At 40.7% G+C, this 49,763-nt stretch carries 35 protein-coding genes and 1 pseudogene; 20 read left to right on the forward strand and 16 right to left on the reverse strand.

The window, feature by feature from the left end:
• Window positions 1–156 precede the first annotated feature (156 nt).
• Window positions 157–1,578: an NADP-dependent isocitrate dehydrogenase gene (locus HWQ39_RS33850; RefSeq protein WP_292854633.1), complete on the reverse strand. Its 1,422-nt coding sequence runs from the start codon at window positions 1,576–1,578 to the stop codon at window positions 157–159.
• 274 nt (window positions 1,579–1,852) lie between these two features.
• Here HWQ39_RS33850 and HWQ39_RS33855 point away from each other — a divergent pair, with 274 nt between their 5' ends.
• The 4 genes from HWQ39_RS33855 to HWQ39_RS33870 all read left to right on the forward strand — a co-directional run bounded on the left by HWQ39_RS33855 (window position 1,853) and on the right by HWQ39_RS33870 (window position 5,211).
• Window positions 1,853–2,581 (forward strand): GUN4 domain-containing protein, encoded by a 729-nt coding sequence (locus HWQ39_RS33855; RefSeq protein WP_292854635.1) that lies wholly within the window; start codon window positions 1,853–1,855, stop codon window positions 2,579–2,581.
• 28 nt (window positions 2,582–2,609) lie between these two features.
• Window positions 2,610–2,780 carry a type II toxin-antitoxin system HicB family antitoxin gene (locus HWQ39_RS33860; RefSeq protein WP_292854638.1) on the forward strand — a complete coding sequence of 57 codons (171 nt, stop codon included), beginning with the start codon at window positions 2,610–2,612 and terminating at the stop codon, window positions 2,778–2,780.
• A 310-nt stretch (window positions 2,781–3,090) separates the two neighbouring features.
• The gene (locus tag HWQ39_RS33865) at window positions 3,091–4,197 is read left to right on the forward strand and encodes an ABC transporter ATP-binding protein (protein ID WP_292854641.1); all 1,107 of its coding nucleotides are present in this window, start codon (window positions 3,091–3,093) and stop codon (window positions 4,195–4,197) included.
• 234 nt (window positions 4,198–4,431) lie between these two features.
• Window positions 4,432–5,211 (forward strand): superoxide dismutase, encoded by a 780-nt coding sequence (locus tag HWQ39_RS33870; protein WP_292854644.1) that lies wholly within the window; start codon window positions 4,432–4,434, stop codon window positions 5,209–5,211.
• A gap of 334 nt (window positions 5,212–5,545) precedes the next feature.
• On the opposite strand, the gene rsmG is transcribed toward HWQ39_RS33870, so the two are convergent.
• The gene (rsmG, locus tag HWQ39_RS33875) at window positions 5,546–6,280 is read right to left on the reverse strand and encodes a 16S rRNA (guanine(527)-N(7))-methyltransferase RsmG (RefSeq protein WP_292854646.1); all 735 of its coding nucleotides are present in this window, start codon (window positions 6,278–6,280) and stop codon (window positions 5,546–5,548) included.
• A 69-nt stretch (window positions 6,281–6,349) separates the two neighbouring features.
• Complete coding sequence (locus HWQ39_RS33880; RefSeq protein WP_292854649.1) at window positions 6,350–7,024, reverse strand: ABC transporter ATP-binding protein; 675 nt, start codon at window positions 7,022–7,024, stop codon at window positions 6,350–6,352.
• A gap of 287 nt (window positions 7,025–7,311) precedes the next feature.
• Here HWQ39_RS33880 and HWQ39_RS33885 point away from each other — a divergent pair, with 287 nt between their 5' ends.
• From HWQ39_RS33885 to HWQ39_RS33895, 3 genes are all read left to right on the forward strand, one after another.
• Complete coding sequence (locus tag HWQ39_RS33885) at window positions 7,312–8,271, forward strand: Sll0314/Alr1548 family TPR repeat-containing protein (RefSeq protein ID WP_292854651.1); 960 nt, start codon at window positions 7,312–7,314, stop codon at window positions 8,269–8,271.
• Between the two features lie 100 nt (window positions 8,272–8,371).
• Window positions 8,372–8,824: a DUF3531 family protein gene (locus tag HWQ39_RS33890; protein ID WP_292854652.1), complete on the forward strand. Its 453-nt coding sequence runs from the start codon at window positions 8,372–8,374 to the stop codon at window positions 8,822–8,824.
• A gap of 8 nt (window positions 8,825–8,832) precedes the next feature.
• Complete coding sequence (locus HWQ39_RS33895; RefSeq protein WP_292854654.1) at window positions 8,833–9,264, forward strand: NUDIX domain-containing protein; 432 nt, start codon at window positions 8,833–8,835, stop codon at window positions 9,262–9,264.
• 58 nt (window positions 9,265–9,322) lie between these two features.
• On the opposite strand, the pseudogene HWQ39_RS33900 reads toward HWQ39_RS33895, so the two are convergent.
• A pseudogene (locus HWQ39_RS33900) lies at window positions 9,323–9,562 on the reverse strand (hypothetical protein).
• A 189-nt stretch (window positions 9,563–9,751) separates the two neighbouring features.
• On the opposite strand from HWQ39_RS33900, the gene HWQ39_RS33905 reads away from it, so the two are divergent.
• Complete coding sequence (locus HWQ39_RS33905) at window positions 9,752–10,222, forward strand: DUF29 domain-containing protein (RefSeq protein WP_292854657.1); 471 nt, start codon at window positions 9,752–9,754, stop codon at window positions 10,220–10,222.
• Window positions 10,223–10,229: 7 nt separating this feature from the next.
• On the opposite strand, the gene HWQ39_RS33910 is transcribed toward HWQ39_RS33905, so the two are convergent.
• The 5 genes from HWQ39_RS33910 to mfd all read right to left on the reverse strand — a co-directional run bounded on the left by HWQ39_RS33910 (window position 10,230) and on the right by mfd (window position 15,507).
• The gene (locus HWQ39_RS33910; RefSeq protein WP_292854660.1) at window positions 10,230–10,439 is read right to left on the reverse strand and encodes a type II toxin-antitoxin system HicA family toxin; all 210 of its coding nucleotides are present in this window, start codon (window positions 10,437–10,439) and stop codon (window positions 10,230–10,232) included.
• Window positions 10,436–10,639 carry a type II toxin-antitoxin system HicB family antitoxin gene (locus HWQ39_RS33915; RefSeq protein ID WP_292854662.1) on the reverse strand — a complete coding sequence of 68 codons (204 nt, stop codon included), beginning with the start codon at window positions 10,637–10,639 and terminating at the stop codon, window positions 10,436–10,438. Before HWQ39_RS33915 ends, HWQ39_RS33910 begins: the two co-directional genes overlap by 4 nt.
• Before the next feature lie 184 nt (window positions 10,640–10,823).
• Complete coding sequence (locus HWQ39_RS33920) at window positions 10,824–11,657, reverse strand: hypothetical protein (RefSeq protein WP_292854664.1); 834 nt, start codon at window positions 11,655–11,657, stop codon at window positions 10,824–10,826.
• A gap of 23 nt (window positions 11,658–11,680) precedes the next feature.
• Window positions 11,681–11,845, reverse strand: coding sequence for a hypothetical protein (locus HWQ39_RS33925; protein ID WP_292854720.1), 165 nt, complete (start codon window positions 11,843–11,845; stop codon window positions 11,681–11,683).
• A gap of 56 nt (window positions 11,846–11,901) precedes the next feature.
• Entirely contained in the window at window positions 11,902–15,507 is a 3,606-nt protein-coding gene (gene mfd / locus HWQ39_RS33930; RefSeq protein WP_292854667.1) for a transcription-repair coupling factor, read from the reverse strand.
• A gap of 240 nt (window positions 15,508–15,747) precedes the next feature.
• Here mfd and HWQ39_RS33935 point away from each other — a divergent pair, with 240 nt between their 5' ends.
• Window positions 15,748–17,076 carry a hemolysin family protein gene (locus HWQ39_RS33935; protein WP_292854670.1) on the forward strand — a complete coding sequence of 443 codons (1,329 nt, stop codon included), beginning with the start codon at window positions 15,748–15,750 and terminating at the stop codon, window positions 17,074–17,076.
• Between the two features lie 101 nt (window positions 17,077–17,177).
• On the opposite strand, the gene HWQ39_RS33940 is transcribed toward HWQ39_RS33935, so the two are convergent.
• Both HWQ39_RS33940 and HWQ39_RS33945 read right to left on the reverse strand, forming a co-directional pair.
• Complete coding sequence (locus tag HWQ39_RS33940) at window positions 17,178–18,359, reverse strand: aldo/keto reductase (protein ID WP_292854673.1); 1,182 nt, start codon at window positions 18,357–18,359, stop codon at window positions 17,178–17,180.
• Between the two features lie 394 nt (window positions 18,360–18,753).
• On the reverse strand, window positions 18,754–24,678 hold the full coding sequence (locus HWQ39_RS33945; protein ID WP_292854675.1) for a non-ribosomal peptide synthetase: 5,925 nt from the start codon (window positions 24,676–24,678) through the stop codon (window positions 18,754–18,756).
• 1,416 nt (window positions 24,679–26,094) lie between these two features.
• Between HWQ39_RS33945 and HWQ39_RS33950 the strand changes: the two genes are divergently transcribed.
• From HWQ39_RS33950 to HWQ39_RS33985, 8 genes are all read left to right on the forward strand, one after another.
• Window positions 26,095–27,534, forward strand: coding sequence for a sugar transferase (locus tag HWQ39_RS33950; RefSeq protein WP_292854677.1), 1,440 nt, complete (start codon window positions 26,095–26,097; stop codon window positions 27,532–27,534).
• 383 nt (window positions 27,535–27,917) lie between these two features.
• Window positions 27,918–29,351 carry an oligosaccharide flippase family protein gene (locus HWQ39_RS33955; RefSeq protein ID WP_292854680.1) on the forward strand — a complete coding sequence of 478 codons (1,434 nt, stop codon included), beginning with the start codon at window positions 27,918–27,920 and terminating at the stop codon, window positions 29,349–29,351.
• Window positions 29,352–29,414: 63 nt separating this feature from the next.
• A complete protein-coding gene (locus tag HWQ39_RS33960; RefSeq protein ID WP_292854683.1) occupies window positions 29,415–30,413 on the forward strand; it encodes a glycosyltransferase family 2 protein in 999 nt (332 codons plus the stop codon).
• 456 nt (window positions 30,414–30,869) lie between these two features.
• Window positions 30,870–32,132: an O-antigen ligase gene (locus tag HWQ39_RS33965; protein ID WP_292854685.1), complete on the forward strand. Its 1,263-nt coding sequence runs from the start codon at window positions 30,870–30,872 to the stop codon at window positions 32,130–32,132.
• A gap of 178 nt (window positions 32,133–32,310) precedes the next feature.
• Window positions 32,311–33,456, forward strand: a complete 1,146-nt coding sequence (locus tag HWQ39_RS33970; RefSeq protein WP_292854688.1) for a glycosyltransferase family 4 protein — start codon at window positions 32,311–32,313, stop codon at window positions 33,454–33,456.
• Window positions 33,457–33,538: 82 nt separating this feature from the next.
• Window positions 33,539–34,840 carry a nucleotide sugar dehydrogenase gene (locus HWQ39_RS33975; protein ID WP_292854691.1) on the forward strand — a complete coding sequence of 434 codons (1,302 nt, stop codon included), beginning with the start codon at window positions 33,539–33,541 and terminating at the stop codon, window positions 34,838–34,840.
• A complete protein-coding gene (locus tag HWQ39_RS33980) occupies window positions 34,824–36,020 on the forward strand; it encodes a glycosyltransferase family 4 protein (protein ID WP_292854694.1) in 1,197 nt (398 codons plus the stop codon). Before HWQ39_RS33975 ends, HWQ39_RS33980 begins: the two co-directional genes overlap by 17 nt.
• A gap of 693 nt (window positions 36,021–36,713) precedes the next feature.
• Entirely contained in the window at window positions 36,714–38,960 is a 2,247-nt protein-coding gene (locus tag HWQ39_RS33985; RefSeq protein ID WP_292854697.1) for a polysaccharide biosynthesis tyrosine autokinase, read from the forward strand.
• A gap of 412 nt (window positions 38,961–39,372) precedes the next feature.
• Here the strand turns inward: HWQ39_RS33985 and HWQ39_RS33990 are convergent, their stop codons facing one another.
• From HWQ39_RS33990 to fabI, 5 genes are all read right to left on the reverse strand, one after another.
• Window positions 39,373–40,803: a choice-of-anchor Q domain-containing protein gene (locus HWQ39_RS33990; RefSeq protein WP_292854699.1), complete on the reverse strand. Its 1,431-nt coding sequence runs from the start codon at window positions 40,801–40,803 to the stop codon at window positions 39,373–39,375.
• A gap of 846 nt (window positions 40,804–41,649) precedes the next feature.
• Entirely contained in the window at window positions 41,650–43,119 is a 1,470-nt protein-coding gene (locus tag HWQ39_RS33995; RefSeq protein WP_292854702.1) for an SLBB domain-containing protein, read from the reverse strand.
• A 515-nt stretch (window positions 43,120–43,634) separates the two neighbouring features.
• Window positions 43,635–44,618: an ABC transporter ATP-binding protein gene (locus tag HWQ39_RS34000; RefSeq protein WP_292854704.1), complete on the reverse strand. Its 984-nt coding sequence runs from the start codon at window positions 44,616–44,618 to the stop codon at window positions 43,635–43,637.
• 185 nt (window positions 44,619–44,803) lie between these two features.
• The gene (hisB, locus tag HWQ39_RS34005; RefSeq protein WP_292854705.1) at window positions 44,804–45,445 is read right to left on the reverse strand and encodes an imidazoleglycerol-phosphate dehydratase HisB; all 642 of its coding nucleotides are present in this window, start codon (window positions 45,443–45,445) and stop codon (window positions 44,804–44,806) included.
• A gap of 95 nt (window positions 45,446–45,540) precedes the next feature.
• A complete protein-coding gene (fabI, locus tag HWQ39_RS34010) occupies window positions 45,541–46,317 on the reverse strand; it encodes an enoyl-ACP reductase FabI (RefSeq protein WP_292854708.1) in 777 nt (258 codons plus the stop codon).
• Window positions 46,318–46,695: 378 nt separating this feature from the next.
• Here fabI and ntcA point away from each other — a divergent pair, with 378 nt between their 5' ends.
• From ntcA to HWQ39_RS34025, 3 genes are all read left to right on the forward strand, one after another.
• A complete protein-coding gene (ntcA, locus tag HWQ39_RS34015; protein WP_292854711.1) occupies window positions 46,696–47,367 on the forward strand; it encodes a global nitrogen regulator NtcA in 672 nt (223 codons plus the stop codon).
• Between the two features lie 168 nt (window positions 47,368–47,535).
• Window positions 47,536–49,026, forward strand: a complete 1,491-nt coding sequence (locus HWQ39_RS34020) for a DUF3084 domain-containing protein (protein WP_292854714.1) — start codon at window positions 47,536–47,538, stop codon at window positions 49,024–49,026.
• Between the two features lie 176 nt (window positions 49,027–49,202).
• Window positions 49,203–49,655, forward strand: coding sequence for a resolvase (locus HWQ39_RS34025; RefSeq protein WP_292854717.1), 453 nt, complete (start codon window positions 49,203–49,205; stop codon window positions 49,653–49,655).
• Window positions 49,656–49,763 lie beyond the last annotated feature (108 nt).

The following is a 49,763-nucleotide window of genomic DNA, read 5'->3' on the forward strand; positions in this document are numbered from 1 at the left end:
TTATATCTCATGATATTGACAAACTCCTTCACCTTGTGGAATGAAACAGCCCTGCTTGTAAAGGGGGGGAAACAATAAATCCAGTTCCCTCCCCAATACATACGGGGAGGGTTAGGGTGGGGTAATTCGACTTGTGACTAATTAACCCTAATAGAATTAACCAAAATGCTGAATAATTGCGTCGGCAAATTCAGAACATTTTAAAGGTTCAACAGGCGGTTCTAGCAAACGGGCTAAATCGTAAGTGACTTGACTATTTGCGATCGCATCGCTTAAACCTTTCTTAATTAGGTCTGCGGCTTCTTGCCAGCCCAAAAATTCCAGCATCATCACACCAGACAAAATCACTGAACCCGGATTAATCCGATCTAAGCCGGCGTGTTTGGGTGCAGTGCCGTGGGTAGCCTCAAATATGGCACTAGAATCGCCAATATTTGCCCCTGGGCCCATTCCCAATCCCCCAACAATAGCAGCAGCAGCATCAGACAAGTAATCGCCGTTTAAGTTCATTGTCGCCAAAATTGAATACTCATCCGGTCTGGTTTGGATTTGTTGAAAAATACTGTCAGCAATCCGGTCATTCACCAAAACTTTCTCTTTCCATTTGCCCTCGCCGTGGGTTGCCCAAATTGTGTTAAGAACAGTTTCAACTTCCTTGACAACTTGCGCTTTTTTGTCTTCGGTGAGATTGTCAAACCCAGGTTCAATCTGGCGGGCGTTTTCTTCCAAGGAAATATTCGGATTTTTTTCCTTGTTACTCAAAATCCAAGATTCTTGTTCTGTAACAGTTTCTTGGCGAAATTCACTGGTTGCTAATTCATAACCCCAGTCGCGGAAAGCGCCCTCGGTGTACTTCATGATGTTCCCTTTATGCACCAAAGTCACTTGTTGCTTATTTTTGGGCAATAGCAAGGCGTGTTTAATGGCACGTCTGACTAGGCGCTGGGAACCAGTTTTGCTGATGGGTTTGATGCCAATACCAGAATCAAGAGGAATGCGTTTTTTCCCGTGTTCTGGAGTGGCGGGGATCAGTTCTTCGTTAAGAATTTTAATTAAGCGATCGCCGATTTCGCTACCTTGTCGCCACTCAATCCCTAAATAAATATCTTCTGTATTTTCCCGATAAACAATTACATCCAGCTTTTCGGGATTTTTGTGGGGTGAGGGTGTACCTGCATAGTAACGGCAGGGACGCACGCAGGCATACAAATCAAAAATTTGCCGTAATGCCACATTTAAAGAACGAATTCCCCCCCCAATGGGAGTAGTCAAAGGCCCTTTAATAGCTACACCATATTCTTCAATTGCCGTGAGAGTATCTTGAGGTAAATACTGGTATGTGCCGTATAAATCACAAGCTTCGTCTCCAACGTAAACCTTAAACCAGCTAATTTGACGCTGACCCTTATATGCTTTGGCTACAGCAGCATCGAGAACTTTTTGGGTAGCAGGCCAGATGTCTATACCTGTGCCGTCGCCGCGAATAAAGGGGATAATTGGATTGTCCGGTACAATTGGTTCACCATTTTTGAAGGTGATTTTTGCTCCGGCTGCGGGGGGGGTAATCTTTTCGTACATCGTTCACACACTCCTAATCGATACGCTGCTAGTCAAAAAATCCTTATGTGGCAGGCTTGTATATTTTCCTATGTCTTTTGTTTACGAAGCCATAAGGCAAAGATTTCCCCCTATTCCCCTTGTACATTATTTGGGGATTAAGTGTGGGATTTCAGTGAAGCGATCGCAATTTTGTACGATTAAAAATAGTAAACTACTTTTCGCTATCAGTGCTTCACTTTAGAGAAGCCCAATAGCTTACCGCTCTTTCACTGACCGCTAAAACAAGAATGGCATGACAGACCCAATGATTTTATCAGACCCGGCAAATGACATCGACTCCCTCCGACGACCGTTAATCGCTGGGTCTGAAAAAGTCCAACAACAGATAATCCCACAGTTAGCTGAGTTGGGTAATGAAGGATTAGACGTGTTGATGGAATTTTTACTGAAACGACGTGAAAACCCAGCGACTTGGATTGATGGCAAAGCTTACCAAGTCCTCTACAACTCTGATGCACCTCAAGTCAAAGAATTTCTACGCTCCTCTTTTCCTGAGGGAATTGTACCTCTAAAATCAGAGTGCGGGATTAACTACAATTCTTTGCAACAGCTACTTGCTGCTCAAGACTTCCAAGCAGCCGATCGCGTCAGCATCGAAAAAATGTGTGAACTATCAGGGCCAACGGCTGTACAACGAAAATGGTTGTATTTTACTGAGGTAGAAAATACCTCGGCTGTTGACTTGCAAACCATTAACAACCTCTGGTTAGTCCACTCGGAAGGTAAATTTGGTTTTTCAGTGCAGCGAGAAATCTGGTTAAGTTTGGGTAAAAATTGGGAGAATTTCTGGCCGAAAATTGGCTGGAAAGCAGGTAATACCTGGACGCGATACCCTAACGAGTTTACCTGGGATTTAAATGCGCCTAGAGGTCACTTACCCCTTTCTAATCAACTTCGGGGGGTACGAGTTTTTGCTTCTTTACTTTCTCACCCAGCTTGGACAAAGAACTCAGAAAAATAATGATTTTGAGCTTACGTACAAAGACATTATGATCAATCCCACTAACCGAGAATTCTACGTCATCATTGAACGGGATGAAGATGGCTACTATGTTGGAGAAGTTCCTCAGCTAAAAGCCTGTTACAGTCAGGGAGAAACAATTAATGAGTTGATGGCTAATATGAAAGAAGTAATTGAACTTTGTTTAAAGGATGTCTGAGAAGTCAAAAATATCATGCTATAGTCTGCGATCAGAGTATGACTTAAATAGTCTAAGAGTGAGAAAGCTCGGCCTTGAACGAAAGAGCTTCGGTGAAATAACAATTCGTTTAGAGTCTGACGTAGCAGAGGTTTTTCCCAATGCCGATGCGGTCAAAGAGGCTCTAAAATTTCTGATTAGAATTGTGCAGTAAAAAAAGTTTCTACACTTATAAAACAGCCTCATAGTTTCTCAAAGGGGGTGGATAAAAGCTCCTAAATATTGAGTTGAAAATGCCGCAGATTCCAAACTGAAAATATCAAATTAGATAATGGCAAATGTTCGTTTAGAAGATATTAAGCGTAGGTTTAACAATGTCACTGCGATCGAGGACATTTCCTTTGAAATTCCTGATGGCGAATTTTGGGTTTTAGTTGGGCCATCGGGTTGTGGTAAATCTACAATTTTGCGAACGATCGCCGGTTTAGAAACTGCTACATCTGGCAAACTCTTTATTGGCGATCGCTTGGTGAATAATATCCCCGCCAGACAACGGGATGTAGCGATGGTGTTCCAAAACTACGCTCTCTATCCTCACATGAGTGTGGCCCAAAACATCGGCTTTGGCTTGCAAATGCGGAAGGTTGACCGGAAAATCATTCAAGAACGAGTGATGAATGTGGCGCGATCGCTTTCTCTGGATCACCTGCTGGATCGTAAACCCAAACAACTTTCTGGGGGACAGCAACAACGAGTAGCATTAGGGAGAGCGATCGCTCGTGAACCAGAAGTGTTTTTACTTGATGAACCTTTATCTAATTTAGATGCCCAATTACGCGATGATACCAGGGCAGAATTGAAACAGTTACATCAAGAATTAGGCATTACAACTATTTACGTCACTCACGATCAAGTTGAAGCGATGACTTTGGCTGATAAAATTGTCGTACTCAATCGCGGACGGATTCAACAAATCGGCGATCCTCAAACTATTTATACAAATCCTGCTAATCAGATGGTGGCAAGCTTTTTAGGCAGTCCACCAATGAATATTCTGCCTGCAATCTATCAAGATAATGGTTTTGATGTGAGTGGACAGTTATTAACAATTCCAGCAGTTGTGAAAGAAAAATTACAGTTGCGTCAGGGATATAGTTTTGATTTAGGGATTCGTCCAGAGCATATTTTTATTAACGAATCGCCAAAACGCCAAGAAGGAAATGAGAGTCAGCTGATTGTGGAAGTTAAGGTGGTGGAACCTTTGGGAAGGGAAACTTTGATTCGTGCTGGTTTACCTGGTTCGGCGGTGGTATTGAATATTCAGGTGGGTGGGGATGTGCGTCTGCGTCCAGGCGATCGCCTTTCTTTGCAACTAGATTTAAATTACTTGTTTGTGTTTGATTCCAAAACTGGAGACAAAATTTCACCTCAAAAATGACTGTGATTTTCAAGTAACCCAGTTAAATTAGTTAATTATCTTGACTTAGTTGTGGGTTTGAATCCTCTCCTAAGTGATTCTTACCTCTGAATTCTGGCTTCTAAATTCAGAATCAATTTATAAATAGTTTATTAAACTACCAGAAATAATAACCAATTCCCAATTTTTTGTAGCCAGAATCTAAGAAAATAAAAGCTGCAATAGAGATTTAATCGATTCGCTGCAAAAACTTATATGACTATTAATCGACGCCATTTCTTGTTCATATTCACAGTAGGTGCGGGTGCTTTTGCATTAGATGCTTGTGCATTAGCAGAAAAATCTTCTGAGGGTAATACTGCAACTCCCGACGCAACAACAAATACAACACCAAATACAACACCAAATACAACAGGTGCTATCCAACTGCCCCCTTTAGCTTACGCCTACGAAGCACTGGAACCGCATATTGATGCCAAAACGATGCAATTTCACCACGATAAACACCACGCAACGTATGTGAAAAACCTGAATGCAGCCTTAGACAAACACCCAGAACTCAAAGGTAAAACTGTTGAAGAACTATTGCAAAAACTTGACAAAGTACCACAAGATATTCGCAAAACAGTACGTAATAATGGGGGTGGTCATGTCAACCACTCAATGTTCTGGAAAATTATGAAGCCAAAAGGTGGGGGAGAACCAACAGGAGATATTGCCTCTGCTATTAATAAAAACTTTGGCTCTTTTGCAGCTTTCAAAAAACAATTTAACGAAGCTGGTGCTAGTCGTTTTGGTAGTGGTTGGGTTTGGCTAGTGCGTAACAAAAATGGTAAGTTGGAAGTGACAACTACAGCTAATCAAGATAGTCCTTTAAGTGAAGGCAAATATCCTATCCTGGGTAATGACGTATGGGAACACGCCTATTATCTTAATTACCAGAATCGCCGCACCGATTATTTAGATGCTTGGTGGAACGTGGTTAATTGGGATGAGATTAACAAGAGATTTGCAGCCGCAAGTAAATTTGCTTAAACATTGAGATAAGGAGAAAAGCAGTAAGACAGAGAAAAAATAAAAACTTGATCTCCACTCCTGTCCAAATAATTTGTAATTACTAATTACGAATTAGCAAAAAAAATTGTAGGTTGGGGAGCCACTGCGCTGCGCGGGTTCCCCGCGTTGTAGCAAGTGGCGTTGGAGGCTTTGCCAAAGCCAACATCCTGATATATGTTGGGTTGCGCTCTGCTTCACCTAACCTACGTCTAATGCACTATTCTTTTGCTTGCCACGCCACTAAGCATTTTTTCAGAAATTAAACCGGATTCCTATAACTCTGTACCCTTTAGAATTACGAATTACGAATTAGTTAAAGAGGCTTTTGGGTAGGTACACCAATAGCACGGGGAAACTGAATTGGTGTGGTGGCTACCTTACGCAAATAGACACAGTGCCGGATGCTGTGACTTAGGGGTGTTGTAAATTGTTCGATTGATTCAATAACGCCACCCAACTGCTTCACAGCATTCTGCAAAGCAGTTGTTTCATCTTCTGTCCAATTACCGCGATAAATTATGGCTAAACCTCCCTGTTTGAGCAGTGGTAAAGTATATTCTGCACAGACCGAGGCTGCACCGACAGCACGAATCAATGCAATATCGTAAGCTAATCGATGCTGGGGATGATGACCGATTTCTTCAGCCCTACCAACCAGAGTTTTAGCATTACTAAGGGCAAGTTCAGTTAATATATTGTCGAGAAAAGCAATTTTTTTCCGAGTGGAATCGAGAAGAGTAATTGTGCAATTAGGTAGAGTAATTGTTACTGGAATACCTGGAAAACCCGCACCTGTTCCAATATCAATGAGAGTGCGGGGAGCAGGGGAGAAATTTGCTGATAACAGGGGTGCAATTCCTCGCAGAGAGTCCCAGAGATGTTTTTCCCAAAATTCTTGGGGGTCAGTGATGCGAGTTAAATTTAGTTGGCGATTACCTTCTAGGATTAACTCATAAAGCTTTTGAAATTGCGCTTGCTGTTGGACAGTTGGTTGCCAATTGAGAGTTTGCTGCCAGATTTCTGCCATCTCAGGCAATAAGTTTGTCATTAAGTCATTGGTCATTAGTTATGGGGTATGGTTATTTTCCTTTTCCCACTATTCCCCTCTGCTCTTTTCTCACACTGTCGGTAGAGGTTCTTTAGCTTTGGCTTCTAGTGTTTTTGGGTCTACTGATTCTAGTTCACCGTGGTTGAGTGTCCAGCATCGGTCTGCGATCGCTAACAAATCTCCGGCATCATGTGTCACTATTAACAATGTCCAATCTTGTTTCAGTTTCGCTAATAAATTTACCAGTTGCCGACGCATTGACCAATCTAAGCCAGCTGTGGGTTCATCTAATAACAGTAAATTTGGCTGGCGAATCAATTGCACTGCCAAAGCTAAACGTCGTTGCTGTCCACCGCTCAAAGCATGGGGGGCAGCGGAGAGTGATAAATGCTCTAATCCCACTTCACTCAGCGCTTGTCTGACTCGTTCTGACCCTAACTCAGGATGTCCTAAACGCAATTCTTCTAAAATCGAACCGCCGCAAAAGTGCCGCTCTGGAAACTGAAATACCAACCCAGCCAATTGTTGTAGCTGTTCGGCTATCAGTTCTTGTTCCCGCCAGAAGAGCGCGCCGGTTGTGGGTTCGGCTAGTCCCGACAAAATTTCTAGTAAGGTACTTTTACCTGAACCACTCGGGCCAATAATTAGACCTAGCTGCTGGGGTGCTAATTCCAAGTTGATCGATTTGAGAATCGCTGTTGGGCACGCTGTAGGATGATAATTTACATTTCGGAGATAGAGCATTTGTTAAGATTACCAAAAAGTCAGCAAATTACTGATTAACTACACTGAGAGTATCTAGAAAATTCTGGAAAAATTTATAGCGTATTATCTGCCTTAACACTTTAATATCGCAGCAAGAATCATTTACATTTTCTCTATTGTGGCAGACTCACCCTGAAACAGTGCTGAGTAACGTTAGCGGGGCGTTTAACCTGGGCTGAGTAAAAAAGTAAAATTAAACTTAAGCATTTTTTGTATTGTAAGTAACACATACAACTATTTCAACCGCAATTATTCTGAAGGTTAAAATGACTAAAAGGTGTTCTTCTCCTCGATTAATAGTGTCTTCTCAACTCACTACCTTTGTTCAGACTGCTTTTGCAGCTGCGTTCGCCTTTGGCGTTGCCCCTTGGGCAATCACACTTAATTTTTGGGTAAGTCCTTCTTTAGCTGACGATCCCTTTCGCGATCGCGAACCTCATCAAATTGGCAACCTAACAGAAGCAGCTTTTAAAGCGATTTTCCAACAGGGCAACTATCCAGCAGCAGATCGTTATCTGCAACAAGCAATATCCAAAGAGCCAAACGAACCTCTAGCTTATGCCATAAGGGCATCTTTAGCATACGGAAATAAGGATTGGGTTAAACTCGACACCTACAGCCAGAAAACTTTAGAAACTGGACAAAAACTAATTTCTAGCGATCCGTTGCGTGGTAATTTATACACTGCTGTTGGTCATTTTTTAGAGGGTGCAGTAGTTATCACCCGTGAGGGTACAGTCAAGGGTGTACCGCAAGCCTTTAGTCGGTTGCGACAAGTTTATGAATATTTAGACAAAGCCGAGGCAATTTCTGCCAACGATCCAGAACTGAATTTAATCAAGGGTTATATGGATTTATTATTGGCGGTTAATTTGCCTTTTGCTAGCCCAGATCAGGCAATTAGACGCTTAGAACAAAATGCTGCTCCCCAGTATCTAGTAGATCGGGGTGTTGCTCTTGCTTACCGGGATTTAAAAAGGTATCCACAAGCACTAGAGTATGTCAACCGAGCAATTAAAACCACATCCGATAATCCAGAAATTTATTATCTCAAAGCTCAAATCCTGAAAGAATTGGGGCAAAAAGAAAAAAGCCAGCAGATAATCCAGGAAGCGATCGCTAATTTTGACAAAGCATTAACTAAAAAATCCCAACTCCCAGGCGATTTAGTCAAACAAATTGAGAGTGAACGCAAAAATGCTGTTAGCCTTAACAATCCTGGGTAATCAGGCATTGGTTATTCTCTCTCATTTCCCTACTTCCCATTCCCTATACCCTACTTTGATATGCTTATTTGCAGAACATTAATTGAGATATTAGACCAAAATGGAGATTCAGTTTCGCGAAATTAATCCTTTTGATGTGTGGATTTGGCTAAAATTCAGCACAAATCCTTCTGCGCGTGAAAAGCAGTATGTAGAAGAAGTTTTCAATTCCTGGTTTTATCTGGGTAAATTGGGTGCATTTAATGCAGAGAATCTTCAGGTGCAGGACACTGGACTCGATATCAGCTACATGAATTATGATGAACAAGGGTATGACAAAAGCCTATTAGCACTGATGCACAACATCGGTGAGTTTGAATATGAGGGACAGTGGGGGCGTTGTTGGTTTGACTTAGGAACCAGTGATGCGATCGCATTGGATATTTTAATTAACGCTCTCACACAGCTAAGTCAGGAATATGTCACCATTGAAGAATTGTACGTTGGTGGTGAAAATCCCGATTGGCCTATTGAGGATAGCGAAAGTCGTCCTCAGTCTATCTACGATAATTAGTTACAAAAATGAATAAAGCTGGCGAAATTCGGGTAATCGCTTTGGGGCTAATTCGGAATGGCGAATGCATATTTCTTTCTGAAGGCTACGACCCCGTAAAGCAAGAAACATTTTATCGTGCTTTAGGCGGTGGTGTTGATTTTGGCGAAACCAGCCACGCCGCCTTAGAACGGGAGTTTCAAGAGGAAATTCAGGCAGACTTAACGAATATTAAATATCTCGGTTGTATAGAGAACCTGTTTATATTTAATGGCAGGCAAGGTCATGAAATTATTCAGCTTTATGAATGTGACTTTGCTGATTCAAAATTTTATAAACTAGAAAGTTTAGTTTTTTCCGAATCACCACATCATAAACATAGAGCGTTATGGATAGATATATCTCGCTTGAAATCAGGAGAATTCAAATTAGTACCTGAAGTCTTTTTTGAATATTTATAAATCATCTGGAAATCGCACTCAGCAAAACCTTGACGAAACTGAGTGATTATACGTGACTTCACAATTTATCTGGATCTAACTCTTGGGTTTTTCCTGCACAATATTCAGCCATTGCCTCGGTTGCAAGCTTGGCAAGTATATCTGGAGAACGGGCAAAAGCTTCATCCCAACGGCGTTCATCTTCTAGTTCTTCCAAAATTATCACCGCGATGCCTGCGGCGGGCTACGCCTACGCATCTTGTTCATTGGCAGGCAAATTTTTTAGTTTAGCGATCGCTTGTTCAAGTAGCTCTGTCATAGCTGTTAGTTATTACGAAAGTCATACTATAAATTATCTCTGCTTGCACTTAGTTGGGGTTGTTAGGGTGCGAGGGTGCGATCGCTCTCAATTGCAGAACTAGTATTTGAGACAGTTCTACAATAAAAGCAAAGACGTTAAGCTTGAACTAACCTAATGGGTGTACCTGAAACAAACCTAAAGATACCAATGCCTTCACCAAGCCTCTATGAAACTGATTTTTACGCTTGGACACAGGAACAAGCAACTTTACTTCGCAATCAGCAGTGGAGTCAGATTGATCTGCAAAATCTAATTGAGGAGATTCAATCTTTGGGTAAACAGCAACGTCAAGAATTACGAAACCGTCTGAGTGTGTTGATTGGACATTTACTAAAATGGCAATATCAGTCTCAACGCCGTAGCCGTAGCTGGTTAGCAACACTTCGTATTCAACGCTTAGATATTGCTGAACTGCTTGAAGACAATCCTAGCTTAAAGCCCTACTTTGAAGAAGCACTTCGCAAAGCCTACCTTAAAGGTGTCGAATTAGCTGTTGGAGAAACAGATTTGCCCAAGCGGACTTTTCCGGTAGAGTGTCCTTACAGTTTGTCAGAGATTGTGGACTATGATTTCTACCCCGGTGAACCAAGCAAGTTAGTGGATGAATCAGAGCAGTAATTTGAAATTAAAGTAAATCTTCTTCAGATAGCTGGGCTATTTTCATCAACGCTTTCAAGGTTCCAACTTTCAAATCTTGATTGCGGTGAACAGGAATTGACAGGATTTTTTCTAATTCGGGGTTTTCATAAATATGATAACTGCCAGTAATTCTTTGCAAAACCCAACCTTTTTGCTCCACAATCTTACAAAGTTGCTTACCAGAAATCGATTTCATACAGCAATTTCAACAACTTGATCTGTTGACGCAATTGCATTACGACTGTTGGCAACTTCAAGCCAACCTTCAATAGCATCCTTTAAGTTAGCCATCACCTCTTCTATGGTGTCTCCTTCGGTAATACAACCAGGAAGCGCGGGGACCTCTGCCCAATAGCCGCCTTCTTCTGCTGGATGAATGATTGCTCTAATTTTCATAAACTTGTTGAGCTAGTTTGTAAGAATATGCTAACAACCAGAAATGTTTGCTCTTAACTGTAGCTACTCAAATTAATGTTGCTACAGTTCAAACAACAGCTGCTTCTGCGATCGCTCTCAATAGCCGAAGTAGTAGAGTTTGAGCAGCAAGTGTTGGATTTCCTGGTGTCAATCTAACCTCTTGTTACACAATTTGATAATAACTAATTATACTTTCTGTCTCATCTTGTGGGTCTGCAAGCCAGATTTGATCTACACTAGATGGAATAGTTGCATTTTCGATTATTTCTACAATTACTTCTGGTGAAGGGATGGACAAAATATCACCACATATTTCTATCACTAAAATTTTTAAACAATTGGCATAATCCCTAAATTTAATATCTGTGTTAGATAAATGTTTAGCTAATTCCTTGGCTATCTCCTCTTCGGCTTCCGGTAATTTATCAAATTGATACGACAATGATTTTGCTGAACTAGATAACCTTAGCCCTGATTTGTAAGATTCGTCATCACGTTCATTTTCTGGAACCCGGCGAAAACCCCAAGGAATAGGCTCTGCTGAGGAGATTTGATTAGAGACATGAAACTCCTCAATATGCTGTAATACATGAGCTACTATCTGATTCGATATTGAAGGGAATTTTTGTTTCTTATTTTGATACAGTACATTTTCGTTGATGCCAATTTCATATACATCTTGAGGTAAAATAGGTTTTAAATCACGATTATAAGAATCATAAAAATCTTTAAAAAAATAGTGGAAATGCCGATGTTTCTCATAATATTTGGGTGGATAAACTATCTTTTTACATTCAATTACCATCGGCTTATCACCCGGAGCTTCTAATAGTACCTCTGGCTGTTTGGTTTGCTGTTTGCCGCCTTTTTCAGAAATATCGAGAAACTTGGAAAGACTGTAGTCTTTGCCAAAAGCTTCATTAAACTGAATTGCAAAATCTTTTAAGCCTTTTCTCCATTCACATTTATCATCCCAAAGACAGGGGAAGGATACCATAGTTTTTTTAAGTACATTGTTTTTTAATGATAAGCAACGAGTTCGGCTCCCGTCCTCGGTGGGTTTGCTAAAACCTGTCTCACAGAAAGAATCCGAAGAATGTATTCAGAAAGAGGAAGATTTAACCGAGAAGCTTCAGTAAAAAGCTGGTTTTCTAGCTCTGGTGGCAAATCAAGATTAATACTCACTCTGGTTATCCTCTGTAGGTTTGGTTCTAAATTGATAGAAACTTGAGCAAAATTTATCAAACACTAGCTGCCTCTGGAATCGCACCTTGCATTCTCCCGAAAGCATCAATCAAATTCTGCAATTGTTGATCTGCTTTAAAAACTCCTAACCCGCGTACTGTCACTTTCCCTGGAGAATACACAAAGCGGGTTTTGAGATTGTCTGGTAAATTCGCCGCTAACAAATTCCAAGCAGGTTCCTCCATCGGCGTTTCTAAAACGACGTGTTGCTTTTGTTCTGGTTTAATCCGGCTAAATCCGAGTTTTTTCGCTAGCTGTTTGAGTTCCATGACTCGCAAAAGTTGATTTGCAGGGATGGGTAAAGTACCATAGCGATCGCTCCACTCTGCTGCAATCTGTTTTAATTCTGATTTAGATTTAGCTGTAGCCACCGCTCGGTAAGCACTCATCTTTTGATCCAAATCGGTGATGTAATCTGCTGGAATAAACGCCGTCAGGTTGAGATCAATCTGAGTATCCTCCACTTTCGGAATTTCTTGTCCTCGGATTTCCCGAATTGCTTCTTCTAGCATTTCCATGTATAAATCAAAACCGATGGCATCCATTTGACCGGATTGTTCTGCACCTAGCAAGTTACCCACGCCTCTGATTTCCATGTCGCGCATCGCTAACTGATACCCAGAACCTAGCTGAGTAAATTCTTGAATTGCTCGTAATCTTTGCCGTGCTGCATCAGATAATGCCCGTTGCTTTGGATAAAATAACCAAGCATGAGCTTGAATACCTGCACGTCCCACACGACCGCGTAATTGATACAACTGTGCCAATCCAAAGCGGTGAGCATCTTCAATCAAAATCGTGTTGACTCGCGGAATATCTAAGCCAGATTCAATAATTGTCGTACAAACGAGGATATCTGCATCGCCATTACTGAAAGTGAGCATGGTTGATTCTAACTCGCTTTCATCCATTTGACCGTGGGCGATCGCAAACCTAGCTCCCGGTATTACTTCTCGCAAATTGGCTGTTGTCTCTTCAATTCCGTCTACTCGTGGAACTACATAAAATACTTGTCCCCCTCTGTCTAATTCTTGACGAATTGCTGTGCGGATGCTTTCGGAATTAATCGGTGACAAATGGGTTTTAATCGGTCGTCTAGTTGGGGGCGGTGTGGTAATCAAACTCATTTCCCGAATTCCCGACAAGGACATATACAAAGTTCGGGGAATGGGAGTAGCTGAGAGTGTAAGCACGTCCACCTGAGTTTTCAAGCTTTTAATTTTCTCTTTCTGGTTTACCCCAAACCTCTGTTCTTCATCTACTACCAACAGTCCTAAATCGCGGAATGACACGCCTTTACCTAAAAGTTGATGTGTACCAACTACTACATCTAATTCACCCGTTGCCAATCGCTTTTGAATATCGCGGCGTTCTTCAGCCGAACGAAAACGGTTGAGCAAACCGACATTTACCGGGTAGGGAGCAAAACGTTCTTTGAGTGTATGGTAATGCTGCTGTGTTAAAATTGTCGTTGGCGCAAGGAGTGCCACTTGTTTACCGGCGGTGACTGCTTTAAAAACAGCACGAATCGCCACTTCCGTCTTCCCAAAACCGACATCGCCACAAACTAAGCGATCCATTGGGCGATCGCTTTCCATGTCGCGTTTTACATCTTGAACAGCTTTAAGCTGATCCGTCGTGGGTTGGTAGGGAAAAGAATCTTCCAATTCCTCCTGCCAAGGCATATCACCCGGAAAGCTAAAACCTTGTTGTTGCGATCGCGCTGCATACAGTTTCAACAAGTCCACCGCCAATTTTCTAATCGCTTTGCGGACTTTATTCTTGGTATTTTCCCAAGCTTTACCGGTCATCCGATTGAGTTCCGGTGCTTTATCACCTGCGGCGCGGAACCGGGATAAAGCACCTACTTGATCGGCTGCGACTCTTAATAACCCATCAGCATACTGCACCACCAAATAATCACGGGTTTCATTATTAATCGTCAAACTTTCCAGCTTGACAAATTTACCAACACCATGATTTCTGTGAACCACATAATCGCCTGGACGCAGCTTATTGGGATCGACTTGCTTAGAAGTAGCTTTGTGGCGCTTGCGGATATAGCCGGGAGTCGCTAAGGAATGCTGCCCAAAAAATTCCCGATCTGTCACGATTACCAATCGGTACGTAGGCAGGATAAAACCTTCTAGTTCCGCAAGACCAGAATATTTTAAGGCTATGGGAATATGGTTAATTTGCAGCTTATCTATCGCTTGGTAGTCGCGGGGATTGGGGATAAATTGAGCCGGACAATCATGTTCTTGCAAGAGCGAGACAGAACGGGAAGGTTGAGCAGAAAGCAGCCAGATCGAGAAATTGCGATCGCGTTCTTGGCGGATGGTTTCAGCTAGTTTAGCAAACTGGTGTGGCGTGGCTGGAACAGGACGGCAGGCAAGATTGATCCCACTATTTTCCTCCGACAGTTCCGATAAATATAATGTTTTAAACTTGGCAACATCAGCCAAACACTCATCAAACGAACGGTGGATTTTCGGCAATGTTAGGGGAGTAGATTCTTCCCCATGCCCAATACTCCATTGTTCTTCCGCATTTTCTACCCAGCGATCGCTATGAGCATGACACTGTTCTGGCTCATCAATGGCAATCAAGGTATTTTCTGCTAAGTAGTTTAGCAGAGATGCTGGTTGCTCGAACGCTAACCCCAAAAAGCGACGACTACCTTCAATCAGCGATGAGTGCTGAGTGTTGGGTGCTGAGTTAAATTCTGACTCAGCACTCAGCACTCGAAACTCAACACTATTCTTCAGTGCTGCCATCACCACAGGAGTAAAGCTAGTGGGGGTAAGAATTATCTGGTCAACTTTGTCGAGGGCAGAACGTTGGGTTGCTGGGTCAAATTCCCGCATTTGCTCGATTTCATCACCAAACCATTCCAACCTGACTGGAAACTCAGAGGAAACTGGGTACACATCAACAATATCGCCCCGTCGGCTCCACTGTCCTTCTGTTTCTACCAAAGGAACTCGTTCGTACCCCAAAATAGTTATTTTCTCACTGAAGGCATTCAGGTCTAATTCCATCCCTTTTTTCAGGGTAAGACAGAATTGTTGAAAAGCTTCTGGCGGAGGTAAATGAGGTTGCAGCGCCCCTTGAGTAGCCACAATCGCTAAAGGTCGCTTCGCTCCGGGATTGGGGATTGGGAATTGCGGATTGGGAACAGACAAGGGAGTAACTTTTTCAATAATTCCCTCTTGTCCTCCTTGTCCCCCCAGTCCCCAGTCCCCAGTCCCTAGTCCCCTATCCCTCATGCCCAAATCTGCCAATACCTGCATTTGCCCCCAACTCATCTCAGTTTCCGGGTCAAAAGGTTCGTAGGGAGAAGCCTCGGAGGTGGGGTAAAAATGTACTGTTTGCCATCCCATTGCCTCCAATTGTGCGTAAACGCGTCCAGCTTCTTCCAGAGTGGCGCAAACCACGAATAAATCCTTGCCCTGAGCCTGTGCTAATGCCGAAGCTACTAGAGCCTTGGGTAGTCGGGGAATACCATTTAACCGCAATTCTTGTTGTCGATTCAGTTTAGAAATAAATTCAGTAGTGAGCGACGATCGGCCTAAGGCACGCACAATAGAAGAAAATGACATAAGTACTACTAGCGATGGGAGTCTTTGTGGGTCAGCAAATTTTGAGGCAGTTTATGTCAACCATTTTAAAAGTGTTAACAGCTTTGTTATCCCTTCGGTGGAAGAATAATGCACGGCGACTAATAAACTTAAGAACTATAACTATTACTTTGTGTATAGTCAAAGCATTTATCGAAGCACCTTTAATACTAGATACTAGGGATTGAGCTACGTTCGCTCTGATAAACCGCAATTTTAAACATGTCCTCCATAACTTTTGAAATTTTAATCATTTTGGTGCTAATTATTGCCAATGGCGTGTTTTCTATGTCTGAGATGGCGATCGTCTCGGCACGGAAAGTTAGGCTACAGCAGCTTGCCAATCAAGGAGATATCAAGGCAAAGGCAGCATTGAAACTAGCTGAGTCTCCAAATCATTTCCTGTCAACCGTTCAAGTGGGTATTTCCCTGATCGGTATTCTGACTGGTGCTTTCGGAGGAGCAACAATTGCTGCTCGACTGGCAATCTATGTGCGGCTTGTCCCCTTGTTAGCACCTTATAGTGAACCGATATCCTTTGGAATAGTGGTTTTGCTCATTACCTATTTCTCACTCATTGTTGGCGAATTGGTACCGAAGCGTCTGGCGTTAAATAACCCAGAAAGGATTGCCTCGATTGTAGCGATTCCGATGCAAGCTTTGGCGGCGATCGGTTCTCCTGTAGTCTTTCTATTAAGTGCTTCTACAGATTTGATCCTGCGATTACTGGGAATTACAGCTTCTACCGAGCCGCAAGTCACCGAAGAAGAAATTAAAATTTTAATTGAGCAAGGGACTGAGGCGGGAACTTTTGAGGAAGCTGAACAGGATATGGTAGAGCGAGTCTTTCGTTTAGGCGATCGCGCTGTCAGCTATTTAATGACACCCCGTCCCGATATTGTTTGGCTAGATTTAGATGACTCTGCCGAAGAAAATCGCCAAAAAATGGTTGATAGTGCCTATTCTCGGTATCCAGTTTGTCAGGGAGGACTTGACAATGTGCTGGGTGTTATCCCTGTCACCGATTTATTAGCCAGAAGTTTCCGAGGGGAACCTCTAGACTTGACAATCGGATTGCGACAGCCTGTATTTGTGCCAGAAAGCACTCGTGGCTTGAAAGTTTTAGAATTGTTTAAGCAAACCATCACTCACATGGCGCTAGTAGTTGATGAATACGGCGTGATTCAAGGATTAGTCACTCTCAATGACATCATGAGCGAAATCGTCGGTGATGTTCCTTCCACAGATGGACAGGATCAACCACAAGCTGTCCAACGCGAAGATGGTTCCTGGCTTTTGGATGGGATGTTGCCTGTAGAGGAGTTTTTGGAACTTTTCGGTATGGAAGAGTGGGAATCTGAGGAACGCGGCAGTTATCAAACCTTAGGTGGTTTTGTGATCACCCATTTAGGTCGTATTCCTGCCGCAGCAGACCATTTTGAATGGCAAAGTATGCGAATTGAAGTGATGGATATGGATGGTAATCGCGTTGATAAGGTGCTAGTCGTACCTAAGGCAGGTAAATCAGCAGATACGAAAAAATCTGATTAGGATTGGGGATTTGGCATTGGGGATTGGGCATTGGGCATTGATAATTATTGTTTACTATTTCCCATAGGCCATAATAACCAATGACCTATTTATGCAATTTATCAAGTGCGAGATAGACGTTTAACCGCTTCACCCGCCAACAACTGATGAGCTTGTTCTAGAAGTTGGGGGATTTTGTCGGCGTGAGGATTGCGGGCGATCGATTGCCGTAAGTCTAATTCGTCTAGCCGATCGGCTTTGTTGCCGGGGAACCAGTGACCGCCATTACCAAGCAGGTTATAACGCATTTTAGCGTACTCTACCAGATCGTAGGCGATCGCTAAATTCCGCAGCCACAAAATCACCCGAATATTTACCTCACCAGGGGTTTGGTCAAAGGTTGGTAGATTTGTTTCCCAGAATTTTACCCAATCTTCTCCCAAAGTCGCGATCGCTTCTGATTCCAACCTTGCTAAAATTGGTGGCAAAATTTCTGATGCCCGATCGATTAATTCTAAAGTCTTCAGGTGTTCATCAAAATCTTGTGGTTTTGCTGCTCCTATGCTTAGGGTATGTACATCTTGATGACTCAAACAAAATAAATCATTAAACACCATCGGACTCAACGGGGCGCAAAGATTTACTAATTTTTGTGGGGGTTCATACAACAAACCGCCTTTATTAGATGGGCTAATAATAAACACCCCCATATCGTGGCGTTTAGCTGCTTCAATTGCTGCCCAATTCCATTGATTAATGTAGTACCAGTGCAGATTCACATAATCAAATTGATTGGTATTAATTGTTTGCACAATTAACTCTGTTGAACCATGTGTGGAAAAGCCAATAAATCTAACTTTTCCCTCTGCTTGCAACTGCTGCGCTACTTCCAAACAGCCACCGGGACGGATGCTGTCATCTAACGACTCAGGATGATTGATACCGTGCAACCCTAAAAGGTCAACATAATCTAGTTGGAGATTTCGCAATGATTGTTCAAATGTCTCACGGAATTCTTTCGCATCTGCCTTTGGGCTGATTTTGGTCTGAACAATCAATTTTTCGCGGGGAAACTTGGGTAATATTCTCCCCAATTGCATTTCAGAAGTGCCATAACCACGGGCAGTTTCAATATGATTAATTCCAACCTCAACCGCCCTTTTAATCGTCGCTTCTAGATTCGCCTGGTTATCAGCAGGAATTTCATGATTGGGAACATCCTCCCATTTGAACTGATATCTCATGCCACCGCAGGAAAACACTGGCATCTGTAATTCGGTGCGTCCAAATCGTCTATATAACATGAGTGGATTGTGAATTGTTTAGCTACTTAAAATTTGAAAACGACAGTCATTCGAGTTTTCAGTGCCACAATCATTTCCTCTGTTCAATTTGTGACACTAGCAAGATTCATCCCATTATTAAATCGGTCAAGCCTTTTGCTTATTAGAGTGTAACCAGTATTCCAGTTCCAGAGAGTAATTATCTCACCCAATAGCACAATATCAGATAAGCTTTTTCCCCCCTGTATCCCCTACCTGCCTCAACGGATAAATTTCTTAACCCAAGCGTATTGCCCTATAGCAATTTTATCTGATTTATAAAAATTGCAAGGCTGGGATGCTCGACTTCTCTAAAAAGTTGAGCATCCCAGCAGTTTTGAGTTGTGAGGAGGTGGCAGGTTGTCAGATACCCTTCTTAATTCTTTAGGGACTGCGCCTGGGTTAAGCAATTTTTCAATATTTCGGCTAACACTTGTACGTTGGGTTCATTAAGTAGGTCAAAATGAGATCCAGGGACGTAATGGATATCTAATCCTCCAGCCACCAGTTCGCCCCAGCCAAATTGTGGATCGTATCGTGTACCTATCGCTTCGTCCCGATTTTCATCTTCTGTCCGCAAAAGGATAGCTTGACCAGCATAAGGTGAAAATATATATTCACTGCCCGCTTGCATATTAGCATCTACGCTTTTTAAATGCTTGTCAGTTTCAGGTAAATTAAGTACCTCTTCCAAGTAACGGTTATATGTATTTTGGAGATGCTGTTTACGCCAATAGCTCCATCTCACAATTTTTTGCCAAAGATAGATAGGCCCTTGTTTAACTATATTATTTAAATGCAAAAAGACTCGTTTGAAAAATGGCGATCGCCAGCTATAACCTAAACGACAACTATCAAACAGAACCAGAATGCCAACTTGCTCGCCTTGCTTTTGGAGTTGTTGAGCCATCTCGAAGGCAACTACACCTCCAAAAGAGTAACCTCCCAGAAAATAAGGGCCATTGGGCTGAAGAGTCTTGATTTCTTGAATATAGTGAGTTGCCATGTCTTCAACTCGCGTATGGAAAGGCTGTTTTCCATCTAGCCCTTGTGGCTGTAGTCCGTAAAATGGTTGCTCTGAACCCAGATGCAGTGCCAGTTCACGGAAACACAAGACTTCCCCACCCAGCCCGTGAATACAGTAAAAAGGTGGCTGGGAACCGTTGGGTTGAATTTCTACCAAGGATGACCAGTTAGATTTTGATTTGTCTAAGGTATTTACTATAGCCTTGTTTGTTACTGCTATTTCTTCTTTGGAGATTATTTTGGCTAGAGCCTCTACAGTACTTGATTGGAACAGAATGGCAAGAGGCAGATTTTTACTAAACGTCTTCTCAATTTGCCAAAACAGTTTTACTGCTAGTATGGAATGTCCTCCAAGCTCAAAGAAGTTATCTTTGACACCGATAGGCTGGACATCTAAAATTTGTTCCCAAATTTTGGTTAGTTGCAATTCTAATTCATCACGGGGCGCAACGTAGGTGTTTTCAGAATCAAGCCTTGTTGAGTCTGGTGCTGGTAAAGCGCTGCGGTCGATTTTGCCGTTGGGGGTTAGGGGTAAGGTTTCTAGTAAAACGAAAGCACTAGGCACCATATATTCTGGTAGTTGCTCTTTGAGGAAATGGCGCAGTTCGTCTATATTTGGTGTTTGTTCTGGGTGAGGAACGATGTAGGCGACTAGTCGCTGGTTTTCGGGATGATCGACTCTCGCTGTTACGACGGTTTGCTGTATGTTAGGGTGCTGTGCCAGCAAGGCTTCGATTTCTCCAAGTTCGATACGAAAACCACGAATTTTTACCTGATGATCGATTCTACCGATGTATTCAATATTGCCATCGGAAAGGTAACGGGCTAAGTCTCCAGTTTTGTAAAGTTTTTCACCTTCGTTAAAGGGATGGGAAATAAATCGCTCGGCTGTTAAGTCTGGACGGTTCAGATAGCCTTTGGCAACTCCAATACCACCAATATAAAGTTCGCCGATCGCACCCAATGGAACTGGTTGAAGATGGGAGTCGAGGATATAAAGTTGAGTGTTGGCGATCGCTCTGCCAATCGGTACACTTTTTAAATTACTCTCTCTTTGACACTGCCAAAATGTGACATCAATTGCTGCTTCGGTAGGGCCATAGAGGTTATGTAGTTCACATCCCATCGGCTCAAAAAACCGCTCCTGGAGGTCAATGGGTAAAGCTTCTCCACTACAAAACACCCGTTTTAGAGATTTGCAACCTTCTAGACCTTTGGTTTCTAGAAATATCTGCAACATGGAGGGTACAAAGTGCAGTGTTGTAATTTCCTCTTGGGCGATGGTGTTGATTAAGTAAGCTGCATCTCGCTGTCCACCAGGTTTAGCCATCACTAAACGCGCCCCTGTCAATAGGGGCCAGAAAAACTCCCAAACTGAAACGTCAAAACTAAAAGGCGTTTTTTGCAGAACGTGATCGCTTCCAGTTAGCTTGTAAGCGTCTTGCATCCATATTAAGCGATTGCAAATTCCCCGATGGGTGTTCATCGCGCCCTTGGGTTTGCCAGTAGAACCAGAGGTGTAAATTACATAAGCTAAATCTAGAGGCTGAACGCTGGAATTGGGATTGCAATTACTTTGTTGTGAGATTGTTTCCCAATCGGTATCCAGACAAACTTTCTGGCTACTTGTAGGCAGACGCTCGACTAAATCTCTTTGGGTTAACAGCACCGCAGGTTGACAATCGCCTAGCATATATGCTAAACGCTCTTGAGGATATTCGGGATCGAGAGGTACATAAGCGCCGCCAGCTTTAAGAATCCCTAACAGTCCGACAACCATTTCTAAGGAACGCTCAACACAAATGGCTACTAATACATTTGGCTGGACTCCACAAGTTTGCAAGTAGTGTGCTAATTGGTTGGCACGACTATTTAGTTCACTGTAAGTAAGGTGCTTATCTGCAAATTTTACAGCGATCACATCTGGTGTTTTCTCTACCTGCGCTTCTAATAACTGGTGCAGACATTCAGATAAATCGTAGTCAGTTTGGGTATCATTCCACTCTATTAGTAGCTGATGCTGTTCGGCTGCTGTTAACAGAGGCAAATCGGCAATATGCTGTTCTGTGTTGGCGACGATGCCTTCAAGTAAAGTTTGGAAATGCCCTACCATTCTAGCGATCGTTGTCGCATCAAATAAATCTGTGTTGTACTCAATTCCACCTTTGATACCCTCTGAAGTTTCTTCTAAATCGAGGGTAAGCTCAAACTTGGCTGCACCGCTATGGATTTCTAGTGGGGTAATGTTCAATCCCGGAAGTTCCCAAAGTTCCCTTGGGGTATTGTGGAAGGCAAACATTACCTGAAATAACGGTGAATGGCTCAGATTTCGTTCTGGCTGTAGTGCTTCTACTAGCTTCTCGAAGGGTAGGTGTTGGTGGGAGTATGCTCCTAATGTTACTTCTCGAACTTGACTAAGTAACTGCCGGAAACTTGGGTTGCCGGAAAGGTTAGTGCGTATGGCTAGGGTATTGACAAAGAACCCAATCAACCCTTCGGTTTCAACTTGGTTGCGGCCAGCAATGGGAGAACCGATGAGAATATCTTCTTGCCCAGTGTAACGATGCAGTGTTGTCCCAAAAGCCGCCAGCAATGTCATAAATAAAGTGACGCCCTCCCGACGAGAGAGTTCTTTGAGCGCTGCACTCAAGGACTGGGGTAAAATCAGGGATTGCACTGCTCCCTGGTAAGTTTGGATTGGGGGTCGTGGTCGGTCGGTTGGTAATTCTAATACAGTTTTGGCATCTGCTAACTGGGTTTTCCAGTAGTTGATTTGGTCTGAGAGTATTTCACCCGATAGCCATTGGTGTTGCCAAACAGCAAAATCAGCATACTGAATAGGCAATTTTACCAGGGGCGAAGGCTTACCGCTCAAAAAGGCTTGATAAATGGCTGCTAACTGCTGCCAAAGAATACCTATTGACCAGCCATCTGACGCAATGTGGTGCATGACCAACAAAAGTATATGCTCCTCTTGGTCTATTTGGAGCAAGGTAGCTCGCAGCATCAAGTCGGTTTCTAAGTCGAAGGGGCGTTGCGCCTCTTGCTTAAGGAAATATTCTACTTGCTCTTGTGTTACCTTAATTACCTTCAGTTCCACTGACCGAGGCGTGCGAATTACTTGTATGGGGCTACCATCAAGTGATGTAATAAAGTTGGTTCGTAGTGCCTCGTGATGCATAGCGATCGCATCTAGTGACTGTTGCAATACTCCCGTATTTAAGTTACCCTTTAACCTCTGTGCATTGGAAACGATATATGCGCGGCTGTTGGGTTGCAACTGTTGCAAAAACCACACTCGCTGCTGGGCAAAGGATAAAGGGGCTGAGTCTCGGTTGGCTATTTGGGGAATAGTCTGATTTTGAAGATTATTTTTTTGAGTCTGGTTTTGGGCAATTGCTTCAGCTAAAGTAGCGATCGTTGGATTTTCAAATAAGAGTTGCAACGGTATTTCTACTTGAAAGGCTTGGCGAACCCTAGACATCACTTGAGTGGCCAGCAGTGAATGACCTCCCAATTCAAAAAAATTGTCGTATATGCCTACTTGTTCCCGACGCAAAACTTTCGCCCAGATGGTAGCTAAGACTTCTTCTGTGGAATTCTGAGGTGGAACAAAGTTAGTTGACAGCCTAATATCAGATGTATCCGGCGCAGGCAAGGCGCGGCGGTCTATTTTACCGTTAGGATTTAGTGGTAGGGTGTCCAAAAATACAAAGAAACTAGGTACCATATATTCAGGTAGCTGTCCTTGCAAAAAGCGCCGCAATTCTACCTGACTAGGGATTTGCTCTGGACTGGCAACAATATATGCCACAAGTTGCTTATCCCCAGTCACATCCTCTCTAGCTATAACTAAAGTCTGCGTTAGTGCCGGATGTTGACCTAATACGGTTTCAATTTCTCCTAATTCAATTCGGAAGCCACGTATTTTCACTTGGTGGTCAATGCGACCAAGAAACTCGATATTACCATCGCTCAAATAACGTGCCAAATCCCCAGTTTTGTAGAGGCGTGCCCCAGGTTCAGAGCTAAAAGGGTCGAAAATGAATTTATCTATGGTTAATTCTGAACGGTTGAGATAGCCTCGCGCTAAACCAATACCGCCAATATGCAGTTCGCCTGATTCACCAACAGCTACAGGTTGTAAGTTTTCATTGAGGATGTGAATCTCTGCATTCGTAATGGGGCGACCAATGGGAGCAATTGCATAATCAGTTCCGCGCTGGCAAGTCCAGAAAGTGGTATCAATAGAAGCTTCTGTCGGGCCGTAACAATTATGCAGAACATTGTCCAAATTCAGTTGGGCGAAAAAGCGTTCTAGGAGTTCGCCAGGTAAAGCTTCACCACCACAAATGATATGTCTGAGGAATCGGCAATTCTCAATTCCCTTCTCTTCTAATAAGACACGCAGTATAGAGGGTACTAAGGCCAGGACGGTAATTTGCTGCTCAGTAATGACTTTTACAATGTAGGCAGTGTCTTGATGTCCAGCAGGGCGAGCCATGAACAATTGCCCTCCAAAGCACAATGGCCAAAATATCTGCCACACGGAGGGGTCGAAACTAAAAGAAATAGTTAATAAAACTTTGTCTGCTTGAGTTAATCCAAAGGTTGTTTGCTTCCAGTGGAGTTGATTGCAGATACCACGGTGAGGAATCATTACACCCTTGGGCTGTCCTGTAGAGCCAGATGTGTAAATGACGTAGATGAGATTATCAGCCGTCGTCTCATTGACAGGATTTTCTTGACTGTTTTGGATATTCCCTTGCCAGTTTGAGTCTAGACAAACTATTTGCGCCTGATGCGGTGGTAGATTATTGAGAAATTTTTCTTGGGTTAACAACACTGGTGTCTGCGTGTCTTCCAAGATAAAGGCTAAACGTTCTGAGGGATAGGCTGGGTCTAAAGGTACATAAGCGCCTCCAGCTTTGAGAATACCCAGTAGACCTACGATCATCTCCAAGGAGCGCTCCACGCAAATGCCTACAAGTACTTCAGGGCCAACGCCTAAAGCACGCAAGTGGTGCGCTAGTTGGTTTGCCCGTTGATTTAATTGCCGATAAGTAAGTTGTGTATTTTCACATACTACAGCAATTGCTTGGGGCGATCGCTCTACCTGCATCTCAAACATTTGGTGGATGCAGAGATCCTGACGATGAGTTACTTGGGTATCATTCCATTCTTTGAAGACTTGAGTGCCGATGATGTTAGTTTTTGTTAAGGTATTTAACGGAATATTTTGCTTATAATCTGAAATCTGGTTATTTATCTGCATTTTCTATATATCAACTCCATCAGGAAATGGCATTTTTTATTTAATTTATTATTTATTATATATTTGGGCTTATAGAAAGTTATATTTAGCTCGGCAAATTAACATCCTCAAAGAGCAAGTTTTATTTATATAAACAAAACATAACTAACCTTAAAACGTTATGCTACCAACAGTTTGACTTCCACCAAGAACAAAGATTATGAGTTGCGATACCCAGGTTAATAAATATACATCCTCAAATAAAATCCCTAATTTTGCATTATCACATTGTTGACTTACAGCCAGAAAACAGCAATTTCCTACAGCTTTATACTTAAGCTAACAAGTTTTTCTCATTATTTTCATTAATTTAAATAGGTATACAACCAACAAGACTCTATCCTTTTCTACGAAAAATTGCTGAAGAAAAAATTAATTATTACCAAATCTTCATTGTGTTTGTTCCTATGTAAAAGTTATATAAAGTCATGATTATAATTTTGCTTAAGCAATTAAGTAAGTAGCCAATAGGTATAATAGACTGGAGACACCAAAAAACATAACATAGCTACTGGCATCGGGGATTAGATATCAGTGATTTTTTAGTTAGCACCCAGCAACAAGTCCTTTCTTAAAGCAAATCTAAAATTTAATCTAGGGACAAAAAAATCTATCAAAAACGACTCTCTCTCAGGATGTAAAATGACTACAAGGCATATATGACAACGCTCATAGATATCATAGATCAATTATTAATTAGAATTTTTTTCAATAATTTGTTACCAATTATTTAGATATCCTCATGAAGATAACCCAAATTCAACGACAATGTTCACATTATGTAAATTTTTGCAACAAAAATCAAAATTTTGATCCATTTTGTTGTATGTTGTCGATGTAAGTTTTGTAAATCAGTAATTATGCGTAAGCAAACAAGAAAATTTCTAAGCAAAACCGAATTAGTCTAGCTAAACATGCTACAGTGATTTGTAAAGAGATATGAATGAGTATCTCTAATAGAAAAATTAATCTGCAATAAAAGTCTAGTAAGCAAGTCTAACTATTTATTACACGCCTTAAAAATTCTAATTAATATTTCTACCTGACTTGTTTGATTACTAAGTTAATGTCGGGAGTTTTATTTAACTATAAGTTAATTCAACAATAAGTTCTTTTCTTGGCATCAAAGCTCAATATTTACGGGCTAAACTAGGCGCTAATTATCAAAAAAAGTTAAGCATTCGGGTAGTAGCTAAAAGAAGAAAGACCAACCCTAGAATACGCTTTTGATCAAAAAATTAAAGTTACTCTGAAGAAAATCGTTAATTGTAAACTATAAATGACAGGCTTCTTTGAGAGAAAAATGCGAGATACCCCACTTGTATATATAGGTTTCCATCAAATTTTAACTTTTAACTACACCAAGTTTTATTAACTATGAGTAATCAAAGCATTGCAACAAATAAATTGAGTGAAGTACCTTTAGATTTACGCGCATCTGCATTTGTAACGGTACGTAAAGGTTCATGGTGGTTGAGATTAACAACATTATTTTTGGTAGACTATGCTCTTTTATCATTAGCTTGGATTTTAGCTGGATATCAATATTATGAGCATTTGACTTGGTATATACCTAGTCATTATTTACCAATCTTAATAACTATTGGGATTCAAATAGCCTCATTAGCTGTCCAAGGTATTTATCGAGAAGGTCAAAAACGCTATGACTACTTGAATATTATCAAATCGCTAACTTTTGCTCATGGATTAATACTCCTTGTTTGTTTTTTGTATAAACCAGTTGTTGATATTACACAACCAAGATTAATATTATTATCTTGGTTGCTAAGTATACTATTTATTTGTACTGGTAGATATAGTGTAAATCTTACTCTTGAATATCTCCGCAAGCAGAAAAAAATAGTTCGTTCTTCTGTATTTATTATTTGTGATTCTCAAGATCGTGAGCAGATTGCTAGCTTTATCAAAAAGGAGAAACATTACATAATATCTGGAACTGCGAATGCTAATTCATTAGACAGATATCAACGTCAAAAAACATTGAATCAACTTAATGAATTAGGTGTAACCGAAGTTTTTATATCTTGGGATGCTTTGAAAAATAGAATGTTTTTGTGCTGGTTATTTCAAGCATCTGGTATCCAAGTACATATTTTACCGATGGAATTAAAACCAATTTATAGAAATGTAGAATTTAACAAAATTGGGGGAATGCCTTGCCTGAGTTTAGATTGTCCGATAATTACAGGTAAAGATTTTTGGATAAAGCGTACTTGTGACTTTTGTTTCGCAACTTTATTTGTAATGTTATCATTCCCTGTGTACATAGCTATAGCTGTAGCTATAAAACTGGACTCTCCCGGCACAGTGTTTTATAGACAAACACGTATAGGTTTACATGGGCAACAGTTTAAAGTATGGAAATTCAGAACCATGAGGTCTGATGCGGAAAAATTACAGAAAGAATTAGAAGCTTTAAATGAAACTAAAGATGGGATTATCTTTAAAATTAAAGATGATCCTCGTATTACTAGTGTTGGTAAGTTTCTCCGTCGTTACAGCTTGGATGAGTTACCCCAACTTTTTAATGTTATTCTTGGAGAAATGAGTATAGTAGGGCCTCGACCTTTACCTACGAGAGATGTAGATAAGTTTGCTGAACATCATTTTATTAGACATGAAGTTTTACCTGGCATTACAGGCCTTTGGCAAGTCTCAGGTCGCTCGGATATCTTAGATTTTGAACAAGTTATCAATCTTGATCTTAACTATATTGAAAACTGGTCTCTTGGATTAGATTTTGAAATTCTGCTCAAAACAGTGATGGTAGTTTTGAAAAAAGAAGGTGCCTACTAAGCTAAGGAAAAATAAATTATAGCAAACAGCAATAATTATATATAGTGTTTAGATATTAATATAACTATTGCTGTTTACCGTGAAGTTAAGGTTTTCACTCATTAAATTTATATTTTTCTATTTTCAGTAGTTAACTATTTGCTTAAGGTAATAAAAACCTTTCTTTGTATTCAACACTTCAAATATTTTTAACTTAAGAAAATATTGTGAACAATGTCGTATTCAATGTTTCAATTTATGATAGTCCCAAAAAACTGATTGGATGAATTGTACGCGTAAAAAAAGCTAGAAAAGCTTCTAAAGCTTTATCAGAAAAAGTAAGTCATTATGTTATGAATATTGGTGATTTAAAGCTAATTAGATAAGCTAATTAATAATTAAGAATGTCAGAAAAGTATAAACTAATAAGTAATTCCCTTTCAATGATAGTCAATCGGTTAACACAAAGCATTACAGCCTTTGTATTAACCGCTGGTATTGCTCGTACTCTAGGAGCTGAGGCTTTAGGTCAGTATCTACTAGCATATAGCTACTATTTTATTTTTGTGGGCATTGCTTCACAGGGGCTAAAGACATTGTTTACTAGAGAACTAGCCAATGAATCACAAAAAACATCAGTTTATTTAATTAGTGGTACCTGCTTACAATTAATATTTACTTTTCTGAGTTATGGGGCGTTGGTTATTGTAGTGTTTTTACTTCCCTATAGTTCTAAAACCTCTACAATTTGCTACATTATGGGATTAACCATCATTCCATTTGGACTCTCCAACGTAACAGAGGCAATTTTCCAAGCTAAAGAAAAGATGCATTTGATTGCTATTGCTACAGTCCCAGTGTATGTCTTACGCGTACTAATAATGATCTGGGCAATGCAACTGAATTATGGAATTGAATATCTGGGAGGGATACTGTTTTGTTCGGAAACATTAATTCTGATCGTTGAATGGATTCTGATTACACGGTTCGTCAAAATACAATGGCAAATCGATAGAATTTTTATATGGAATATAATTAGGGGCGCACGGACATTTTTTGCTATTGAAGCAATATCTGTAGTCAGTAGTAGAATTCAAATCTTGATTCTTTCATTGATAGGAAATGAGTTTTTAGTAGGTCTTTTTGGTGGAATATTACAACTATTACAACCTTTTTTAATTATTGCCAACAGTATAACTGTAGCAATGTTCCCCAGACTCTCAAAAGTAGTAGACCAAGGGCGACAAAAGCAGCAGCAAATCACTGAGAACTTCATTGAAATTCTACTAACTATGGGATTACCCTTATTCCTTGGATTGTTATTTTTTGGCGAAGATTTACTTGTTTTTATTTATGACTCTAGCTTTGCTCAAGGAAGTTTAGCTCTTAGTATAACTGCTGTATCACTTCTTTTACTGCCATTCACACGCACACTCTGCTATCTACTTGTAGCCAATCATTTTGAGATAGTCAACCTACGTGAAGTGGTTATTACAACTATATTAGGAAGCTTGGCAGGTGTGGCATTAGTTTCGCAATATCAGCTACTAGGTGCAGCTATAATGGCATTGCTAATGACTATTATTGCCTTCAGTCAGTATGTTTACTTCAGTTATACTCTCCTATTTCCATTAAATTTATGGAGAATTATTCGCCGTCCTGCTGTAATTAGCACTTTAATGCTATCTGTATTTTTAATTTTAAAGAAAGTTAACTTAGACTTTGCATTAACTCTTATTATTTCGACCTCCTCATATATTCTATTTGTTGGTTTTCTCAGTATTTATACTTTAGGCGGAATTGATTTTGTCTTGGAAAAATTTGTAAAAAAAGGATGACAATTTAATCACTAAGCTTGCTTCCAAAATAGCAAAATTTCTAAAACTAAGATAACTAGAGCAATGAATAAGGAATATTTTCAATCAGAAAAACTAATAAACCAAAAATTAACAATGGTAAATGAAAGTAACCAAATAATAGTCAGCGTTGTAATTCCTACACGTAATAGACCACAAATTGTTGCTAGGAGTGTCATAAGTGCATTAGCTCAAACGCTGCAATCAATTGAAGTGATTGTGATTGTAGACGGCCCCGATCAGGAAACAGTCAACGTATTATCTCAAATAACTGATCCAAGATTGAGAGTGATAGAATTATCAAAAAATGTTGGACCATCAGGGGCTAGAAATACTGGAGTGAGAGAAGCTAAAGGCACTTGGATAGCCTTTTTAGATGATGACGATGAATGGCTTCCACAAAAATTAGAGCGTCAACTTGAAGTAGGAAATAGTTCCCATTATGATTTTCCAGTTATCGCTAGTCGTTTCATTGCCCATACTCCAAAAGGTGATTTGATTTGTCCTAGAAGGTTACCTAACCTCTTTGAACCTTTAAGTGAATATCTTTTTGCGCGTAACTCCTTTTTTAAAGGAGAGGGCTGCATACAAACATCAACTATTTTTGTGAAGAAAGAGTTAGTGCAAAAAATTCCTCTAGAAGAAAAGTTTTACAGACATGAGGATTGGGAGTGGTTGCTTAGGGTTAATGCTGTCGAGGGTGTAGGAATAGAGTTCGTGCCTGAGCCTATGGCAATCTGGCATTCAGATATGGGAATCAAGCGTTTAAGCAACATTAACGAATGGCAATATTCCTTGGATTGGATTCGTTCTACCCGCAATTTAGTAACACCAAAGGCTTATTCAGGCTTTATTACAACAATTATTACTCCTTCTGCCTCCTTAGTCGGTGACTGGAAAGCCTTCTTTCCTTTGTTAGGGGAATCTATACGCTGGGGCAATCCCCGACCCATTGATATACTCTTGTACTTAACTATGTGGCTGTTCCCTCAGCAACTCAGGCAGCAAATTCGCTCTGTTTTCCTCAAGAAGCCCAAAATATAGGAGACTGTTTATAAAAAGAAGGCGGAAGATAAGAATAATGACAAAAAACCTTAAAGCGTGAATTTAAAGTCTCCCAAAAAAATAATTCTAGAGATGAGTATAGCGCCATATACAAAGCCTCTTTGGTTAAATTTACAGTTTTTAAGTGTATATTATCTCTGCCTTCGATCTTCATAAAGAATAAATATCAATCTTAAAAATACAGCGAACTCGTAAAAAGTGAATGCCTTAGACGAGTTAGTTGACTATAAACAAAGACGGGTATTAGTTCCACTTGGTGATGTCGGCGTTATAGCTGATGCTATAATTTATTTATTAAGTGATAGCTTGCAACATTATAGTATTAGCTTTCTGTCAGGAAGATTCTAATTGCTGAAATATTGCCGTTCAGACAGGCAATATTTTTCACGAAGATATAAATAGGGAAAATTAAGGTTCTAGTTAATTTATGAAAATATGAAAAAACTGCTAATTTTTGCTGAATATGGATTCACTACTTTAACGTTGCTGATGTATTCAGGTGCTATCTTCACTCTTATCCTTTCAGGAGGAGCACTACAGCAGGAACAGGTACAATATGATAGTTCCTTGATTCGGATTATTTTTTTCTTAATTTATGTAATTACATTTTTACTACTGGTTTTGCGTTGGAAGAAAACTCTATATGTATTGAGTAAAGGACTCTGGGTTTATCCAATATTCATATTGGCAGCTGTTTCTATTATTTGGTCTGCTGAACCATCAACAACATTAAAAAATAGTTTTACTCTCATTAATTCCAGCTTGTTTGGCGTTTATTTTACCTCGCGATATAGCCTAAAACAGCAATTCCATTTATTAGCTTGGGTTTTTGGAATTATTATAATACTCAGTGTTTTTTTTGCTATAGCTTTACCTCAATATGGGATACAGTCTGACGCAGGAAAGTGGCGTGGAGTATTCACTCACAAAAACGGTCTAGGGGCAAGGATGGTTACTAGTAGTATCGTTTTTTTAATCCTTGGTTATCAAAGTAGAAGATATAATTGGCTTTTCTGGGGTGGGTTTAGCTTGTCAATACTGCTATTAATACTTGCTGGTTCAAGTTCATCAATAGTAAATCTAGTAATTTTAATATTTGCATTTTTCGCTTTTCAAATTTGGCGATGGTCGTACTCTATCATGATACCAACCCTAATGATAATGGCTATCATAAGTCAAATTTTATATCTTTGGTTATCGAATGGTGCTGATGTCGTGTTTGCTTCACTTGGTAAAGATTCAACACTAACGGGTCGAACAGAGCTGTGGCCACTAGTGATTGATATGATTTGGAAACGTCCTTGGCTTGGTTATGGTTATGGTGGATTCTGGCAAGGATGGGATGGTGAGTCTGCCTATATTTGGCTGAATGCAGGATGGCTGGCACCTCACGCCCACAATGGTTATCTTGCTATTTGCCTTGATTTAGGTTTTTTAGGATTGGGGGTATTCTTGTTAGGATTTTGGCGTACTTATCTGCAAGGATTGACTTGGATGCGTGGCAATAAAACGGCATTAGATATATGGCCACTTATACATATGACATATATAGCCTTAGCTAGCCTTACTGAATCTGCTTTACTGGAATCAAATAGCTTAAATTGGATTCTCTATGTAGCATTATCTTTCTCAGTGAGAATGACACATGAAACAAGAAGAATAAATGCAAAAAAACAAGCTACAGCATACAATTTATAAGTTGTTAAAGCGTTCTAAAATAATTTTTTTGGTCATAATCCCGAACCATATCAAAACCGCTATATGCTTGAGAAAAATATTTTAGCCCGATAAGATTGAAAAATAATAAGCTTTTGATAATAAATGTGTTTAGTTTAAGATTTTATGCAATTATTTTCGGTCATGATAAAAAACTAAAATGATCAAATCTAACTATTTTGCTGATGCCTTAATCAAGGATAGACCAATTATAAAAACAGTAGAGCCGATGTGTAAAGCGAAAAGTCTCAATATTATTCTGTTAGGCCCTAGCTTACTCCAGCAGGGTGGCATTTCCAATTACGAGAAGATTTTTTTGGAGTATGCTCCTTCTGAAGTTAATATATGTCATATTATTACTCACGAAGAAGGAGATATAGCAATCAAAATCGTGGTATTTTTGAAAGCTATATGGAAATTTGTTTGGATGCTGCTAATGGAAGAAGTTGATATTGTTCAACTGGAAATTTCACAGCGCGGCAGCATTTTACGACAAGGAATTATGATATTTTTAGCTTGGATATTTCACAAGCCAATAATTTTACATGCTCATGGTAGTCAATTTCATGTTTTCTTTGCTGATCTTCCAAAATGGATACAGACTTTGCTAAGTTGGCTATTTTGCAAGTGTCAAAGATTAATTGTCTTATCAGAAAGTTGGAAAACTTTTTACATAGAAAATCTTGGTCTTAAACCCGAACAAGTTGTAGTTTTTTATAACCCAGTAAAAGTTCCTAATGAAGTTCCACAGCGTTCAGTTTCTAATCAAGTAAACTTACTTTTTTTAGGGCGGATTGGTCAGCGTAAAGGAGCATTTGACTTGATTAAAGCCTTCTCTCTTTTGCCTCTTGAAGATCAAAATAGATCAACTCTCATTATGGCAGGAGACGGAGAGGTAGAGCAAGCAAGTAATTTAGTTAAAACTCTAAATTTGGAGAATTATATAAAATTGCTTGGCTGGATAGGGTCAGGTGAACGTGACGTTCTTCTAACTCAATCAGATATTTTTGTGTTGCCTTCTTACAATGAAGGTCTTCCATTATCAATGTTAGAAGCAATGGCTTGGGAGCTACCAGTCATCGTTACACCAGTAGGAGGTATACCTGAGATAGTTACTCAATCGGAAAATGGATTAATTGTTAGTCCAGGGAATATTGAGGAATTATCAAATGCTATTAAGTCTTTAATTGAAAATGAGAATTTGAGGCTTTCTCTAGGAGCCGAGGCAAGAACAAGTGTTTTTCCTCTAGATATAAAAAAACATTGGGTTTCTTTTATGGATCTATATCACTCAGTATTGAATTAAGATGCTAGAGAAGAGCAATCTTAGAGCTTGATTGTTTTGTAATGTATGAAACCTATAACAACTTTACTCTTACTGTATAGATATGAAAATTAGCATTTTTGGTTTGGGATATGTCGGTGCTGTAACAGCAGCTTGCTTGGCAAGAGACGGGCACGAAGTCATTGGGGTAGATGTCAATCCCGAAAAAGTGGATTTGATCGCCAAGGGAGAGTCGCCTATTGTAGAGCCAGGGCTAAGTCAGTTGCTAGTTGATGGAGTTGCAGCCAAGTTAATCACAGCTACTACAGATACGGAAGCGGCGGTACTAAGATCAGATGTTTCACTGATTAGCGTTGGTACACCTCCAATGGAAAGAGGAGAACCCGATCTTACTTATGTTTGGAATGTGTGCAAGCAGATTGGGAAAGCCGCCATCCAAAAAAATGAAACACATGTAGTTGTGTTGCGTAGTACTGTCCCCCCAGGAACATTGGAAAAGTGTCAAAATCTGTTAGATAGTATCACAGGTGATAATTCTATTCATCTAGCATTTAACCCAGAGTTTTTACGTGAAGGTTCAGCTATCAAAGATTACGATCAACCACCGTACACGATTATCGGTACTGAATCTCTTGTGGCAGAAGCAGCAGTACGACAGATGTATGCCAGAGTAGATGCACCATTCACCGTAGTCCAGCCATCTGTGGCGGAAATGGTTAAATATGTAGCCAATTGCTGGCATGCTACCAAGGTGGGATTTGCTAATGAAATCGGACGAGTTGCTAAAGCTTTTGGTGTAGATGGACGGGAAGTAATGAACATCATCGTGCAGGACACGAAGTTAAATATTTCCCCTGTTTATATGCGTCCTGGATTTGCCTACGGTGGTTCCTGTCTGCCCAAAGATCTGAGTTCTTTGCTTTACCATGCAAGGAATATGGATGTACCAGTACCGTTACTAAATGCCCTCCCAACTACTAACAGCCTTCAAGTGGATTTGGCTGCCCAGCAGGTGTTACGTCTTGGTGTCAGGCAGGTTGCTGTTTTGGGATTGGCATTCAAGCCAGGTACAGATGATTTAAGAGAAAGTCCAGCGGTACTGTTAGTCAAGCGGTTGATTGGGGAAGGCTGCCAGGTGAAAATATACGACCCTGCTGTATATGAAGCTAGATTGATGGGAACCAACCTTGCCTATATCCAGAGTAACATCCCTCATTTGGAGGCTTTTCTAGTACCAAATTCCCAACAAGCTTTAGAGGGAGCAGAACTGGCAGTAGTTACACATGCTACACCAGAATTTCGCCAAGTACTACTTGAGGCTCCCAAAGAAATGCAAATTTTGGATCTAGCCGGAGTCTTTAATCAAACAAGTAAGGAGTTAGGTTATCATGGCATCGCTTGGTAGGGTACTGATTATTGTCGAGAACCTCCCCCTTCCCTTTGATCGGCGAGTATGGATGGAAGCCTCTACCCTGATCAAAGCTGGGTATGAAGTTTCGGTGATTTGTCCCAAAGGTAAAGGATTTGAACAAGAATATGAGGTAATCGATCAGGTTCACATTTATCGTCACGAAATGCCTCCTGATATCAGTTCGGTATCAGGTTATCTAAAGGAGTATGGTACAGCGCTTTTTTGGGAGTTTCGCCTTGCCCATCGGGTGTGGCAAGAGCGAGGTTTTGATATTGTCCACATTTGCAATCCTCCAGATTTACTATTTTTGGTGGCAGGATGGTTTAAGTTGTTTAAAGGTGTAAAAGTAATATTTGACCACCATGATATCAATCTGGAGATGTACGAAGCTAAGTATGGACGAAAAGATATCTTTTACTATGGACTTTCTCTGGTTGAACGATTAACCTTTGCGACAGCAGACGTAGTTATCTCAACAAATGAGTCTTACCTCTCAGTAGCACTTACCCGTGGGCGCAAAAGTCCAGAGGATGTCTTTGTTGTTCGCAGTGGTCCCGATCTTTCTCGTTTTCAACCCGTACCGCCCAACCCAGTCTACCGTAAAGGTCGAAAGTATTTAGTGGGATATGTCGGCGTCATGGGAGAACCTGAGGGAATCGATTATCTGCTGCAATCAGTGCGCTACATTGTCTATGAAAAAAAACGCCAGGATATTCACTTTATGCTCATTGGTAGTGGGCCGATGTTTGACAAGCTTCAGGCACTCTCTGAAGAGTTAGAAGTTAATGAGTTTGTAGAATTTACGGGGCGTATTCCTGATAATGAGCTTCTGGCAAGACTTTCTAGCTGTGATATATGTGCCAATCCCGATAAAAAAATGCCCTACAATGACCGTTCGACAATGAACAAGATCATGGAGTATATGGCAATGGGAAAACCCATTGTTCAGTTTGACCTTTTGGAAGGAAGGCGCTCGGCAGAGGGAGCATCTGTTTATGCTAAAGGCAACGATGTGGTAGATTTTGCCGAAAACATTCTTGAACTTCTAGAAGATACTGAGCGACGGCAAAAGATGGGAGAGCTAGGTAGACAAAGAATGGAGGAAAAACTAGAGTGGCGACATCAAATACCTAAGCTGTTAGAGGCTTATGATAAAGCTTGGCAACCTAAGTAGGAACACGATATTTTCATCTCTCGTGAAAATTTATAGTTGGAGTGATGAAGTAGGAAGGAAGAGGGTTCTAGCCCAGTTTATCTTCCTTCATATAATTTATTTTTATTATGCCAACTTAACTTGGACGGCAAATTTTTGTACTGGAATTTATTTTGGATTAGGAGGTTTGAAAAATATGGACGTTCTAAGAAGGGTAGAGACGTATGTGCGTCGAATTATGCAAATATTTTGATATTAAGAAAGCAAATTCGATATTAATCGTAAAAAATATTTAAAATAACCTGATATTAAATAGTTCATTATTGATATATGGCAATTCTTTTATGACAATCTTGTATCACATCCACTATTTAATTAACTCTTTTTTACCACTTTCAGATAAATCGACGCATTTTTGAGGATACAGCCAACGAAGATTTAAGGTTTCACTACACTTTGATGACAGAGGGTTAATTGAAGCATAAATGCAGTATGAACTATAACGGATGTGTTTTTAATAATACTCCTGTCTCCTCCTAAGTATTGGCTGTTAGATTCTTGAAACCAAAGCCTATAAATGATTTCAGGTTTTTTTACTTAAATAGTCTATACTATATGTCATATTGTAAAATAGTATCACTAGGTGTGCTTTGTAGCTAATCTGAGTAGATCAATATTGAGTTTCTCGTTTAAAACCTGTACTTTGGAAGATTTATGTCAGAAAAATCTATGGAATCTAGAGAATCTATTGATTTAGACCTTAATCATTACTTATTGATATTGAAACGATGGTGGTTACCTGCGACTGCGATATTTGTAGCTACAGTTATGCTGAGTGCGGTAGCTACACAATTTATGAAGCAATCCTATGAAGCAGAAGGAAAACTGTTATTCAAAGTTCCCTCTTTCAAAGTAGCAGGAACTAATCTTTCGCCTGGTTCCTCGGAAGGGGGAGACTCAGGAGATTTGAAACCCTTGGTAGCAACTCAAAATCCCATAAGTAGTCAGATAGAAGTTATTTCTTCCCCTACTTTATTGCAGCGGACAATAGACAAACTACAACTCAAAGACAATGAAGGTGAACCTCTGGAAATAAAAACGCTGCAAAAATCTCTGACCCTAAAAATTGTGGGTGGGACAGATGTATTGCGAATTAGCTATAGCAGCCCTAACCCCGAAGAAGCAGCGGCAGTGGTCAACACAATTATGAATTTATATTTAGACAATGATATTTCGACAAATCGCTCTGAGGCAGGAGCAACGCGTCAATTTATGGCCAAGCAACTTCCAAAAACTCAAGGTGCTGTTAATAATGCGGAAGTAGCGCTACGTATATTTAAGCAAAAGCATCAGATTGCAGATTTATCAGAGGAAACAAAGTCAGCCGTTGCGACTATCGGAAATTTAGACAATGAGATGAATACTGTTAAGGCTCAATTGGATGAAGTAAACGCCCAAACCAATGAACTGCGACAGAAAGTAGAGCTAAATTCTCGAGAAGCGATCGCAGCGAGCGCCCTCAGTCAGTCACCCGCAGTACAGGGAGTCCTTACACAACTTCAAGAGACCGAGCGGCAATTAGCAATTGAACGCAGTCGTTTCCTAGATAACAACCCTGTAGTTGTTAACCTAGAAGCAAAAAGAGCTAGTTTAAAATCTCTCCTGCAACAGCAAATTGGTCAGACTGTTGGCAGTCAAACACAAGTTCCCCAGGGTCAATTACAGATTGGAGGACTTAGACAAAGTCTGATACAAAATTTTCTCCAGTCAGAAATACAGCGCTTGGGTTTAACTCAAAGACTCTCCTCTCTATATAATTCCCGTGCTAGCTACGAACAGCGGATGAAACTCATACCCCAGTTGGCACAAAATCAGCGGGAGTTAGAACGGAAAGTTGAAGTCGCAGAATCTACCTATCAAACTTTATTGAAAAAGGTTCAAGAATTACAGTTAGTTGAGAATACAAATACAGCTACTTCCCGAATTATTGCTCGGGCTTTAGTTCCCAAAGACCCAGTATTAACTAAAAAAATAATTGTTTTGGTGCTAGGAGTGATGTTCGGTTTATTTTTTGCGACTACAACCGTACTCTTCCTCGCTATGAGAGATAGATCTCTAAAAACACTTAAAGAAGTTAGAGATGTATTTCGATATACCTTACTGGGAATTATTCCTTTATCTGTTAAAAAGGTTCGCTCTCGTTATTCCAATGCAGAATCAATATCTCAAACAATTGCCGTTAGAGATACGCCCCACTCTTTAACGAGCGAAATGTACCGGATGATTCAAGCCAATCTAAAATTCCTGAGTTCAGATAAGGTACTCAAAACTATCGTCGTAACTAGCGCAGTTCCTAAAGAAGGCAAGTCCACGGTTTCTGCTAATTTGGCAGCGGCGATCGCTCAACTAGGACGTCAAGTTTTACTAATTGATGCAGATATGCGAATTCCTTCTCAGCATCATCTCTGGCAACAAACCAATGCAGTTGGTTTGAGTGAGGTTCTTGTAGGTCAGGCTGAATTTGACATCGCTGTATCTAAGGTAATGGATAACCTTGATGTTTTAACTGCTGGAGTTAGACCTCCCAACCCACTTGCTTTGCTTGACTCGAAACGGATGGCATCACTAATTGAAAATGTCTCATCTCAATACAACTATGATTTTGTCATCATTGATGCTCCTCCCCTACTTTTAGCAGCCGATGCTTTGACTTTAAGCCAAATGACTGATGGGATTTTGTTAGTAGCTCGACCGGGAGTAATTGATTCTAACAGTGCAGCTGCTGCTCAAGAAATGCTAGAGAGATCCAGTCACAACGTCTTAGGTTTAGTTGTGAACGGTATCATTGATAAAAATGAATCTAGTAGTTATTTCAACCATGCTAAAGAATACTTTACCGATCAAGATTTGAGAAGAGAGGTTAAGCAACAAAAACGTATTCCAAACAAAAGCTCTGTTTGAAGAATTCAGAATCAATTAGTGGGGGATTCAGTCCCGCCACTTTCTTGTTTACCACTAAATCGGAGATTTAGTGGTAGTATTAAAACTATGCGATGTATCTACCAATCACACAAAATTCATACTAAATTCTGGCTTCTGAGATACTGACTTGATAAAGTAGGATTTTGTCTTGCTAGTGAACTGAAGATCATAATTGGTATATAGCGGTTATTGATTGTATGAGAACACCAAGGTTCTTGCTCTCACATCATTTCAGTAAAGTTTTTGTATCTCACTGAACTGCACACCTCTATATCATGTTTATTTAATTAGCTACAAAATAACAAGCCTGCTTCCACAGGCTTGTTATTTCATGTAACCGTATAACTCAGTTTGATATCACTTTGGGCAGATAACAGGACATGATATGCAGTTACCTATATTCGTCTGCCCCAATATCATATCCACTACCACTAGGACGAGGAGTACCTTCAAAATCAGTTGTCAAACCCCTCCAATAGTAACCTCTATTGATTGCTGGACTGCTTGATCTGATTCTAAAGTCACCATTTGAGGGATTCACAAACTGTGGATCTCCAACAACATCATGAGTACCTCTCACAACGACCACGGCACCATTGGGGTAAAGATTATAGTCATAGGTGACGTTCCTATTCATCACGTTGGTGTTCGCATTCTTGCCAGGAGAAGGATAAATAATGTTGTTTAAAATCTTGATATCAGATGAATAACCACCATAAATATCCCCCTTCCTTTTAAGTTCTGGACTTTGCTGATTCAAATATGCCGTGTTGTTGACAATATCGACATGCTCACTTTCATGGGCATGAATACCCGAACCACCATTTCTGTAGGCAATATTGTTTGCAATTAAAGTCCGTCCTTTATATGCACCATTTGTACCACTTTTTGAAATATCTACAATAATGCCATTACCATCTGTGATAGTTCCACGTTGAATCCAGGGAACATACATACGATTGTTGTAGACTCTGTTGTTGGTTATGAACATCTTGTATCCCTGGCTGCCGTCAGAATTCCAATTCTGTATGAAGGAAATGCCGCTAGTACCAAAGACACTATACCAGGAGTTATTATACACAGTGTTATTATCCACTGTCACATAATCAGCTCCGGCGACTGAAATACCAGTTCCTCCACAGTCATGCACTTTGTTGTTCAGAATCTTTACGTGATGAATACCACCACTGCGTCCCTCAAGATTTATGCAGTTTCCGTTTGTAAGCACATTTGACGAGTTACGCTTCTGACTTAATGCATAACTAAGGGTGACATTGGCATTGTTTCCTATAACCTCTAACCCGTTGATCTCAATATATGCAACTCGCTTTGCAAATCCGATACCATTCCATGTATTGTGGCGAATTCTTGGAGAATGACCAGGATAAGCTTTAAATTTAATCCAGGCGTTTGCAGTTCCAGAACGACTAATGCCTAGTACAGCCCCACGTCCGGGTGCGTTCCTGTATTCCCCGTTCAGAATCAGTACTGTGTCACCAGGTCTGGTAAGGTCTGCGGCCCTTTGAATTGTCCTAAAAGCGGATGAGGTCGTGCGTCCGCTATTTCTGTCATTTCCAGTACCACTCACATAGTATGTTGTCGCAGTTGAAACCTGGCTGATCAGCTTGCGGCTAGGTAATGGCATTTGCTGAACAGGGGATGACTGACGAACATCTTTAACTAAAGATTCTGTTATTTTCTGCCCTTGAACCAGACCTGTTAATGCCCAGGGAAGTACAAGAGATGCGCTCAAACTGAGAAAACCTAAACCATGAATCATCATAGGGAAAAATAGGGTATGTTGCAAAAACTCAATTGTCAACTGTCAGTAACTCTAGCCTTAGTCAGTAACTCAGTATTGGATACGATGTGTAACTGCTATTTGTTAAGTTTATACACGGTTTTCTAGGTTTACACCTGCGTATTTCCGCGTAAATATGGCTGAACTGCCTTTTTAGCTTGTGTTCCAAAAAAAATCAAGTATCTAGTAAAAGTACTGAAAAAGAATTATCAGTATCCAGAGTTACTCTATTAATGGGCACTAAGCAACCGCACAAATAGCGTCATTTCCAATTGCACATCATTCTACTGTGTATACGCAGTATCTGTGGTTAAGATAGTATATCTGTCATCAATTACTTAATTTACTTAAATAATTCTTATGATAATGATAATTATTTGATATTTAAAAACCAAGTCCAGAGTATGTCTTGGCGCTTAGACCTTCTTAAATATTCTCATTATCATAATCAATTCGGGTATCTATAACAAGGTTTGCAAAAGCCTATCAATGCACATTAATAATTTTTAGTGCTATTCTTAGAGTCTACCCAATTTGTCAATGAGTAATATTACTTATTTATTAATAATGGGGAATTGAAAATACAATTTTGGAAGAAGAGATGCATTCTCTGCGAGACGCTACGCATAGCAAAATCCCATGCCGTAGAGAACAATACAGTTCAGATAAGCTCAAAACACTTGTAGAGACGGCGATTTATCGCGTCTCGAAAACCAGAAATTTAAGCTTTTTAGCTTTTTTCTCTCTCACGAATGATTAAGTAGGACTATATTAATTCTTGACTATTGAGCTTTGATTAAAAGATAGTGCAATTTTAGGGACGGAGAGGGTTTGCCAACGCCCCCAATTTGCATCTATATCTTAAACTTAGAGTCCAAAGATGTTCAGAAGATTAAGGATAATACCTAGAGGCCCAGTTATAGTGTTGATGGTATCACCAGTCTTAGCGGCACCAGATCGGTTAACTACTACAACATCATTATTGCGGAGTATAGGATTAGTTTGCTCATTAATCCCAGCGGAGAAATCTACTTTTACTATACGTTTAGTGACAGAACCATTAGGATTGAGGCGAATTAAATCGACAGCATTACTACTAGCTCTGGCATCATTAAATCCGCCAGCAGCGAGTATAGCTTGATTTAAAGAGCTATTTGGCTGAACATCTGTTAACCCTGGTCTTTTAACTTCACCTACCACACCAACTTGAATGCGTGTAGGAGACAAAGTAGTTGTAGCTAATTGAGTAGCTTCTGCGGGGTTAATTTCAGTTGCCGTTGGAATAACAATCGTATCTCCGTCTTGTACAATGATGTCTTGATTGGCATCACCGCTTTGCAATAGTTGCCAAAGATTAATATCTATAGCTTGTTCTGAGCCAGTTCTTGTCGGTCGGCGTAGCCTGAGATTACGAACATCAGCCTGTGCTGTAATTCCCCCAGCTAGTTGAATTACCCGCGTCACATTTGGTAGACCTGTAGGGCTGGCAGCACCACTGTTATTGGTTGCGCCCGCCTGGTTATCTGTGTTGCCTGGGGTGACAAGATACGAACCAGGACGGTTAACTTCACCAATAATTGTTACTGTGCGGGGTGTAGTTTGGCTAGCAGCAAAGTTGGCTGAAAATAGATTGCGGGATTCTGCTATGTTGAAGTTAGTTGCTGTTGGCACAACTATGGTGTCTCCATCCCGCAAGGTAATATCCTGTGATAACGTGCCTGTTTGAATGAGTTCCTTCAAATTAACAGTGACGGTTTGCTCCGAGGAACGTCCTGTTTTACGGCGTAATTGAACTTGAGTGACATCCGCAGCTAAAGTCACTCCTTGCGCTGTTGTTAATGCAGCTAAAACTGTAGGGTATTGTACGCCTGGATTATTGCCGGCGCCTCCACTCAAGCTCAGAGTGTAAGCTCCGGGACGTGTCACCTCTCCGGCAACGAAAATATTGATGGGACGAGGTGATAACAGATTAACTGAGATCAAGGGACGTTTGAGGAAGCGAGCATATCTTCTAGCAATTTCGTCAGAAGCTTGTTCAGTTGTTAGTCCGAGGACTGACACACTACCAATTAAAGGTAGGTTAATTGCTCCACCTGGGGGGACTTGGTATTCACCTGTATATTCAGGTACTTCAAATACATTTACACGAATGAGATCGCCACCACCTAATAAATAGTTAGTATCTATTTGTGTTTGTATGCTTGGTGATGGTGTAGTTGGTGGTAATGGTTGTCCCTGAGCGAGACTAGCAGATGACACAGCGGCATTGAAAGCAGTTAACAGAGCCATACCCACAGATGGCTTAATTAGGAACTTAGACAAACTTTTGTTAAGCATATTTACCTGAGACTATGAAACTACAATCAATAAAGTACTGTCTAAACATTTTTATTTTGACTATACCTAAGTATTCAAGTTCCCCAACACTCTTATTTTCCTAGAAAAGTGTGATTTTCCGGAATAAATTTGTTTATTGAATTTGAATTTTTAGTGAAGTTAACTTAAAGTTAATGCTGTTTGAATAGAGCAATTCTCAAAAAGTATAAAACTTACGCATTTAAAGCCAGTTTATAAAACCAATTATCTTTTCTCCAATCAAGCACTTATGAACAAGATTTATTGCTAGAAGTCAATTTTATGACATTGAAACTGTGATTTTAAATCTACTATCAGCAGCCAGGGAGTAGTAAAATTATGAATAACTTCATTAATTAAGTCCAAATAAACTTACAAAAAGGTCGCAATTTTATTTTTTGTGGGTTGGATTGAGCGAAGATCAACTCAAAAAAGCAGAAAGTTTGGGTTGAGTTCTTCAAGTCATCCGATAATTTACTATTTGTCAACAAGACTAACTAATTAAGCGAGTTATTTCTTCTTTGGATTTGTTGAATAAAAAATTCTTCTAGGGAGTGTCGCGACAAGTTCATGGCAATAATTTTGCCCTCCATAAGACGGAGACTAGCAAGAAAATCATAGTAATCATCTTGTAGTGTACCGTGCCAGGAACCATCAGGCTCAAAGATGAGAGTGGGTATCCATTTTTTGAGAATTTCCCCATCACCACCTTGACCTTTGATTTGATATGTGTCGTTTTTGCCTAAGAGTTCATGGAGGGAACCAGAGCAAATTAGTTCACCTTGAGCGAGGATGGCAATGCGATCGCAAATCTGTTCTACTTCACTCAGAACATGGCTATTAAAAAAAATCGTCTTACCAGCGGCTTTAAGTGCCAGAATAATTTCCCGCATTTGGTAGCGCCCCACCGGATCAAGCCCAGACATAGGTTCATCCAGAAAAACTAAATCTGGCTCGTTAATTAGCGCCTGTGCCATGCCAACACGCTGTAGCATTCCTTTGGAATAACGACGTAGGAGCTTTTTACGGGCGTCGGCTTGGGATAAACCGACTAATTCCAGCAGTTGGGGAATACGTTGGCGTTGGACACTTTGGGGAATTTGGAATAAACCAGCGGCTAGCTGTAAAAATTCCCAGCCAGTGAGATAGTCATATAAATAGGGATTTTCTGGTAGATAGCCAATATGTTGCTTAACAGTGCGATCGCCTATTGGCTTACCCAACAACGATCCTCGTCCAGAGGTGGGATGAATAATTCCCAGCAACAATTTTAAAAGGGTGGTTTTACCAGCACCATTTGGACCTAGCAAACCAAAGGTTTCGCCTTTGTAAACCGTTAAAGAACAGGTTTTGAGAGATACGACTTTTTGATTTAGCCAAAAACCAGTGCGATAGACTTTTCGCAACTCAGAAGTTAGGACTACTGGTGGAATGTCTATCGTATTAATTTGAGAATTAGAGTCATCTGCAACAGACTTCATCTCCGTTAAATTACTATTTATCAGCTTGATATTAATTAGAAGTTACCCGTTAGGCTGATAATAACCATCAACTGCTGGTATGTCAATTATTGGGGAGTGGGGAATAGAAAGATGAGGCAGAAATCAATTCAAAATTAAAGAACTTCTGCCTTCTACCTCCTCTTTCCCAATGCCCAATACCCATTTCATAGAACGCCCTTAGAACTAGGAATTACGCCAGCACGACGGGGGTCTATTTCTACAGCTAGCCGGGTTGCTCTTGCAAAGGCTTTAAATGTCGCTTCAATGATGTGGTGGGAATTCATACCATCCAGTTGCCGGATGTGCAATGTCATTTGGCTATGGTTCACTAAAGCTACAAAAAATTCTCGTACCAGTTGGGTGTCATAGGTTCCTACCCGCTGAGTAGGAATTTGCAAGCCGTAGCTAAGGTGAGGCCGTCCAGAAAAGTCTAGCGCTACCTGAACTAAGGCTTCATCCAGTGGTGCAAGAAAATTACCAAAGCGGACAATGCCTTTTCTGTCGCCTAGTGCTTGGTTCAAAGCTTGCCCTAAAGTAATGCCGACATCCTCGTTGGTGTGATGATCGTCAATTTCCCAGTCTCCCTTGGCTTGGACATCTATATCAATCAGCCCGTGGGAGGCAATTTGATGCAACATGTGATCCAAAAATGGAATGCCTGTTGCTGCTTTGCAAGTTCCTCTACCATCCAAATTGATGGTAACTTGGACATTAGTTTCACCAGTGGTGCGGTGAACAGTGGCAATCCGAGGGGTTTCAGTTAAGCGATCGTAGTTTGAATTAAGTTGACGATTGGTTGTTTGCATAGGGAGTGGAAAGAGTTAAAAGTTAGGAGTTATGAGTTAGGAGTTAAAAATTTATAACTCTTAACTCCTAACTCCTAACTCCTAACTTTATCGCGTCACATTCCCATAATTTCATATCCTGCATCTACATATAGAATTTGTCCGGTAATGCCACTGGACAAATCACTGCACAAGAAGGCCGCAGCGTTGCCGACTTCTAACTGAGTGACGGTGCGTCGTAGGGGAGCTACTTCTTCTACATGATGAATCATATCCAAAATCCCACCCACTGCTGAAGATGCCAAAGTGCGGATGGGGCCGGCGGAAATGGCATTCACACGGATATTTTGTGGGCCTAGTTCGGCAGCTAGGTAGCGCACACTCATTTCTAAACCCGCCTTGGCAACTCCCATAACGTTGTAGTTGGGGATTGCTCTTACACCACCTAAATATGTCAGAGTGACGATACTACCTCCCTCTGTCATCAAAGGTTTGGCTGCACCACTTAACTGCACCAGCGAATAGGTACTGATTTCTAAGGCGGTGTTGAAGCCAGAACGAGAAGTTTGGCTAAAATCTCCACTCAAATCGTCTTTGCTGGCAAAGGCTAGGCAATGGATGAGGATATCTAACTTTTCCCACTGTTCGCGGATTGTCTCAAAGGTAGATTTAATTTGGTCTTCATCTTGGACATTACAGGGAAGAAATAAGCTGGGGTTGAGGGGTTCTACCAATTCCGCAACTTTTTTCTCCATTTTGCCGCGTTCATCCGGCAGGTAGGTAATACCCAGGTTTGCTCCAGCTTTATGCAACTGTTGAGCGATGCCCCAGGCGATCGAGCGGTTATTGGCAATACCTGTAACAAGGGCATTTTTTCCAGTCAGATTTAGCATATAAATTGTTAATGCGATCGATCATTAGGAGCATACTAGAATCTGAGGCTAATTTATCTTTGTTTTATACAGGATTTGCAAAAATGAATATTGGTAAGAGTGTTTGCTGTGAAAAAAATCTTGATTTTTTATAAAGATATTCTCAAGATATCTTTATTTGTTCTTCAAAAAACCTTTTGAATACAGCTATTGGAACTACTTATCAACAATTAGTAGCTGAAAGGATCAACAATTATGTATCATTATAAACAAAGAGCTATGAAGAGATTAGTTGGAGTATAGGAAAGTACAGAAAGGTTGACGGTGCTTTATTCTTTTTTCAGGTGTATTCTTAGGTAATGAGTTTTTGTTTTTCCGGCATTGGGTAGGGGAAGGGAGATGATCGTGACACAAGATAAAGCCCTAGCAAATGTTTTTCGTCAGATGGCGACCGGGGCGTTTCCGCCAGTTGTGGAAACGTTTGAACGCAATAAAACGATCTTTTTTCCTGGCGATCCTGCCGAACGAGTTTATTTTCTTTTGAAAGGTGCTGTTAAACTTTCCAGGGTGTACGAGGCAGGAGAGGAAATAACGGTAGCGCTGCTGCGAGAAAATAGTGTTTTTGGTGTATTGTCATTGCTGACAGGAAATAAATCGGACCGGTTTTACCATGCGGTTGCATTTACTCCCGTGGAATTACTGTCGGCACCAATTGAACAGGTAGAGGTAGCACTCAAGGAAAATCCCGAATTATCAATGTTAATGCTGCGAGGTCTGTCTTCGCGAATTTTACAAACGGAGATGATGATTGAAACTCTTGCTCACCGAGATATGGGTTCTCGGTTGGTGAGTTTTTTATTAATTCTTTGTCGAGATTTTGGCGTTCCTTGTGCAGATGGGATCACTATTGATTTGAAGTTATCTCATCAAGCGATCGCAGAAGCAATTGGTTCAACTCGTGTTACCGTTACCAGGCTACTGGGAGATTTGCGTGAGAAAAAGATGATTTCTATCCACAAAAAGAAGATTACTGTGCATAAACCTGTTACTTTAAGTAGGCAATTCACATAAAAACAATGGGAGAATGGGGAGTCGGCACGTGTTGTGTTTTGAAAAATGACACTAATAGCTAGAGGTAAATCTAAAATTGAATAATTTCAGCTATTGCCAATTCCCATTTCTTTCCAGACAATGCTTAAAAGTAGTAGGCTGTATCTGGAAGGATTTCGGTAGCTAAAGATGACCACCGGATACATCCTCATCGCTGCAATTTTAATTCTGGGAGGCGTAATTGCAACCGTGGGCGATCGCATCGGCACACGAGTTGGCAAAGCGCGCCTCTCACTTTTTAATCTACGTCCAAAAAACACCGCCGTAGTGGTAACAATTTTTACGGGTGGTTTGATTTCCGCATCAACCTTAGGGATTTTATTTGCTGCCGACGAAGGCTTACGAAAGGGAGTCTTTGAGTTAGAGGATATTCAAACAGACCTCAGACAGAAGCGGGAACAATTAAAAACCGCAGAAACTCAGAAAAGTCAGGTAGAGGGTGAGCTAAACCAGGCTAGAATTGCCCAAGCAAAGGCACAACAAGACTTGCAGGCAATTAACCAATCCTTGCAGGCGGTCAATGCCAAACAGAGGCAAACACAAGCCCAGTTGAACCGCACCATCAGTCAACAAGCTCAAACCCAAACTCAACTCCAACGCACTCAAGGTCAGCTCAATCAGGTTGTAACTCAGTACCAAAAAGCCATAGCTGAATTGCAAAGCGTTTATAACCAGAGAAAGGAGTTACAGGCGGCAGTTGAGTTATTGAAGACAGAACGTCAACGATTGTATGCGGAAGCGAAAAAAGCCATTGACGAAGCCAAAACAGCGATCGCAAAACGCGATCACGAACTTGCTAATCGTCAACAAGCCATCCAACAACGCGATCAAAAAATTTCTCAGTTGGATCAACTAATTCAAAAACGTAATGTCGAAATTACCGCGCGAGAGCAAGTAATTGCCAAACGGGAATCGCGCCTCAAAGAATTGGAAGCACAACAGGAGCAACTAGAACTAGAAGTTGCCAGGCTGGAAAAATATTATCAATCCTACCGCGACCTGCGTCTGGGTAAGCTGGCCTTAGTTCGTGGTCAAGTTCTATCTGCTGGTGTAATTCGCGTTACCCAACCTGCTGCTGCTCGTCAGGCAGTGATACAACTTTTACAAGAAGCCAATCGCAACGCCAGCCTGGAGTTAAGCGAGCCTGGTGCAAATCCTGCAAATGTCGAGCTACTGCGCGTTACCCAGGATAGGATTGAGCAATTAAGCAAACAGATTGGCGATGGTCAAGAATATGTGGTGCGAATTTTCTCGGCTGGTAATTACGTCAGAGGAGAAAAGCAGATAGAATTTTTCGCCGATACAGCCAGAAATCAACTGGTTTTTTCAGAAGGCGCGGTACTAGCCACGACTACTGCTGATTCCCAAACCATGACATCTTATCAGTTACAGCAGCGGCTAGAAATACTGATTTCTGCTTCCCAATTTCGTGCCCGTAACGTGGGGATTGTCGAAAATGTGCAAGTAGATGGGACTTTTCTACGCTTTATCACCCAGTTAAGACAGTACAATCAGCCATTGGAGATCAAAGCGATCGCGGCAGAGGACACTTATACAGCTGGGCCATTGAGAGTAAAATTAGTAGCAATAGTCAACGGAAAAATTATTTTTAGTACTTAAAAGAGAATTCAGAATTGAAAAGTCAGAAGTTCAGAGAGTCAGAATACAATTAGTGGGAGATGAGCGCGGAAAGTCACAAGCGGCGGCTGACGCCGTAGACATCATAACTTTCCAAGACAGACTCGCCACCAATTGATCCTGAATTCTGAATCCTGAATTCTTATTTTTAATTTCTTATGAATTTTCGTGAATTTTCACCAACGCAACCAGTGATTTTGGGGTTTGATCCAGGTCGAGATAAGTGTGGTTTAGCGGTGATGGGACTGGATCGGCAACTGTATTATCATGAGGTGGCGCTAGCAAAAGAAGCGATCGCTACCATTGAGACACTACGTCAAAAATTTCCCATTTCCTTAATGGTTATGGGCGACCAAACTACAGCCAAGCAGTGGAGACAGCAATTATATCAGGAATTGATAGAACCGCTGAGTATCATTTTAGTGGATGAGCGTTATACAACCCTAGAAGCACGCGATCGCTATTGGCAAATGTTCCCACCCACAGGGCTAATAAAGTTATTGCCAAAGGGTCTGAGACAGCCACCAAGACCCATAGATGATATTGTTGCCATTCTTTTAATTGAAAGATACTTAAATCGCCTTACTGAATCAGCAGTCAATCAATTTTAGATTTGGAATTTTGGATTTTGGATTGAAAATCAATTTTAGATTGAAGAAAAAATTAGGACTTACGCATTGACAAAAAGAATCATCTATGGAGTCTAGATAATGCCATCA

Origin of the sequence: Nostoc sp. NMS8 (assembly GCF_017115045.1) — a bacterium.
Classification (GTDB): Bacteria; Cyanobacteriota; Cyanobacteriia; order Cyanobacteriales; family Nostocaceae; genus Nostoc.

Coding starts and splice junctions, on each gene's coding strand:
- HWQ39_RS33850 (WP_292854633.1), bottom strand. CDS start 1,578: ATGTACGAAAAGATTACCCCCCCCGCAGCCGGAGCAAAAATCACCTTC.
- HWQ39_RS33855 (WP_292854635.1), top strand. CDS start 1,853: ATGACAGACCCAATGATTTTATCAGACCCGGCAAATGACATCGACTCC.
- HWQ39_RS33860 (WP_292854638.1), top strand. CDS start 2,610: ATGATCAATCCCACTAACCGAGAATTCTACGTCATCATTGAACGGGAT.
- HWQ39_RS33865 (WP_292854641.1), top strand. CDS start 3,091: ATGGCAAATGTTCGTTTAGAAGATATTAAGCGTAGGTTTAACAATGTC.
- HWQ39_RS33870 (WP_292854644.1), top strand. CDS start 4,432: ATGACTATTAATCGACGCCATTTCTTGTTCATATTCACAGTAGGTGCG.
- rsmG (WP_292854646.1), bottom strand. CDS start 6,280: ATGACAAACTTATTGCCTGAGATGGCAGAAATCTGGCAGCAAACTCTC.
- HWQ39_RS33880 (WP_292854649.1), bottom strand. CDS start 7,024: ATGCTCTATCTCCGAAATGTAAATTATCATCCTACAGCGTGCCCAACA.
- HWQ39_RS33885 (WP_292854651.1), top strand. CDS start 7,312: ATGACTAAAAGGTGTTCTTCTCCTCGATTAATAGTGTCTTCTCAACTC.
- HWQ39_RS33890 (WP_292854652.1), top strand. CDS start 8,372: ATGGAGATTCAGTTTCGCGAAATTAATCCTTTTGATGTGTGGATTTGG.
- HWQ39_RS33895 (WP_292854654.1), top strand. CDS start 8,833: ATGAATAAAGCTGGCGAAATTCGGGTAATCGCTTTGGGGCTAATTCGG.
- HWQ39_RS33905 (WP_292854657.1), top strand. CDS start 9,752: ATGCCTTCACCAAGCCTCTATGAAACTGATTTTTACGCTTGGACACAG.
- HWQ39_RS33910 (WP_292854660.1), bottom strand. CDS start 10,439: ATGAAATCGATTTCTGGTAAGCAACTTTGTAAGATTGTGGAGCAAAAA.
- HWQ39_RS33915 (WP_292854662.1), bottom strand. CDS start 10,639: ATGAAAATTAGAGCAATCATTCATCCAGCAGAAGAAGGCGGCTATTGG.
- HWQ39_RS33920 (WP_292854664.1), bottom strand. CDS start 11,657: ATGGTATCCTTCCCCTGTCTTTGGGATGATAAATGTGAATGGAGAAAA.
- mfd (WP_292854667.1), bottom strand. CDS start 15,507: ATGTCATTTTCTTCTATTGTGCGTGCCTTAGGCCGATCGTCGCTCACT.
- HWQ39_RS33935 (WP_292854670.1), top strand. CDS start 15,748: ATGTCCTCCATAACTTTTGAAATTTTAATCATTTTGGTGCTAATTATT.
- HWQ39_RS33940 (WP_292854673.1), bottom strand. CDS start 18,359: ATGTTATATAGACGATTTGGACGCACCGAATTACAGATGCCAGTGTTT.
- HWQ39_RS33945 (WP_292854675.1), bottom strand. CDS start 24,678: ATGCAGATAAATAACCAGATTTCAGATTATAAGCAAAATATTCCGTTA.
- HWQ39_RS33950 (WP_292854677.1), top strand. CDS start 26,095: ATGAGTAATCAAAGCATTGCAACAAATAAATTGAGTGAAGTACCTTTA.
- HWQ39_RS33955 (WP_292854680.1), top strand. CDS start 27,918: ATGTCAGAAAAGTATAAACTAATAAGTAATTCCCTTTCAATGATAGTC.
- HWQ39_RS33960 (WP_292854683.1), top strand. CDS start 29,415: ATGAATAAGGAATATTTTCAATCAGAAAAACTAATAAACCAAAAATTA.
- HWQ39_RS33965 (WP_292854685.1), top strand. CDS start 30,870: ATGAAAAAACTGCTAATTTTTGCTGAATATGGATTCACTACTTTAACG.
- HWQ39_RS33970 (WP_292854688.1), top strand. CDS start 32,311: ATGATCAAATCTAACTATTTTGCTGATGCCTTAATCAAGGATAGACCA.
- HWQ39_RS33975 (WP_292854691.1), top strand. CDS start 33,539: ATGAAAATTAGCATTTTTGGTTTGGGATATGTCGGTGCTGTAACAGCA.
- HWQ39_RS33980 (WP_292854694.1), top strand. CDS start 34,824: ATGGCATCGCTTGGTAGGGTACTGATTATTGTCGAGAACCTCCCCCTT.
- HWQ39_RS33985 (WP_292854697.1), top strand. CDS start 36,714: ATGTCAGAAAAATCTATGGAATCTAGAGAATCTATTGATTTAGACCTT.
- HWQ39_RS33995 (WP_292854702.1), bottom strand. CDS start 43,119: ATGCTTAACAAAAGTTTGTCTAAGTTCCTAATTAAGCCATCTGTGGGT.
- HWQ39_RS34000 (WP_292854704.1), bottom strand. CDS start 44,618: ATGAAGTCTGTTGCAGATGACTCTAATTCTCAAATTAATACGATAGAC.
- hisB (WP_292854705.1), bottom strand. CDS start 45,445: ATGCAAACAACCAATCGTCAACTTAATTCAAACTACGATCGCTTAACT.
- fabI (WP_292854708.1), bottom strand. CDS start 46,317: ATGCTAAATCTGACTGGAAAAAATGCCCTTGTTACAGGTATTGCCAAT.
- ntcA (WP_292854711.1), top strand. CDS start 46,696: ATGATCGTGACACAAGATAAAGCCCTAGCAAATGTTTTTCGTCAGATG.
- HWQ39_RS34020 (WP_292854714.1), top strand. CDS start 47,536: ATGACCACCGGATACATCCTCATCGCTGCAATTTTAATTCTGGGAGGC.
- HWQ39_RS34025 (WP_292854717.1), top strand. CDS start 49,203: ATGAATTTTCGTGAATTTTCACCAACGCAACCAGTGATTTTGGGGTTT.